The organism is Bacillus sp. FAU18, from assembly GCF_056033885.1.
Window position 1 is genome coordinate 1,433,061 of sequence record NZ_JBVYHZ010000003.1, and the last position, 54,524, is coordinate 1,487,584.

69 protein-coding genes, 1 other RNA gene and 1 riboswitch (1 of these 71 only partly in view) are annotated in these 54,524 nt (G+C 42.8%); of the genes, 18 read left to right on the forward strand and 52 right to left on the reverse strand.

Annotation, left to right across the window (positions count from 1 at the left end; translation table 11 throughout):
- Nucleotides 1-193 precede the first annotated feature (193 nt).
- Nucleotides 194-1,219 carry an SDR family NAD(P)-dependent oxidoreductase gene (locus tag AC0OMU_RS07385; protein ID WP_014477115.1) on the forward strand — a complete coding sequence of 342 codons (1,026 nt, stop codon included), beginning with the start codon at nt 194-196 and terminating at the stop codon, nt 1,217-1,219.
- Between the two features lie 43 nt (nt 1,220-1,262).
- Here AC0OMU_RS07385 and msrB read toward each other — a convergent pair whose 3' ends face one another.
- Both msrB and msrA read right to left on the reverse strand, forming a co-directional pair.
- Complete coding sequence (gene msrB, locus AC0OMU_RS07390) at nt 1,263-1,697, reverse strand: peptide-methionine (R)-S-oxide reductase MsrB (RefSeq protein WP_014480061.1); 435 nt, start codon at nt 1,695-1,697, stop codon at nt 1,263-1,265.
- A complete protein-coding gene (msrA, locus tag AC0OMU_RS07395) occupies nt 1,698-2,231 on the reverse strand; it encodes a peptide-methionine (S)-S-oxide reductase MsrA (protein ID WP_014477117.1) in 534 nt (177 codons plus the stop codon). It lies immediately after the preceding gene.
- 131 nt (nt 2,232-2,362) lie between these two features.
- Here msrA and AC0OMU_RS07400 point away from each other — a divergent pair, with 131 nt between their 5' ends.
- Entirely contained in the window at nt 2,363-2,788 is a 426-nt protein-coding gene (locus tag AC0OMU_RS07400) for a MarR family transcriptional regulator (protein WP_004398634.1), read from the forward strand.
- 49 nt (nt 2,789-2,837) lie between these two features.
- Here the strand turns inward: AC0OMU_RS07400 and AC0OMU_RS07405 are convergent, their stop codons facing one another.
- From AC0OMU_RS07405 to ilvA, 7 genes are all read right to left on the reverse strand, one after another.
- Entirely contained in the window at nt 2,838-4,175 is a 1,338-nt protein-coding gene (locus AC0OMU_RS07405) for an MATE family efflux transporter (RefSeq protein ID WP_474241030.1), read from the reverse strand.
- Between the two features lie 71 nt (nt 4,176-4,246).
- Complete coding sequence (gene ypmT / locus AC0OMU_RS07410; RefSeq protein ID WP_003230808.1) at nt 4,247-4,441, reverse strand: protein YpmT; 195 nt, start codon at nt 4,439-4,441, stop codon at nt 4,247-4,249.
- Between the two features lie 12 nt (nt 4,442-4,453).
- A complete protein-coding gene (locus AC0OMU_RS07415) occupies nt 4,454-5,017 on the reverse strand; it encodes a YpmS family protein (protein WP_015383904.1) in 564 nt (187 codons plus the stop codon).
- A gap of 9 nt (nt 5,018-5,026) precedes the next feature.
- On the reverse strand, nt 5,027-5,794 hold the full coding sequence (locus tag AC0OMU_RS07420; RefSeq protein ID WP_015383905.1) for an SGNH/GDSL hydrolase family protein: 768 nt from the start codon (nt 5,792-5,794) through the stop codon (nt 5,027-5,029).
- A 77-nt stretch (nt 5,795-5,871) separates the two neighbouring features.
- The gene (gene scuA, locus AC0OMU_RS07425; protein ID WP_014477121.1) at nt 5,872-6,453 is read right to left on the reverse strand and encodes a cytochrome c oxidase assembly accessory protein ScuA; all 582 of its coding nucleotides are present in this window, start codon (nt 6,451-6,453) and stop codon (nt 5,872-5,874) included.
- A gap of 147 nt (nt 6,454-6,600) precedes the next feature.
- Nucleotides 6,601-6,852 (reverse strand): YpmP family protein, encoded by a 252-nt coding sequence (locus AC0OMU_RS07430; protein ID WP_004399020.1) that lies wholly within the window; start codon nt 6,850-6,852, stop codon nt 6,601-6,603.
- An 85-nt stretch (nt 6,853-6,937) separates the two neighbouring features.
- Nucleotides 6,938-8,206, reverse strand: coding sequence for a threonine ammonia-lyase IlvA (gene ilvA, locus AC0OMU_RS07435; protein WP_015383907.1), 1,269 nt, complete (start codon nt 8,204-8,206; stop codon nt 6,938-6,940).
- Between the two features lie 248 nt (nt 8,207-8,454).
- Between ilvA and AC0OMU_RS07440 the strand changes: the two genes are divergently transcribed.
- Together AC0OMU_RS07440 and trhA are read left to right on the forward strand one after the other, a co-directional pair.
- On the forward strand, nt 8,455-9,450 hold the full coding sequence (locus AC0OMU_RS07440; RefSeq protein WP_015483351.1) for a sigma 54-interacting transcriptional regulator: 996 nt from the start codon (nt 8,455-8,457) through the stop codon (nt 9,448-9,450).
- 20 nt (nt 9,451-9,470) lie between these two features.
- Complete coding sequence (trhA, locus tag AC0OMU_RS07445) at nt 9,471-10,112, forward strand: PAQR family membrane homeostasis protein TrhA (RefSeq protein ID WP_004398522.1); 642 nt, start codon at nt 9,471-9,473, stop codon at nt 10,110-10,112.
- 39 nt (nt 10,113-10,151) lie between these two features.
- Here trhA and AC0OMU_RS07450 read toward each other — a convergent pair whose 3' ends face one another.
- The 11 genes from AC0OMU_RS07450 to AC0OMU_RS07500 all read right to left on the reverse strand — a co-directional run bounded on the left by AC0OMU_RS07450 (nt 10,152) and on the right by AC0OMU_RS07500 (nt 19,205).
- Nucleotides 10,152-10,772 carry a lysophospholipid acyltransferase family protein gene (locus tag AC0OMU_RS07450; protein ID WP_015483352.1) on the reverse strand — a complete coding sequence of 207 codons (621 nt, stop codon included), beginning with the start codon at nt 10,770-10,772 and terminating at the stop codon, nt 10,152-10,154.
- Nucleotides 10,773-11,279 (reverse strand): dihydrofolate reductase DfrA, encoded by a 507-nt coding sequence (gene dfrA / locus AC0OMU_RS07455; RefSeq protein WP_015383909.1) that lies wholly within the window; start codon nt 11,277-11,279, stop codon nt 10,773-10,775. It abuts the gene before it with no gap.
- Nucleotides 11,276-12,070, reverse strand: coding sequence for a thymidylate synthase (locus AC0OMU_RS07460; protein WP_063335199.1), 795 nt, complete (start codon nt 12,068-12,070; stop codon nt 11,276-11,278). Before AC0OMU_RS07460 ends, dfrA begins: the two co-directional genes overlap by 4 nt.
- Nucleotides 12,071-12,153: 83 nt before the next feature.
- Entirely contained in the window at nt 12,154-12,687 is a 534-nt protein-coding gene (locus AC0OMU_RS07465) for a phosphatidylglycerophosphatase A family protein (RefSeq protein ID WP_003230797.1), read from the reverse strand.
- Nucleotides 12,688-12,704: 17 nt separating this feature from the next.
- Nucleotides 12,705-13,316, reverse strand: coding sequence for a YpjP family protein (locus tag AC0OMU_RS07470; RefSeq protein WP_009967559.1), 612 nt, complete (start codon nt 13,314-13,316; stop codon nt 12,705-12,707).
- Nucleotides 13,317-13,575: 259 nt separating this feature from the next.
- Complete coding sequence (locus tag AC0OMU_RS07475; RefSeq protein ID WP_047182772.1) at nt 13,576-14,349, reverse strand: class I SAM-dependent methyltransferase; 774 nt, start codon at nt 14,347-14,349, stop codon at nt 13,576-13,578.
- A gap of 41 nt (nt 14,350-14,390) precedes the next feature.
- Complete coding sequence (gene brxA / locus AC0OMU_RS07480; RefSeq protein WP_003230794.1) at nt 14,391-14,825, reverse strand: bacilliredoxin BrxA; 435 nt, start codon at nt 14,823-14,825, stop codon at nt 14,391-14,393.
- A 106-nt stretch (nt 14,826-14,931) separates the two neighbouring features.
- Entirely contained in the window at nt 14,932-16,608 is a 1,677-nt protein-coding gene (gene ilvD / locus AC0OMU_RS07485; RefSeq protein ID WP_009967560.1) for a dihydroxy-acid dehydratase, read from the reverse strand.
- 288 nt (nt 16,609-16,896) lie between these two features.
- Entirely contained in the window at nt 16,897-18,030 is a 1,134-nt protein-coding gene (locus tag AC0OMU_RS07490; protein ID WP_474241031.1) for a conserved virulence factor C family protein, read from the reverse strand.
- Nucleotides 18,031-18,089: 59 nt separating this feature from the next.
- Complete coding sequence (gene hdhQ / locus AC0OMU_RS07495) at nt 18,090-18,707, reverse strand: Mn(2+)-dependent (deoxy)ribonucleoside pyrophosphohydrolase (RefSeq protein ID WP_015383915.1); 618 nt, start codon at nt 18,705-18,707, stop codon at nt 18,090-18,092.
- A 15-nt stretch (nt 18,708-18,722) separates the two neighbouring features.
- Nucleotides 18,723-19,205, reverse strand: a complete 483-nt coding sequence (locus AC0OMU_RS07500) for a glutathione peroxidase (RefSeq protein WP_015383916.1) — start codon at nt 19,203-19,205, stop codon at nt 18,723-18,725.
- 341 nt (nt 19,206-19,546) lie between these two features.
- Between AC0OMU_RS07500 and metA the strand changes: the two genes are divergently transcribed.
- The 4 genes from metA to cspD all read left to right on the forward strand — a co-directional run bounded on the left by metA (nt 19,547) and on the right by cspD (nt 22,273).
- Nucleotides 19,547-20,452 (forward strand): homoserine O-acetyltransferase MetA, encoded by a 906-nt coding sequence (metA, locus tag AC0OMU_RS07505; protein WP_004398721.1) that lies wholly within the window; start codon nt 19,547-19,549, stop codon nt 20,450-20,452.
- Between the two features lie 229 nt (nt 20,453-20,681).
- Entirely contained in the window at nt 20,682-21,830 is a 1,149-nt protein-coding gene (locus AC0OMU_RS07510) for a diglucosyl diacylglycerol synthase (RefSeq protein WP_015483359.1), read from the forward strand.
- Between the two features lie 80 nt (nt 21,831-21,910).
- Nucleotides 21,911-22,057, forward strand: coding sequence for a hypothetical protein (locus AC0OMU_RS07515; protein WP_144052042.1), 147 nt, complete (start codon nt 21,911-21,913; stop codon nt 22,055-22,057).
- Between the two features lie 15 nt (nt 22,058-22,072).
- Nucleotides 22,073-22,273 (forward strand): cold-shock protein CspD, encoded by a 201-nt coding sequence (cspD, locus tag AC0OMU_RS07520; protein ID WP_003230776.1) that lies wholly within the window; start codon nt 22,073-22,075, stop codon nt 22,271-22,273.
- Nucleotides 22,274-22,324: 51 nt separating this feature from the next.
- Here the strand turns inward: cspD and degR are convergent, their stop codons facing one another.
- Complete coding sequence (gene degR, locus AC0OMU_RS07525) at nt 22,325-22,507, reverse strand: transcriptional regulator DegR (RefSeq protein ID WP_003230774.1); 183 nt, start codon at nt 22,505-22,507, stop codon at nt 22,325-22,327.
- A gap of 155 nt (nt 22,508-22,662) precedes the next feature.
- Here degR and AC0OMU_RS07530 point away from each other — a divergent pair, with 155 nt between their 5' ends.
- Entirely contained in the window at nt 22,663-22,932 is a 270-nt protein-coding gene (locus AC0OMU_RS07530; RefSeq protein ID WP_474241032.1) for a DUF2564 family protein, read from the forward strand.
- Nucleotides 22,933-22,959: 27 nt separating this feature from the next.
- On the opposite strand, the gene AC0OMU_RS07535 is transcribed toward AC0OMU_RS07530, so the two are convergent.
- Both AC0OMU_RS07535 and AC0OMU_RS07540 read right to left on the reverse strand, forming a co-directional pair.
- A complete protein-coding gene (locus AC0OMU_RS07535) occupies nt 22,960-23,142 on the reverse strand; it encodes a zinc-finger domain-containing protein (protein WP_015483361.1) in 183 nt (60 codons plus the stop codon).
- A complete protein-coding gene (locus AC0OMU_RS07540) occupies nt 23,135-23,815 on the reverse strand; it encodes a ribonuclease H family protein (protein ID WP_015483362.1) in 681 nt (226 codons plus the stop codon). Before AC0OMU_RS07540 ends, AC0OMU_RS07535 begins: the two co-directional genes overlap by 8 nt.
- Nucleotides 23,816-23,897: 82 nt before the next feature.
- On the opposite strand from AC0OMU_RS07540, the gene AC0OMU_RS07545 reads away from it, so the two are divergent.
- The 3 genes from AC0OMU_RS07545 to sspL are packed head-to-tail and all read left to right on the forward strand — an operon-like array spanning nt 23,898 to nt 25,155.
- Entirely contained in the window at nt 23,898-24,587 is a 690-nt protein-coding gene (locus AC0OMU_RS07545) for a queuosine precursor transporter (protein ID WP_047182776.1), read from the forward strand.
- Entirely contained in the window at nt 24,587-24,985 is a 399-nt protein-coding gene (locus AC0OMU_RS07550; protein ID WP_015383923.1) for a reverse transcriptase-like protein, read from the forward strand. Before AC0OMU_RS07545 ends, AC0OMU_RS07550 begins: the two co-directional genes overlap by 1 nt.
- A gap of 41 nt (nt 24,986-25,026) precedes the next feature.
- Complete coding sequence (gene sspL / locus AC0OMU_RS07555; protein ID WP_003218255.1) at nt 25,027-25,155, forward strand: small, acid-soluble spore protein L; 129 nt, start codon at nt 25,027-25,029, stop codon at nt 25,153-25,155.
- Between the two features lie 7 nt (nt 25,156-25,162).
- Here the strand turns inward: sspL and exnP are convergent, their stop codons facing one another.
- From exnP to kdgR, 14 genes are all read right to left on the reverse strand, one after another.
- Nucleotides 25,163-26,053 (reverse strand): 5'-3' exonuclease ExnP, encoded by an 891-nt coding sequence (exnP, locus tag AC0OMU_RS07560; RefSeq protein ID WP_015383924.1) that lies wholly within the window; start codon nt 26,051-26,053, stop codon nt 25,163-25,165.
- Nucleotides 26,054-26,153: 100 nt separating this feature from the next.
- Nucleotides 26,154-26,300 (reverse strand): hypothetical protein, encoded by a 147-nt coding sequence (locus AC0OMU_RS07565; protein ID WP_003230761.1) that lies wholly within the window; start codon nt 26,298-26,300, stop codon nt 26,154-26,156.
- 74 nt (nt 26,301-26,374) lie between these two features.
- On the reverse strand, nt 26,375-26,632 hold the full coding sequence (locus AC0OMU_RS07570; RefSeq protein ID WP_015383925.1) for a YpbS family protein: 258 nt from the start codon (nt 26,630-26,632) through the stop codon (nt 26,375-26,377).
- A 64-nt stretch (nt 26,633-26,696) separates the two neighbouring features.
- The gene (gene dynA / locus AC0OMU_RS07575) at nt 26,697-30,278 is read right to left on the reverse strand and encodes a dynamin GTPase (RefSeq protein ID WP_474241033.1); all 3,582 of its coding nucleotides are present in this window, start codon (nt 30,276-30,278) and stop codon (nt 26,697-26,699) included.
- A gap of 175 nt (nt 30,279-30,453) precedes the next feature.
- Nucleotides 30,454-30,543, reverse strand: coding sequence for a Fur-regulated basic protein FbpC (gene fbpC, locus AC0OMU_RS07580; protein ID WP_100069434.1), 90 nt, complete (start codon nt 30,541-30,543; stop codon nt 30,454-30,456).
- 70 nt (nt 30,544-30,613) lie between these two features.
- Entirely contained in the window at nt 30,614-31,120 is a 507-nt protein-coding gene (bpsB, locus tag AC0OMU_RS07585; RefSeq protein ID WP_004398552.1) for an alkylpyrone methyltransferase, read from the reverse strand.
- 3 nt (nt 31,121-31,123) lie between these two features.
- Nucleotides 31,124-32,221 (reverse strand): type III polyketide synthase BpsA, encoded by a 1,098-nt coding sequence (gene bpsA / locus AC0OMU_RS07590; protein ID WP_322839674.1) that lies wholly within the window; start codon nt 32,219-32,221, stop codon nt 31,124-31,126.
- A gap of 71 nt (nt 32,222-32,292) precedes the next feature.
- Nucleotides 32,293-33,609, reverse strand: coding sequence for a xanthine permease PbuX (pbuX, locus tag AC0OMU_RS07595; RefSeq protein ID WP_021481516.1), 1,317 nt, complete (start codon nt 33,607-33,609; stop codon nt 32,293-32,295).
- Nucleotides 33,606-34,190, reverse strand: coding sequence for a xanthine phosphoribosyltransferase (xpt, locus tag AC0OMU_RS07600; RefSeq protein WP_181219654.1), 585 nt, complete (start codon nt 34,188-34,190; stop codon nt 33,606-33,608). Before xpt ends, pbuX begins: the two co-directional genes overlap by 4 nt.
- Before the next feature lie 90 nt (nt 34,191-34,280).
- Nucleotides 34,281-34,380, reverse strand: a riboswitch (purine riboswitch).
- Nucleotides 34,381-34,521: 141 nt separating this feature from the next.
- Nucleotides 34,522-36,027, reverse strand: a complete 1,506-nt coding sequence (gene ypwA, locus AC0OMU_RS07605; RefSeq protein WP_181219657.1) for a carboxypeptidase — start codon at nt 36,025-36,027, stop codon at nt 34,522-34,524.
- A gap of 111 nt (nt 36,028-36,138) precedes the next feature.
- Nucleotides 36,139-37,131, reverse strand: a complete 993-nt coding sequence (kdgT, locus tag AC0OMU_RS07610; protein ID WP_015483365.1) for a 2-keto-3-deoxygluconate transporter — start codon at nt 37,129-37,131, stop codon at nt 36,139-36,141.
- 44 nt (nt 37,132-37,175) lie between these two features.
- Nucleotides 37,176-37,766: a bifunctional 4-hydroxy-2-oxoglutarate aldolase/2-dehydro-3-deoxy-phosphogluconate aldolase gene (gene eda / locus AC0OMU_RS07615; protein ID WP_015383933.1), complete on the reverse strand. Its 591-nt coding sequence runs from the start codon at nt 37,764-37,766 to the stop codon at nt 37,176-37,178.
- Nucleotide 37,767: 1 nt separating this feature from the next.
- The gene (kdgK, locus tag AC0OMU_RS07620; protein ID WP_047182783.1) at nt 37,768-38,742 is read right to left on the reverse strand and encodes a 2-dehydro-3-deoxygluconokinase; all 975 of its coding nucleotides are present in this window, start codon (nt 38,740-38,742) and stop codon (nt 37,768-37,770) included.
- A 37-nt stretch (nt 38,743-38,779) separates the two neighbouring features.
- Nucleotides 38,780-39,799: a pectin utilization transcriptional regulator KdgR gene (gene kdgR / locus AC0OMU_RS07625; RefSeq protein WP_047182784.1), complete on the reverse strand. Its 1,020-nt coding sequence runs from the start codon at nt 39,797-39,799 to the stop codon at nt 38,780-38,782.
- Between the two features lie 221 nt (nt 39,800-40,020).
- Between kdgR and kduI the strand changes: the two genes are divergently transcribed.
- Both kduI and kduD read left to right on the forward strand, forming a co-directional pair.
- On the forward strand, nt 40,021-40,848 hold the full coding sequence (kduI, locus tag AC0OMU_RS07630; protein ID WP_047182785.1) for a 5-dehydro-4-deoxy-D-glucuronate isomerase: 828 nt from the start codon (nt 40,021-40,023) through the stop codon (nt 40,846-40,848).
- 1 nt (nt 40,849) lies between these two features.
- Nucleotides 40,850-41,614 (forward strand): 2-dehydro-3-deoxy-D-gluconate 5-dehydrogenase KduD, encoded by a 765-nt coding sequence (kduD, locus tag AC0OMU_RS07635; RefSeq protein ID WP_047182786.1) that lies wholly within the window; start codon nt 40,850-40,852, stop codon nt 41,612-41,614.
- Nucleotides 41,615-41,655: 41 nt separating this feature from the next.
- On the opposite strand, the gene AC0OMU_RS07640 is transcribed toward kduD, so the two are convergent.
- Nucleotides 41,656-43,581: an ATP-dependent DNA helicase gene (locus AC0OMU_RS07640; RefSeq protein ID WP_014477152.1), complete on the reverse strand. Its 1,926-nt coding sequence runs from the start codon at nt 43,579-43,581 to the stop codon at nt 41,656-41,658.
- Nucleotides 43,582-43,683: 102 nt separating this feature from the next.
- Complete coding sequence (locus AC0OMU_RS07645) at nt 43,684-43,875, reverse strand: hypothetical protein (protein ID WP_003246090.1); 192 nt, start codon at nt 43,873-43,875, stop codon at nt 43,684-43,686.
- A gap of 163 nt (nt 43,876-44,038) precedes the next feature.
- Here AC0OMU_RS07645 and AC0OMU_RS07650 point away from each other — a divergent pair, with 163 nt between their 5' ends.
- Nucleotides 44,039-44,191: a YpzG family protein gene (locus AC0OMU_RS07650; protein ID WP_010327933.1), complete on the forward strand. Its 153-nt coding sequence runs from the start codon at nt 44,039-44,041 to the stop codon at nt 44,189-44,191.
- A 52-nt stretch (nt 44,192-44,243) separates the two neighbouring features.
- On the opposite strand, the gene AC0OMU_RS07655 is transcribed toward AC0OMU_RS07650, so the two are convergent.
- From AC0OMU_RS07655 to AC0OMU_RS07695, 9 genes are all read right to left on the reverse strand, one after another.
- Complete coding sequence (locus tag AC0OMU_RS07655) at nt 44,244-45,401, reverse strand: THUMP domain-containing class I SAM-dependent RNA methyltransferase (protein ID WP_015483366.1); 1,158 nt, start codon at nt 45,399-45,401, stop codon at nt 44,244-44,246.
- Between the two features lie 100 nt (nt 45,402-45,501).
- An RNA gene (gene rnpB / locus AC0OMU_RS07660) (RNase P RNA component class B) lies at nt 45,502-45,883 on the reverse strand.
- A gap of 65 nt (nt 45,884-45,948) precedes the next feature.
- Nucleotides 45,949-46,245 carry a cell division regulator GpsB gene (gene gpsB, locus AC0OMU_RS07665; protein WP_003225629.1) on the reverse strand — a complete coding sequence of 99 codons (297 nt, stop codon included), beginning with the start codon at nt 46,243-46,245 and terminating at the stop codon, nt 45,949-45,951.
- 75 nt (nt 46,246-46,320) lie between these two features.
- Complete coding sequence (locus AC0OMU_RS07670; protein ID WP_015483367.1) at nt 46,321-46,866, reverse strand: SLOG family protein; 546 nt, start codon at nt 46,864-46,866, stop codon at nt 46,321-46,323.
- A gap of 88 nt (nt 46,867-46,954) precedes the next feature.
- A complete protein-coding gene (gene cotD, locus AC0OMU_RS07675) occupies nt 46,955-47,182 on the reverse strand; it encodes a spore coat protein CotD (RefSeq protein ID WP_010886551.1) in 228 nt (75 codons plus the stop codon).
- Between the two features lie 83 nt (nt 47,183-47,265).
- The gene (locus AC0OMU_RS07680) at nt 47,266-47,394 is read right to left on the reverse strand and encodes a hypothetical protein (RefSeq protein ID WP_003230707.1); all 129 of its coding nucleotides are present in this window, start codon (nt 47,392-47,394) and stop codon (nt 47,266-47,268) included.
- A gap of 100 nt (nt 47,395-47,494) precedes the next feature.
- Entirely contained in the window at nt 47,495-48,736 is a 1,242-nt protein-coding gene (gene mrfB / locus AC0OMU_RS07685; RefSeq protein WP_015383940.1) for a metal-dependent exonucleaseMrfB, read from the reverse strand.
- Between the two features lie 15 nt (nt 48,737-48,751).
- Nucleotides 48,752-51,001: an ATP-dependent helicase MrfA gene (gene mrfA, locus AC0OMU_RS07690; RefSeq protein WP_015383941.1), complete on the reverse strand. Its 2,250-nt coding sequence runs from the start codon at nt 50,999-51,001 to the stop codon at nt 48,752-48,754.
- Nucleotides 51,002-51,103: 102 nt separating this feature from the next.
- Nucleotides 51,104-51,610, reverse strand: a complete 507-nt coding sequence (locus tag AC0OMU_RS07695; RefSeq protein ID WP_015483368.1) for a PTS sugar transporter subunit IIA — start codon at nt 51,608-51,610, stop codon at nt 51,104-51,106.
- Nucleotides 51,611-51,747: 137 nt separating this feature from the next.
- Here AC0OMU_RS07695 and AC0OMU_RS07700 point away from each other — a divergent pair, with 137 nt between their 5' ends.
- Nucleotides 51,748-52,167: an Hsp20/alpha crystallin family protein gene (locus AC0OMU_RS07700; RefSeq protein WP_014477158.1), complete on the forward strand. Its 420-nt coding sequence runs from the start codon at nt 51,748-51,750 to the stop codon at nt 52,165-52,167.
- Nucleotides 52,168-52,187: 20 nt separating this feature from the next.
- Here the strand turns inward: AC0OMU_RS07700 and AC0OMU_RS07705 are convergent, their stop codons facing one another.
- On the reverse strand, nt 52,188-52,565 hold the full coding sequence (locus tag AC0OMU_RS07705; RefSeq protein WP_014477159.1) for a YppG family protein: 378 nt from the start codon (nt 52,563-52,565) through the stop codon (nt 52,188-52,190).
- Between the two features lie 186 nt (nt 52,566-52,751).
- On the opposite strand from AC0OMU_RS07705, the gene AC0OMU_RS07710 reads away from it, so the two are divergent.
- On the forward strand, nt 52,752-52,940 hold the full coding sequence (locus AC0OMU_RS07710; RefSeq protein WP_003230690.1) for a YppF family protein: 189 nt from the start codon (nt 52,752-52,754) through the stop codon (nt 52,938-52,940).
- A 38-nt stretch (nt 52,941-52,978) separates the two neighbouring features.
- Here AC0OMU_RS07710 and AC0OMU_RS07715 read toward each other — a convergent pair whose 3' ends face one another.
- Nucleotides 52,979-53,350, reverse strand: coding sequence for a YppE family protein (locus AC0OMU_RS07715; protein WP_021481525.1), 372 nt, complete (start codon nt 53,348-53,350; stop codon nt 52,979-52,981).
- A gap of 45 nt (nt 53,351-53,395) precedes the next feature.
- Nucleotides 53,396-53,641, reverse strand: coding sequence for a DUF5446 family protein (locus AC0OMU_RS07720; RefSeq protein WP_021481526.1), 246 nt, complete (start codon nt 53,639-53,641; stop codon nt 53,396-53,398).
- A 198-nt stretch (nt 53,642-53,839) separates the two neighbouring features.
- Between AC0OMU_RS07720 and sspM the strand changes: the two genes are divergently transcribed.
- Complete coding sequence (gene sspM / locus AC0OMU_RS07725; RefSeq protein ID WP_003225606.1) at nt 53,840-53,944, forward strand: acid-soluble spore protein SspM; 105 nt, start codon at nt 53,840-53,842, stop codon at nt 53,942-53,944.
- Nucleotides 53,945-53,968: 24 nt separating this feature from the next.
- Here sspM and AC0OMU_RS07730 read toward each other — a convergent pair whose 3' ends face one another.
- Nucleotides 53,969-54,524: the 3' portion of a DUF2515 domain-containing protein gene (locus tag AC0OMU_RS07730; RefSeq protein WP_015383945.1), read on the reverse strand. The gene runs 407 nt beyond the window's last position; 556 of the gene's 963 nt are visible here — the last part of the coding sequence; the start codon falls outside the window, past its right edge; it ends in the stop codon at nt 53,969-53,971.

Sequence of the window (54,524 nt, forward strand, 5' to 3'; positions counted from 1 at the left end):
TGAATATTTAGTACATTGTTTATTTAGTTTTGTTGTTCCCTAGTTACGTCCGTTTTTCCATTTTCTATTAAAAAAGAACACTTTGTGACATGATCATTCCCCTAAATTTTGTTTTATTGGTTGCTTTCATTAATTCGATTACAAAGTTGAACATATGATGCATGGTAGAGAAACGAGAGTTGGAGGATAAGCCATGCCTAAACAGCAAACAGCAGAACTAAAACCATTTTTCCATAACAAAACAGTTTTAGTCACTGGCGGAACGGGTTCAATCGGGAGTCAAATTGTCAAACGCCTTTTGCTGCTTACACCTAAACAGGTGATTGTATTCAGCAAAGACGACAGTAAACAGTATGTCATGAGCCAAAAGTATGCGGAGGATAAGCGGCTATTATTTGTACTCGGAGATGTACGCGATCACAGAAGGGTGAATCAGGTGATGAAAGGCGTCGATATCGTCTTTCACGCGGCTGCGCTGAAACAGGTTCCGACATGTGAGGACCATCCATTTGAAGCGATCCAGACCAATCTCATCGGCGGACAAAATGTGGTGGAAGCTGCCCTTTCACACCGAGTGCAGCATGTCATTAATATCAGTACAGATAAAGCTGTATCTCCTGTGAACACAATGGGTGCCACCAAGCTGTTATCTGAAAAGCTGTTTCATCAAGCAAACCGCCACGTCCAAAACAAAGGAACCTTGTTTTGTTCGGTCCGCTTTGGAAATGTTCTCGGTTCCAGAGGTTCGGTCATCCCCATATTATTTGAACAGATGATGGAGGGTGAACCTCTGACCATCACAGACAAAAACATGACCAGATTTTTCATGTCAATAGACGATGCAGCTACATTAACATTACAATCGGCTGCTATTACAAAAGGCGGAGAAACTTTTATTTTCAAAATGGAATCACTGAAACTTGAAGAACTGATTCATGGGTTTGAAGAATATGCATCGCAGCACGGGCTCCCGCGGCCGGCTGCAGTAGAAGTGGGCAAGCGTCCAGGTGAAAAGCTTCACGAAGAATTAACATCTCCACATGAAATTGAATCACTGTATGAATGGGGCAACCTTTATGCGATCCTTCCAGAGCCGGAAAAACATCCTGACTTTCGCAAAGTCAATCTGCCTGGGTATCAATCAGATCAAGCCCCGCTCATTACGAAAGAAAGAATTGCTCAGATTATTGAAGAATTGCATCAAGAGAAAAAGGCATAAAAACAAGCCTGTCTATCCATTAGGCAGGCCTGTTTTTAACACTTTATTTATTAAAGAGATGCAGATAGCTTTCGTATCCTTCTTCTTTTAGCTTATGCTTCGGAACAAACCGCAGCGCTGCTGAATTTATGCAGTAACGAAGTCCGTTTGGCCCCGGTCCGTCATTAAATACGTGGCCAAGATGAGAATCAGCAGTTCGGCTTCTTACTTCTGTGCGAATCATGCCGTGGCTCGTGTCCAGTTTTTCTTCCACTTCTTCTTCTTCAATCGGCTTTGTAAAGCTTGGCCAGCCGCAGTGGGAATCAAATTTATCTTTGGATGTAAACAATGGCTTGCCTGACACAATGTCTACATACAACCCTTCTTCCTTATGATCCCAATATTCATTTTGAAACGGCGGCTCCGTGCCGTTATTTTGCGTTACTTCATATTGCATGCGATTTAATGATTTTATTTTTTCTTCTTTATTGTACGCCATTTATTTAGCCCCCCAATGCTCGCTGATAAATCCCGCTCGTCCGGAACCTGTCCGGTAGCGCTGATAATGTGCTGGATTCTTTTTATAAAAATGCTGATGGTAGCCTTCCGCTTCATAGAAAGGTTCAGCTTTTAAAATGTCCGTTACAATCGGATCTTTAAAGATGCCGCTTTCCGCCAGACGTTGCTTGGAAGCTTCCGCAAGCTCCTTTTGTTTATCATTATGATAAAAAATGGCTGCGCGATAGGAGCTGCCGCGATCAGCAAACTGCCCCCCGGCATCTGTCGGATCGATTTGCTGCCAAAATAATTCAAGCAGTTTTTCATAAGGGAATACATCAGGATTAAACGTGATTTGAACGGCTTCACGATGTCCCGTCGTTTCACTGCACACCTCTTCATACGTAGGGTTTTCAGTATGGCCGCCTGTATACCCGGACACCACTTTTTCAATTCCCGGCTGTTCGTCAAAAGGTTTAACCATACACCAAAAACAGCCTCCTGCAAATGTGGCGATTTCTTTTTTTTCAGACATACTGGTGCCTCCTTTGTTAATACGTGGTATTATTATATTATAGCATGTAAAAATAGAATGAAAATGATTCTGCTTTTCAATAAAATCTATAGGTTTTAAGCAATATGCTTATGTAATGGAGGTTCACAAATTTGAAAGTAAGAACACAGATGATGTACGATATGGAAACTTTACTCCGTAAAGTCTTTAAACAAATACGCAATGAAATCAATGAAATTTTAGATAAAGAGCTGTCGCGGAATGAATTCACCATTCTTCGGATCCTCAGTGAACAAGGGCCTAAAAAAGTCACTGAATTTGCGCCTATTTTAGAGGTATCGGCAAGCCACATTACGGCTGTGACCGATGCGCTGGTAGAAAAGGAATGGATTACGAGAATCAGATCGAAGGAAGACAGACGCATCATCCGCATTCATATCACTGAAGCGGGCGAAAAAGTCCTTCAGCACTTTAACGAGAAAAAAACGGAATATTTCTTTAAACGCTTTGACTGCTACACTGATGCTGAACTTGCCACGTTAATCGAGCTCTTCAGCAAACTTGATAAAAAACGGTAAAAAAAAGCACATACCGATATATAGGTATGTGCTTTTCGCAGTGCTTCACTTATTTTTCAGTAAACAGCTTCATTGCTTTCCAGCGGCCATATCTATAATACAAAAATGCCGCGCAGCTGCTAAATAAAAAACTCATTCCGATTCCAAGCCCGATTCCTTTTTGTCCAAGCCAAGCTGAAAATAGAGCTGTGAAAGGATATCTCAACACCCAAAACGAGATCAAATTTAATACCAGAACCTGCAGCATCGCTCCCGCGGCCCTGACGATTCCGTTCAGCACAAAATTAATCCCAATAAAAGGGTAGAAAAATGCGATCCACTTCAAATATTGTTCACCAAATGCGACCGCATCAGGCTCACTGATAAATAACCTTATGAGATATTTACCAAATACCCAAATCATAACCGCAATCACCAGCATGCAGGAAATAACAGCCATCACACCCAGCCTTGCAATTGTTCCCACTCTTTTTTCGTTTCCGATTCCAATATTTTGCCCTGCCATACTGTTGACGGCCGTACCGGCAGCCATTGCTGGAAGCGTGATGATGCTATCAAGCCGCTGCACCGCGCCAAAGCCTGATACCACGTGATCCCCGTATGAGTTGACAACACTCATAATCGCCATCATACCGCCTGTAATCACCATCATCTGCAGACCTGCCGGAATCCCGAGTTTCAAAATCAGCGCGGACTCTTCCCACTTGGGCATTCTCGGAATCGAGAATGGCACAAGCTTGTGTTTGATGACATAAAACAACCCATACAGAAACGCAATGCCCTGTGACAAAATCGTTGAATAAGCTGCTCCCGCTATTCCCATGCGGAACAAAGAAATAAAGAGCGGCGCAAGCACTGTATTCAGTACAACAGCAAACGCAATAAACCGGAGAGGTGTCTTGCTGTCGCCCAGCGCACGAAGCACAGTACTGATAAAGTTATAACCAAACAAAAATAAAATGCCGATAAATTGAATCTGTAAATACGCCTCAGCAAGCGGTATCATTGACTCCGGCGTTTTTAGAAGACGCAGCAAAAGCTCTGAGAGAAAAAAACCGGCAACGCCGAATCCAATGCTTAGGCCTGTTAATAAAACAACAAAAGCGTTAATATACGACGCCATTCCTTTTACATCATCTTTTCCTTTTTGCTGAGATAAAATTGTTAACGTCGCATTGTTAAGGCCCAAAATAAAAGACAGCACGGTCAAAACAATCGTGCTTGATACCGCGGCTGCCCCAAGGGCCTTTGCCCCCAGTAAATTGCCAATCCACAAGCTGTCTATAAATTGAAAGGAAACCTGCAATGCGTTTCCGAGCATAATAGGCATTGAAAACAGTACAAGCTGTTTCAGCACGTTCCCCTGTGTAAAATCGTATGCTTTCATCTTTTCTCCTTGTGTTCTCAAATTTTCTTCGGACCGCACGAAAAAAGAGACGTTGTTTCATGTCTCTTTTTTCATGACTTATCGGTTTTTTTTCGGTCTCGCATACCGAATGTAAACACCATCACACTTAGAAACAAGGCACAATAGGAAACATTCAAATACATTTGATCCATGTCTTCAGCGGCCAGATGATGATAAGCAAGCCAGCCGAAGTACAGGGAAAATGTAAAGGATAATAAACTGAAATACTGGTAAATCCGTTTCATTTTCAGTCACCTCTATTGTTTAGGATGGTAATAGGAAAACTCAATTTCATCTTTTTCTAAATTTATCTTATCCGCTTTGACATACATTCCATTCGTTAAAGGCATTTCTGACAAACGCACTTCAATGCTTTTATCTCCGGGGTGAACATGGACAAATGACGGCAATTCATAAAAGCTGTCCATATAATTTAACACAAAGCTAATTGGTATACTCAATTTCCCTAACGAAAATTTCGTGACATTCAGCTCTACATCACCGTTTTTTTTCACGGTCGGCTCAAAAGCGATAAACGCATCAATAGACGTGGAAAATGCCTTGATTTTCCCTGCGACATGAACATCATCATCAATCTCTACTTTATAATCAAGCTTGTTTGATGCTTTGTCGTTTAAATATGAGTTAACAAACGCAGCTAATGATTCTTTTGTGCTTGTCACTTGAAATCCATACTCGCTCTCAGATGAATCCTTCACCTGAGCCTGTTCCCCCGGGAGCAAAACAAGTGCCAAAAACCCGGCGGCGAGGATAAAATTGATTGCAAGCAATATAAAAAACAGTCGCTTCCACTTATTCATGCTGTCACCCTACTCTTTCGGTAATCCTTCTTTTTTAATGGCTTGATAGACGCGCTTTGCGATAAGAGAATAACCCGTACCATTAGGATGAAAATCATCTTCCTCAGAAATTCGGCTGCTGTCACTTTTTTGATTGAACAAATCTTCGATATGAATGATTTTTGCATGTTTATCTTTTTTCAGCTCTTTTTCAGCAATATGGTTCCAATCCGTGACGACACCATTTATTTCATTTAGTTCTGATAATGTAAACGTAAACGGATTGTACATGCTGACATAAATCAGCTCAGCGTGATCATTCAGCTCGCGAATTTCAGAAATGATTTTTTCAAAGCGCTTTTCGTACGGTTTTTCCGCTTCCTGAAACGGTTCAACGGTTAATTGCAGAAAGTTTTGGCGAAGGATTTTCATCAAATCATTACCGCCAATTGTAAAAAAGACATAATCTGCGTCCTTTATGCCTTTTTGAACCTTTTTATCTTTTAGTTTTTCTAATAAATCATCCGAACGGTTCCCTTTTACAGCATAATTTTTCACGTCGACCGTTTTGACTTGTTTATCTGACCGGATAGAATCCGCCACCTTGCCGACATATCCCTTTTCGTCGGGATCTCCGACTCCTTCTGTCAGCGAATCTCCGACAGCCGCTATGACAATGTGTTCTTTTGTTTTCGTTTCATGGGCTTTTTGTTTTCCCTCAGATGATGTACGTATGCTCGTACACGCAGTAAGAAGCAAAATCAAACTGGCCATGATTGAAAAAATGCGCAGCTTCAATCTTGTTGCTCCTTCCCATTCTACTAGTGGAAAGTGTATCATGTTTTAGAAGATTTGCAAATGCCTAGTCTTCTAGCTTACTTGAGTGTACTGGCTGACTTCACATCGGAAATGATATCATCGTACGGTGTATTCTCTACTCCATTGTAATCTTTCAGCACCTTACCGTCCGGACCTACCAAATAAAAAGAAGATTGATGAATCACTTGGTCCTCTCCCTCCGGCTTCTTTACGATCGCTTTAAAGCTCTTAAGTGCAAACTCCTCAATCTCACTCTGGCTGTATCCCGTGAGAAAATCCCAGTTATCAAAAGATAATGGATAATTTGCGGCAAATTTCTTCAGCTGTTTCGGCTTATCGTTTTCTGGGTCAACACTAAATGATATGATGCGGACATCTATATTTTCGGCTTTCAGTTTTTTTTGCAGATCAGTCATATGAGCGGTCATTGGCGGACATATAGTTTCACAATTGGTAAAAATAAAATCCGCCAGCCATACTTCTCCTTTTAAACTCTCTAAAGAAACGTTCTTGCCGTCTTGGTTTTGAAATGTAAAAGGCTCCACCTCGTAATTAAGCGGATTTTTAATCTGCTGTCCTCCGCATGCACACAAAAACAGAAAAAACAGCCCAGCCGTTAACCCCTTGATAACCTTCATGACATCCACCCTTTCCAGCCAACATAAAAACGCTTTCTAAAACCGTCCTTACTGTCCCATGTTTGTATTCGATACTGAGCAAAAAAAATCCTGCATGCCTCCCCATTAACGATTACAAAGGAGGGCATGCAGGTAAAAAACGGCATGTTACGCGTTGTGCTTTAACACCTCTTGATGAAATACAGCCTGATAATCTGCCCACTTCATCCGGCGCTTCATATAATGTCGGAAAGAATACACTTTTGCCCTGCTGTTTGATGAAAACACTTCTTTTAAGTAGAATTGCAAATGGTGATGTAACATAAAGAAATAGTGCTCATCTTCCTTTAATACAGGTATTTCTGTCACTTTCACCTGAATCCCGTCACCGCGTTTGAACTCTAGGCTTTTGAGTAACAAGCTATCAATCCTCTTTTTTGTTTTTCTTCTATTATATATGATGCCAGCCGGGCTGTCTGTCATTTTGCGCGGTTGTGTAAAAAAATTAGATTAGCAAATGGAACAAGTCCTCATCCTTGTTCACCTCTACATAATGAAACGGTTTTTTGTTCATCCGTTCAATCAGCGGCCCATAATCGGCTTTGTTCTGCAGCTCGATGCCGACAAGAGCAGGTCCGTTGCTTTTATTATTTTTCTTCGTATATTCAAACCTTGTAATGTCATCATTCGGCCCGAGGACTTCGTCAAGAAATTCGCGGAGCGCCCCCGCTCTTTGCGGAAAGTTGACGATAAAATAATGCTGAAGACCTTCAAAAATCAAGGAACGCTCCTTCATTTCCTGCATTCTTCCGATATCGTTATTGCCCCCGCTTACCACACACACCACGTTTTTCCCTTTAATTTCATCCTTGTACAAATCAAGCGCTGCGACAGAAAGAGCTCCAGCCGGTTCAGCAACAATCGCACATTCGTTATATAATTCAAGAATGGATGTACATACTTTTCCTTCAGGCACAAGGAGAATGTCATCAACGACAGATTCCAGCGTCCGGAAGGTTTCCTCGCCAATTTTTTTAACAGCCGCCCCATCTACAAACTTATCAATTTTATCAAGTGTGACGACATGCCCAGCTTTATTTGATTCAAAATAGGATGCCGCTCCCGCCGGCTCAACAGCAATTATCTTTGTATCAGGGGACACGTTTTTCAAATATGTACCTACCCCAGAGAGAAGGCCGCCGCCTCCGACACTTGCAAAAAGAAAATGCGGTTCTGTATCAATGTCGTTTAAAATCTCGACCGCGAGCGTTCCCTGTCCGGCCATCACATCCGGATCATCGAACGGATGGATAAACGTCCGAGATTCCGCCTCACAGCATTCAACAGCGCTTTTATACGCATCGTCAAACGTATCGCCTGTCAAAATAATATCGATAAATCCTTTTCCGAATAGTTCAACTTGAGATACTTTTTGTCTCGGTGTAGTAGACGGCATAAAAATTTTCCCGTGAATTCCAAGATGTTTACACGAAAATGCCACACCTTGAGCGTGGTTTCCGGCACTTGCACACACAACCCCGTTCTCTGTCTGCTCGCTGGAAAGCTGTTTCATTTTATGATAAGCCCCTCTGAGCTTAAAAGATCTGACAACTTGCAAGTCTTCACGTTTTAAATAAATATTGCATTCATATCTCTCAGAAAGTCTGTCATTCCTCTGCAAAGGTGTGTGAATGACAACGTCCTTTACGTTTTGGTGAGCCTTCAAAATGTCTTTCACTTGGATGAGAGAGTTTTCTTTAAGCAACGGTTTCATGTACAGATTCCTTTCTTGTTTTAAATCCCTATTTAATATGCCATTATAACACGAATATTCAAAAAATAAGACAATTATTTTTATTTAATAATTAAAAAAATACAGACTATGTCCACCACATCTTGTGGTAACTTCTGTTCAACCATTATCCTGCAGAGCCAAGAAAAAAGATGATCGTAAAATAAAGGGTGTTTTCAACCAAAAGGCATGATATAATGAAACCAATTAGAACCAAAAGGAGCCAATTGATGAATAGTGCACCAAAACTCAATACATTTCAACATCTAATCGGAGAACATCAAACTTTCCTGGAAGCGAAGCGAATCGCCAAGCAGTTCTCGTTATCAGAGCTTCCTGTCTTAATAACAGGAAAAATCGGAACAGGCAAAAATCACTTCGCACATGCCATACACTTGGAATCTTCGAGAAGCAATGAACCGTTTATAATCGTCAATTGCAGCACCCATTCGGAAGAAACCCTTATTCATGAGCTTTTTGGCCCTAACGGAAACACAGGTGTTTTTCAAAAAGCGGTACGAGGAACCCTTTTTCTTGATGATATATGGTGCATGCCTGCTTCTGTACAAGCTCAGCTGTTAAAAGCGCTTGATTCAGACACGGAGAAACCGCGAATGATCTGTGCTTCTGCAGACCGATCCGTGGAACATACCTTCAGGCAAGACTTATTCTACAGACTGAACATTTTAACGCTCACACTGCCCGAATTATCGGAACGAAAAAGCGATATTCCGCTTTTGACACAGCATTTTCTCTCAAATTCCGATCAGCAAATGTTAATCGATCCCTCCGTTTTTCAGGTGCTTGAGAAGCATACATTTGAAGGCAATGTCAGGGAATTAAAAAACGCTGCAGATTATATGGCGGCAGTATCAAGCGGAGGAACGATTCAGCCATATGACCTGCCGCCATATATTAGAGGCGCGATAGACGGAAAAACGTCGAAGAAAAAAGCGAAGCTGCTGACTTTAATGGAAAAAGCTGAGTTTTTATTTATTTTGGAAACAATAAAAGTATTGAACGAAAAAGGAGAACCTGCCAGCAGACGGATCATTTCTGAACACAGCAAAAATACCCAAACCTCGTTAACTCCTCAGCAGGTCAGAAGCCGTCTCGACTATTTGGAGAAAAAAGATTATGTCACCAAAAGCCGCGGACGCGCAGGCACAAAAATTACCTTTGAGGGCTTGAGCTTTATAGAGACGTTAAAAAATCAAATGATCTAGCGATCGAAAGGAGAATGTACTTGTTTACAATCAAAGAAGAGATCGCCAATGCGATTACACACGGCATCGGTGTCCTCTTATCCATCCCAGCATTAGTGTTTCTAATCATATTTGCGGCTAATTACGGGTCTGCATGGGACATTGTCAGCTTTACAATATTCGGTGTCTCTATGCTGCTGTTATATTTGAGCTCCACCCTGCTCCACAGCATCACACATAAAAAAACGAAGGACATTTTGGAGATTATTGATCATAGCGCGATTTACGTACTCATCGCCGGAACCTACACGCCTTTTTTGCTTGGGCCGCTGAAAGGCACACTCGGCTTTACCCTGTTGGTTATCGTATGGTCACTTGCCCTAGGCGGAATCGTTTTTAAAATTTTCTTCGTGAAACGGTTTATCCTATTGTCAACCTTCGTGTATTTAGTCATGGGGTGGCTGATGATTATTGCAGTTAAACCTTTATATGCTTCACTGAGCGGAGCAGGATTCAGCCTCCTTTTTCTCGGCGGCATTTTATACTCTGTCGGAACCATCTTTTACATTTGGAAAAAGATCCCCTTCCATCATGCCATTTGGCACAGCTTTGTATTAGGCGGAAGCGCTGCTATGTTTTTCTGCGTGCTCTTCTATTGTGTAAAGGTGCCGTTCCTTTCGTAACAGTAACAGAAAAGCGCAGTCTTCACGACTGCGCTTTTTTTATGCACGTAATTGTTTTTCATTGGCAGGTATATAAGCTTTTGAAAAGGACAATTCAATGTCTGCCGGTTTTAAGCGTTTAAAAAACGAGCCCTTTTGCATGTTATCTGTTCCTTTCGTTTCCACCATCACCAACGGAAGATGATAGCGGGCCGCAAGCTCTACAGGATCAATAGAACCATCTAGTGAAAGAATCAGGCTTTGTCCCTTTTCCAGCTGTTTTTTCACATCTTCATATACCTTTTCTGAATCACCGTCTGAAATCACATCCATCCGATCCAACCATTGCCCGATAAAAGGCAAGCGGAACACTTTTGGGTTGGCGATAAAGCCGGCCGGTTCCTCAATATATCCAGCAATTAAGGCCAGTTCAGCCAAACGCAAACGGGGATGCACATACAAAACAGGACCGTGTGGTATTGGCTCTGGCTGATGGATCGTCACAACTGAACCGGAAATGCCGATACAGCCTTCCAAAAACGCCTTTGGCTGTTCGTACACAAGAGTCATCTGTTTTTTGTATGACAGACGGGGATCGAGCATTGTTTGATTAAATAATTGTTTCATATTTTTTAACAGCATATACACAATATAAACCACTAGAAGGCTGTAGCGAACCAATTAAAATCCTCCCGCTTTAGAAGAATTCTTTTTTTCATACATTAGAAATTCGTAATCATACGGGTTTTTTTCGTCTTTGATCCCCTGCTCAGAAGAAACCAGCTTCCAATTGGATTCATCAAATTCAGGGAAGTGACGGTCACCCTCAAACTCGTGATGAATTTTCGTCATATACAGTCTGTCCGCATAAGGGAACAGGTCCGTATAGAGCTGAGCTCCTCCGATCACAAAGCATTCTTCAGGGCCTGAACAAATGTCCAGTACATCCTTTAATGAACTGACAACCGTGCATCCCGGAAATTCTGAAGCCGGCGCTGAGGTAACGACAATATTTTTCCGATTTGGAAGCGGACGTCCGATCGATTCAAATGTTTTCCGGCCCATAATGATTGAATGGCCCGATGTTACTTTCTTAAAGTATGCAAGATCATTGGGCAAATGCCACGGCAAATCATTGTCTTTGCCGATAAGCCTGTTGGCATCCATCGCAAAAATGAATGAAATCATACGCTGACCGCCCCTTTTATATGAGGATGCGGATCATAATCCTCGATGATAAAGTCCTCAAATGCAAAGTTAAAAATAGAATCAACCTTTCTGGCGAAACGAAGCTTCGGAAGCGGTCTAACATCTCTTTCCAGCTGCAAATTGACTTGTTCAATATGATTTTGATAGATATGAACATCACCAAATGTATGGATGAACTCGCCCGGTTCAAGCCCAGTCACATGAGCAATCATCATGGTTAGCAGGGCATAAGATGCAATATTAAACGGCACACCTAAGAAAACATCGGCAGAGCGCTGATAAAGCTGACAGGACAGCTTGCCGTCAGACACATAGAATTGGAACAGGCAATGGCACGGCGGCAACGCCATTTTATCAATTTCACCAACATTCCAGGCGCTGACGATTAAGCGTCTGGAGTTCGGATTTGTCTTAATATCTTCAATAAGACGGGAAATTTGATCAATGGTTTCTCCATCAGCTCCCCGCCAAGAACGCCATTGGGAGCCATATACAGGTCCAAGTTCACCGTTTTCATCAGCCCACTCATTCCAGATCCGCACTCCGTTTTCCTGCAGATAGCGTACATTCGTATCTCCTTTTAAGAACCACAGCAGTTCATGCGCAATTGATTTAAAGTGGAGTTTTTTAGTGGTGAGCATCGGAAAGCCTTCCCGTAAATTAAATCTCATTTGATATCCGAAAGTGCTGATTGTTCCGGTCCCTGTCCGGTCTCCCTTTTTCTCACCATGCTCTAAAACATGTCTGCATAAATCCTTATACTGTTTCATTTTTTTCATCCTTTAAAAGTAGTCTTCTAGTAGTGTAACACAATAAAAAATCATTTCTGAACCCAGAAATGATTTTTTTATAGTCAGCTGACGACAGGCTTTTCATCCTGTTCTTTTTCTTCATCTTGCAGATCCTGATGCGTATGGGCAATTCTGCTCGCCGCTGCTGCAGCAAGAGCTGCCACAATATCATCCAAAAAGGTATGAATACCGTCTGGACTTTCATCAAGTTCCTTAATAATTCCAATCTTCTCTTTATCCAAATAACCGAAATTGGTCAAACCGATCGACCCGTACACATTAACGATTGAAAGCGGGATAATTTCATCTATGCCGTAAAGCGGTTCATCCGTTTCAACAAGGTGCTGCAGGGGCTCGGGGAGAAGCTTCTGTTCTGCAAGCTGATCGAGTGCAAGGCCTGTCAAAACAGCATGAATAATTTCACGTTTGTTCAGGACTTTTTCTACATTCTCCATGCAAACACTGAGCGGCAGATTTGGATTGTATTTTTCCTGAAGTTTTTGAACAATCCGCGCAATATCTTCTATCATAACGCCCCGTTTGTTCAGCATATCCTTTGTTATATCGACCATTTCATTCATTGTGTACTTTTTCATGTCTAATGGCATCTCCTTTAGGCACTCATCCAGTTGGGAGGCGTGTTGCGGTCCCAGTAAATGCTCCCAAGCTCATGATGTGATTGAAATCCATCTTCTGCTGTATGATAATGAAAATTAAACCAGTAGCCGTCATGAGGCGGGTGGTCTCTTCGCACATGGAATCTGAGAAGATCTTCTCCAGTTGTCCGATTGTAAACGTTGAAAATTTTTTCCGTTTTGCCCGCTGAAGGCATGCTTGAGATCACAACATCTTGGTACGCCTCATCATCTTGCAATGTCGCTAAATAATCACTAATCACATTTTCGATTTTTGGCAGGATCTCTTTCCGATAGTCATCCTCAATGACCGGAGCGATTCTGCTGCCGAATTTTAAAAAGGACTGATCCTCAGCGCTGTCAAGGAGCTGTTCCTTGTACGATTGAAAAAGCAGTTCAGGATCTCGCCTGTCATCCGACTCATCATCGTACAGGTCATGCTCATCATAAAAAGCGGTGTAATCATTCTGCTCAAGACTGCTCGGCTGTCCGGAAGGCTTGTCCGCCATAAGGGCAGCCGGAGGAGATACGAGCCCGAACGTTACAATGGTAAATAAAACCACAAGGGTCTTTCTCATCCACAATTTCATGACTGCTTATTCCTCTCTATTTTATTGTCATGTTTCTCTTATTTTAGCACATCCAAAACATGCAAGTCATGTACTATATGAAACTGAAATGCAAATTAGGAGATTCGTTGCTATGCACTTTGTGTAAAAACGCTTACAATATTCCATGAAAGGAGGCTTTCCGCATGATTGACGCTCTGTTTGCCACAGTTTCACTCTTAACATTGTTATACTTTGTCGTCATGGAGGTCACCGATTAACAGAAAGCCCGTGATATGAATCACGGGCTTGTTTGAATGACGCCATAATGGAACAGTGCTGTCTTTCTTTTCATGACGTTAAAACCAAACTGTTCAAACCGCGGGCTTTTCCAGTGGTCTTTTAGCACAACGCTTTTTCTGGCGACTCGTACCGCTTCATTGATACATCCTTCGTGCAAAACGGAACCCTCTGCCAAATCACGTAAAGGCGCGATGCCGTCAGAGGTCTCTACAGGTTCATGAAACATTGGATCGAAATAAACCACATCAACAGAGTTGTCAGGAAGCTGCTTGATGTATTCTAAGCAATCACCATTCTTCACCTGGATTCTTCTCATCGCAGCTTGAAGCTCTTCTATACCCGTTTCCCATGAATGCAGCCCCATCCTCACTAAAACAGACACAAGATGGTTTTTTTCAATCCCAACAACAGAACCCGTTTCGCCTACCGCCATACTTGCGATAATGGCATCTGACCCCAGCCCGAGTGTGCAATCTAAAAACGTATCTCCTTCAGATAAGCCGGCAGCCCGAAGCATAGGCTCTTGCTCGCCCCGTAAAAAGCGTTTGGCTCTGAACATCGCTGTATTCGGATGAAAAAAGAATTTGGCACCTTGTTTCGTATACAGCTCAAACCGCTCTTTGCCGACCACAAGCAAATCACGTTCAGCTGACTTCAGCAGGTGTTCAACCGTTTGTTTATTGCGGCCGCAGTATGGCATATTTAGCTCTTTAGAAAGCTGCTTTGCGGTTTTTATGGTGTGTTCAGACGGTCTATAGCTTGTTGTTATCATCTTCTGTACTCCCAAAAAGAAAATGCCCGGAAAACGGGCATTTAGCAGTGCGCATCGAAGGCAGCAGTCAGATTTTTCATAATTTCCTCCATATCGTGTCCTTCAATTTCATGACGCGGAATAAAATGTACGACTTCTTTGCCTTTCAAAAGAGCCATTGATGGTGAAGAAGGCTCCTGGCCAGTAAAATACTCACGCATTTTCGCAGTAGCTTCTTTATCTTGGCCCGCAAAAACAGTCACCGTATTATCAGGTGTTTTGTCATTCTGGAGGACTGCCTGCGTAGCCGCAGGACGCGCAAGGCCTGCCGCGCAGCCGCATACAGAGTTAACGACTACAAGAGTTGTGCCCTCTGCCTTTTCCATAAAGTTTTCTACTTCTTCCGCTGTTGTTAACTCTTCAAAACCTGCTCCAGTCAGCTCGCGGCGCATCGGTACGACAAGCTGGCGCATGTATTCTTCATAAGCCATTGACATAAAAAAAGCCCCCTCTAGTATCCTTCATCTGAAGTAAAGGATACTATAGAGAGGGCCGGATTTCAAATGTTCACGCCTTAAAATAAAAGAAAGTGTCCCCAGCTATCTAGATTTTCATAATACCGCCGGTGTTGGCACTTGTCACAAGTTTAGAATAACGTGCCAGGTAGCCGGTTTTCACTTTCGGTTCAAAACCTTTCCAGTTCGCTTTTCGTTTTTCCCACTCTTCTTCTGGCACTTGTACATCCAAGATACGTTTTTCAATATCAACGATAATATGGTCTCCGTTTTCCACAAAGGCAAGCGGCCCGCCCTCAGCTGCCTCAGGTGATACGTGGCCGATTGAGAGGCCACGGGAGGCTCCGGAAAAACGTCCATCCGTAATCAATGCCACTTTTGGTCCGAGTCCCATTCCAACGATTTGGGATGTTGGCGCCAGCATTTCCGGCATGCCAGGTCCGCCTTTTGGCCCTTCGTATCTGATGATGACAACGTCGCCTTCTTTTACTTTTCGGTTGATAATGCCGTCAAGCGCCTCGTCCTGAGAATCGAATACGACAGCCGGCCCTTCGTGTCTTGTAATCCCATTCTGTACGCCGCCTGTTTTAATGATAGCGCCGTCCGGAGCTAGATTACCGAATAAAACAGCAAGGCCACCCTTTTCAGTGAATGGTTGATCCAGCGGATGAATGACGTCATAATCCTTTACTTCATGTCCGGCAATGGTTTCTCCAAGAGTTTTCCCTGTAACAGTCAGCGCATCTAAATGAAGCGCTCCTTCTTTCTTGGAAAGCTCATTCAGAGCCGCTGACACGCCGCCCGCTTCATGAAGATCTTCAATAAACACATCCGATGCAGGCGCCAGCTTGGCCAAGTGCGGCACGCGCTCAGCGACTTCGTTAATGCGTTCTAAAGAGTATTCAACGCCGGCTTCGTTTGCAAGGGCAAGCGTATGAAGAACGGTATTTGTAGAACCTCCGAGCGCCATATCGAGTGCAAACGCGTTATCAATCGCTTTTACTGTAACGATATCACGCGGTTTGATATCTTTGCGAATCGTTTCCATTAATTGCGCAGCCGATTTTCTCACAAACTCTTTGCGTTCCGGAGATGTCGCCAGAATGGTTCCATTACCCGGCAAAGCAAGACCAAGTGCTTCTGACAGACAGTTCATTGAGTTCGCCGTAAACATGCCTGAGCAAGACCCGCACGTTGGGCATCCGAACTGCTCTAGTTCTTGAAGCTCGTTTTCGTTGATTTTCCCTGCTTGGTAGGCGCCTACCCCTTCGAATACTGAGGAAAGGGAGATTTTTCGCCCGTCACTTGTTCTTCCTGCCGCCATCGGTCCGCCGCTGACAAAAATCGTCGGAATGTTGATGCGCATTGCCGCCATAAGCATTCCCGGTGTGATTTTGTCGCAGTTCGGAATACAGACCATTCCGTCAAACCAGTGTGCGGATACAACCGTTTCCACAGAGTCTGCGATAATTTCACGGCTTGGCAGCGAATATCTCATACCGATATGCCCCATTGCGATGCCATCATCTACCCCAATGGTATTAAATTCAAACGGCACGCCCCCTGCTTCTCTGATTGCTTCTTTTACGATTTTCCCAAACTCCTGCAAGTGAACATGACCGGGAACGATATCAATGTATGAATTACACACCGCAATAAACGGCTTGCCGAAATCCTCTTCTTTTACCCCTGCTGCACGAAGCAAACTGCGGTGCGGAGCTCTATCGATTCCTTGTGTGATCATATTACTGCGTAATTCTGCCATGGTGATCCTCCTAAATTCTTTCAATTGTTTGATTGGATTTTATTTTGACAATTTTCAGTTTATTTATGGGCTGTTTTTGCAAATAAGATAAATACAGGCCGCCCTCACCTTGTTTTGTTCTTTCATGTTTTTATATTTATATAGCTTTCTTTCGATTTGAACCCTCCAACTATTAATATTGTTACTTACTATAAATAGTTTTCGGATATTTTTCAACAATATTCGAAATAATTTTTATAAAAAGTGAATTCACATAAAAAAGGTGCATGATCTGCACCTTTTTTATCTTTATTCGCCTTTTTTTCTGCTTTCCGTCATTTGTTTCCAAACAGAACCTTTTGCTTCTTCTCCATGCTCAATACGTTCAAGCGCCATTTTGACTTGAAGGCTGACCTCAAATTCGGGGTCATCTTCGGCAGCGCGCAAAGCTTCAATTGCACTTTCATCGCCGACTTCGTACAGGAACATGGCCGCACGCCAGCGAACAAGCTTGCTGGAGTCGCTTAACGACTTGATCATAGCAGGAATGGCTTGAGGATCGCCGATATCAGACAGGCAGTCTCCGGCCGTTCTTCTGACTGATACAGCTTTGTCCTCAAGTGCTTTATACAATAGAGGAAGAACATCAGGTGTTTCAATCATTCCTAAGTACACAACAGCCTGTCTTCTGATGGACACCTTTGGATCATCCAATGCCTTCTGTAAAACCGGGATATCCTCTTCTTTCGGATCCATCTGTTCCAAGTGTGCATAACGCTTTTTCCAGTCCTCATCATCCAGCATGTCAAGCGTTACTTTGTACGCTTTGCGCTGTACAGCTTGTTTTGCTTCGCCCTTTCCTTGAGCGGCTGCTTCAGTCAGTCGTTTCAGCCGTTCATCACTGTATGCCGCCTGAAGCTCTTCTGTCACGTCATGGCCGATTTCATCAAAGTCACCGAATCTGACACCTTGTTCTTTCCAAGCCCGCTCAAACACAACATTGGAAGCTTCAGATCTAAGTTTTAAGATCGCCTGCTGAAAGCGTTCAGGTAAGCCGAAGCGTTCTTCCCGCTCTCCATCGGTTAATTTAACTTGCATAGGAATGCCGCTGAACATCTGCACAAAAACTTTTACCTCTCCATAAGATTCTTGATCAGAACGATTTTCTTCTGCGCTTTCAGCACTTTCCATCCCAAATGCAGTGCGGACTTGCGGTAAAATGTCTTTCCAGTCGTATCTTGCATTCCGTTCAACAGCAAGAAAATCTGCGACGTGATATACCCCTTTAACTCCATCTATTTTAAGGATTTCCGCTATAACAGGCGGTGCGCCTTCTGCTTGCTCAGGTTTATAGTTATTGCTTTTACCCGCCGGAAGCTCTTCCGTTAAGATGACTTTCATTGTATTCGGGCTTGGTGTAGGTTCAATTGATTTTATCTTCATGATCGTCCTCCTATAGCATATCTGTGACTTATTCTATCATAGTCGCTCCAAGCCTTCTATTACGACGTTTTGGCATCAATCCCGGGTATTTCTTTTTCTAATTGGCGGACAAACTGAAGCATAAAATTGTGTCTTTCTTCTGCCAGTTCCCGTGCAGTGTCTGTATTCATCATATCTTTCAGCCGCAGCAGCTTATGAAAAAAATGAGCGTAGGCGCTTCGATCATCTCCATAAAGGCCATGCCCGTTTGCGCCCGCAAACATGAAAGCTCTCGCAATGCCGACAGCACCAATCGCATCAAGTCTGTCAGCATCCTGTACGGCTTTTCCCTCAATTGAGAGCGGCTCGTTCGCCAGCTTTTCCCTGTCTCGAAAGGACATCCTTGTTATAATATGAATCACTCTGTCTGCATTCTCTTTTCCTACTCCGAAAAAAACGAGCTGATCATATACTTCGCTCACAGAAAGCCTGACCGTGTCAGGCAGCTTCACATCAATTAAATCATGAACCAAAGCCGCCGTTTCAACAATGAACAAATCCGCTTTTTCCTTTTCTCCAATATACGCTGCAAGATCTGCTACTCTTGATACATGATGCCAGTCATGTCCAGAGCTTTCCTTAGTCAGGATAGATTGAACCCATGCCCTGATTTGCTCTTCCTGCTTCAATTCCTTCATAAAAGCACCCTCTTTTTATTGCTCTAATAGCTTCACGATATCGTCTTCCAGCTCTTTCGGATTTGTATTTGGTGAATAACGGCCAACGATTTCTCCATTTCTATCCACTATAAATTTCGTGAAATTCCACTTGATCGCCTTAGTTCCCAGCATCCCTTTCGCATGTTCTGTCAAATACACAAACAGCGGGTGGGCGTTTTTCCCGTTTACATCCACTTTTGAAAACATAGGAAATGTAACACCGTAATTTGTTTCACAAAATTCCTGTATGTCAGCCTCTTCACCAGGCTCTTGGTTCATGAATTGATTGCAGGGGAACCCTAAGATCTCCAGCCCCTCCTGCTGATATGTATCATATAATTCCTGCAGCTGCTTCAATTGGGGAGTAAAACCGCACTTACTTGCTGTATTCACGATCATCAGTACCTTTCCCGCGAAAGGCTGAAGTGTCATGTCTTTCCCTGTGATGGTACGTACCTTCATATGATAAATAGACATGTAAGTCCCTCCTATTCCCTGGTGCTGATTATTTTACCTTTTTTAAATCGCAATTCAAAATGTAAACATCAATTAAGAACTCATAAGAAACTTAACGATATGAGCGTCCGTTCATTATCAATTCATATGGCTCATTTTTTATCTTATCATTCTATAAAACATTACAATTCCCTCTGACATCTTTGAAAATCATTTTACTGTGAAACCAAAAGGCATGTCAGTGCGTTTTATTTAAAGAGTTTTCTGTTGTTTCCCCCTCAACACGTATAGATAGATTGAAAATTGGCGTGAAAATTCCTATAATGAAGAAAATTAAACGGGGAAATAATGGAGGTGGCACGTTGCCTATTAATATACCTACACACCTGCCGGCAAAACAGGTGCTTGAAAGTGAACATATATTTGTAATGGATGAAAGCAGAGCATTTCATCAGGATATCCGGCCGCAAAAAATTATTATATTAAATTTGATGCCGAAAAAAATCCAAACAGAGACTCAGCTTCTCAGATTGCTTGGAAATTCGCCTTTACAGGTTCATTTCACATTTTTAATCCCAAGCACACACACGCCGAAAAATACTGCGAGAGAACACCTTGACGAATTTTACACGACTTTTTCCAATATCCGTCACAAGAGGTTTGACGGCATGATTATCACCGGTGCGCCGATCGAGCATTTGGCGTTTGAAGAGGTTTCATATTGGGAAGAGCTCAAGGAAATTATGGAGTGGAGCAAAACAAATGTCACTTCAACCTTGCATATTTGCTGGGGTGCTCAAGCAGGTTTGTATTACCATTACGGTGTGGAAAAAATTCAAATGCCGAAAAAAATCTTCGGTGTGTTCGAACATACCGTTCTTTCAAAACACGAAAGATTGGTAAGAGGTTTTGACGAGCTATACTACGTGCCGCATTCCCGGCATACAGATATAAATATGGAACAGCTTCAAGCAGTGCCCGAGTTAAACATTCTTACCGCATCAAAGGAAGCCGGGGTTTGCTTAATTGTGTCTAAAGACGAAAAACAAGTCTTTTTGACAGGGCACCCTGAATATGATACAAATACGCTCCTTCAAGAGTATGAAAGAGATTTGGAACGAAACCTTTCTACTGTCGAGGCACCTAAACATTATTTTGCAAAAGGCAGCAACGAGCCAGTGAATCGCTGGAAAGCGCATGCCACATTATTGTTTATGAATTGGCTGAATTATTACGTTTACCAAGAAACTCCTTATGAATGGGACTAATTTTTCTTTTTTAGTGATACGCTGAGCAAAAAATATGATAAAATACATCTGATTCAGTCTGCGTATAACAAAAATTTAAAATACTGGAATCCAAATCATTTAAAATTAGCTTAACTTTTTCACTGCATTAATAATTCGATTATGTATTTGTGTTATGTTTATGTATAGACAATAACTCCTTACGATGCATGAAGCTTGCTTGTTGTTGATTACATTGAGGTGAATTTACTTGAATACCAATAAAAGAGTATTAATTTTGACTGCAAATTACGGAAATGGACATGTGCAGGTAGCCAAAACACTTTATGAACAATGTGTACGGCTCGGCTTTCAGCATGTAACAGTTTCTAATTTGTACCAAGAGTCAAATCCGATTGTTTCAGAGGTAACTCAATACCTTTATTTAAAAAGCTTCTCAATCGGGAAACAGTTTTATCGTTTGTTTTATTACGGAGTTGACAAAATCTATAATAAACGCAAATTCAATATTTACTTTAAAATGGGTAATAAAAGATTGGGCGAACTTGTCGATGAACATCAGCCCGATATTATTATTAATACATTTCCGATGATCGTCGTGCCTGAATACAGACGCCGAACTGGAAGAGTCATTCCTACCTTCAACGTTATGACTGATTTTTGTCTTCATAAAATTTGGGTTCACGAAAACGTGGATAAATATTATGTGGCGACAGATTACGTGAAGGAAAAACTGCTGGAGATCGGCACTCATCCAAGCAACGTAAAAATCACAGGAATTCCAATCAGGCCGCAATTTGAAGAATCCATGCCGGTTGGCCCGATATATAAAAAGTACAATCTTTCACCAAACAAAAAAGTGCTTCTGATCATGGCAGGTGCTCACGGTGTATTAAAGAACGTAAAAGAGCTGTGCGAAAACCTTGTCAAAGATGACCAAGTGCAAGTGGTTGTCGTGTGCGGGAAAAATACGGCTTTAAAAGAATCTTTGAGTGCGCTTGAGGCGGAAAATGGTGACAAATTAAAAGTTCTGGGCTATGTGGAGCGCATTGATGAGCTATTCCGGATCACAGATTGCATGATTACCAAGCCTGGCGGCATTACTTTGACAGAAGCCACAGCCATCGGTGTGCCTGTCATTCTGTACAAACCCGTGCCTGGCCAGGAAAAAGAAAATGCAAACTTCTTTGAAGACCGCGGAGCTGCCATCGTCGTGAACCGCCATGAAGAGATTCTCGAGTCAGTCACTTCCCTTCTTGCAGATGAAGATACCTTGCATCGCATGAAGAAAAACATTAAGGACCTTCATTTAGCAAACTCCTCTGAAGTGATTTTAGAGGATATCCTGAAGGAATCAGAAATGATGACTGCCAAACAAAAAGCCAAAGCACTATCTTAATGGCGTACTAGAGAGCATACGAAAATCGTGTGCTCTTTTTATTTATATTCAGCCATTAATAAAAGCGGTTACATTTTTTTATGAAACTTGCCCTTCTTTTGAAAAATAAGCCGTTTCACAACTTGACGGGTGCTCCCAGATGGTGTATAGTTGAACCATCATTTAACAATGAATCAACGTTAAATGGTGACAAAATTTTTTTTAGCACACGGGTGCTACAGTACTAGGAGGAATTAAGCAATATGCAAAACGGTAAAGTAAAATGGTTCAACAACGAAAAAGGATTCGGCTTCATTGAAGTTGAAGGCGGAGACGATGTATTTGTTCACTTCACAGCTATCGAAGGAGATGGATACAAATCATTAGAAGAAGGACAAGAAGTTTCTTTTGAAATTGTCGAAGGTAATCGTGGACCTCAAGCTTCTAATGTTGTAAAACTCTAAACTCAATACATGATGATGAGATGACAAATAGAGGAGAGGCATTCGCCTCTCCTATTTGATTTTCATCTGGATTTCAATCGCCAAAATGTTTTGTTTGCACCTCTGTTCAATCTCTTCAACATACTTTTCCATTGACGGTTTTCCTTTTTTCGCGATATCCGCCAGTTCTTCTAAATCACTGTATATTTCTATAAATGTTTTGTGAAGGATCAACTTCAAGTCTTTATCATCCATAGCTGCGTACCCCTTCTCTATCAAGATACCTCAAATAGTAAAACAGTCCTATTTATTCTGGTTCAATAGTTATATCGGCTTATTTTTATTTTCTTTTCTATTTTGGTACATAAATTTCAAAAAAACTCTGCAAAATAATGGCGGAGGTGTTTTTGGTGACTTCAGAATTTCATAATGAGGATCAGACTGGCTTTACGGATAAGCGGCATCTGGAACTAGCGGTGGAAACAGCGCAGAAAACAACAGGAGCTGCGACGAGAGGCCAAAGCAAAACATTAGTCGACTCTGCATACCAAGTCATTGAGGATGCTAGAGAACTGTCACAATCTGAAGAGCTGGCAGCTCTCGATGATCCTGAATTTGTAAAGCAGCAACAGCAGCTGCTAGATGACAGCGAGCATCAGCTCGATGAATTCAAAGAATAAAAACCGCAGCTTCTGCGGTTTTTATTTTTAGTGGCTGGTTAAGACATCTCCGTATTGTTTCAGCTTTTCACCAACCGTACATTTATTGATACAAAATGAATGCGCATAAGTTTTGCCAAATTCTTTGCGAAACTGCTTCTTAATAAAACAGTCCTTGCAATATTCATCGTGCAGTTCTGTCAGTTCTTTAAAGATCATTTTCTTATCCAATTTCGTCATCTCCGTTACGGTCTAATTTCGTGTGGCTTTCTACGAATTGATGGGATAGAATTTTTTTAGCGAGGCCGTCAGCTTCCTGATTGTCTTTTCGTTGTATCGTTTCGTAGGTTGGAGTAAGCTTCAGCGATTCAAGGAGTGCTTCTATTTTGTCCAGCCATTCATTATGAGATGGATCATAACAAGGCCAGCTGCCGTCAAGCTGATTCAGCACAACAAGCGAGTCCCCTTTGATTGTAATTGAATTTCTGCTTGCCCCAAGCTCTCTTACTTCTCTTATTGCTTCATAAAGCGCTGCGTATTCAGCTTCATTATTGGTTTTCAGCCGGAAGCTTTTATTTTTTCTCAAGCGATGCCGGGTTCCTCCCAATGAATAATAGATGACGATCCCGAGACCGGCCAGTTCGCTCTCCTTATCAAAACTGCCGTCAAAATAAACAGTAATGTCATCAGGTTCTTGAGCAAGCTCCTCTGTCAGCTTTTCCAATTCCTTCAGCGTCCAGCTGCCGCCTTTCTCGTCTTCGAACTCTAGCTCCTTCATGTATGGAAAACGGCCAAGTTCTCTGGCGAGCATACGTGCCTGCTGTGCTGTCAGCCAGTCTTCGCTAAAAAATGAGACGGATCCCGTTCCTTTTGCTTCTATTTTCAAATGCGGTCTGAGCTTCATTACAATCACCTTACCATTCATTAGTTGCCGGGCTTATGCTATAATCAAACCAATCTTACCCCGGAAAGGAAGCTTTTTCATCTTGTTTAATAATTCGTTTTGGATCTTTTTTGCGATCATTCATTTTATCATTGTTCTTTTATTTTATAAAGGATTTGGCAAAATGGGACTGTTTGTTTGGATCGGTTTTGCGACAGTCTGCGCCAACCTCCAAGTCGTCAAAACAGTCGAACTGTTTGGCTTAACAGCGACACTCGGGAATGTGATGTATGGCACAATCTTTTTTGCGACAGATGTGCTGAATGAAAAATACGGACCAGCTGAAGCCAGAAAAGCGGTATGGCTCGGATTCTCAACGCTCCTGACGCTGACATTTGTCATGCAGGGCGTGCTGCTTTTCGAACCGGCTTCCAGCGACATATCACAACCAGCGCTGGAAACGATCTTCGGATTCCTTCCGCGAGTTGCGTTAGGAAGTCTGCTTGCCTTTATCTTCAGCCAAACGCTGGATGTTTATGTATATTCGGCAATTAGAAGGATATTTCCTTCTGATCGGCTTTTATGGCTCAGAAACGGCGGCAGTACAGCAGTCAGCCAGCTGTTTGATACATTCATATTCACTGCAGTCGCCTTTCTCGGCATTTATCCGGCAGGCGTGTGGCTTCATATTTTTATTTCTACATATTTGATTAAGTTTGCGGTATCTTTGATTTCATTGCCTTATGCATATGCAGCCAAAAAAATGATACCTAAAGATGAAAGGAGTTCATAATGCCTACAGAAATATACGTAGACGGAGCAAGCGCTGGTAATCCCGGGCCTTCCGGTATCGGCATTTTTATCAAACATGAGGGAATAGCAGAATCCTTCTCTATTCCAATCGGAGTGCATACAAATCAGGAAGCGGAATTTCTTGCATTAATTGAAGGGATGAAGCTATGTGCAACGCGCGGGTATCAATCGGTTTCCTTTCGAACCGATTCAGATATTGTGGAACGCGCCACTGAGCTTGAAATGGTTAAAAATAAAACGTTTCAACCGTTCGTAGAAGAAATTATCCGATTAAAAGCGGCATTCCCTCTTTTTTTCATCAAATGGATACCGGGCAAGCAAAACCAAAAAGCCGATCTTCTGGCAAAAGAAGCGATTCGGCTGAATGAAAAGAATTAAATCTTGATCATTGGTTCATCCTAATGGCGAGGTGAACTAACATGAAAAAGAAAGATAAAGGCCGGCTGACCGGCGGTGTTACTCCGCAAGGCGACCTGGAAGGCAATACACATAATGACCCTAAAACAGAGCTTGAGGAAAGAGCAAAAAAAAGCAATACAAAACGCTAGAGAAAATCTAAACGATTTCTCTAGCGTTCAGCTTTTCAAGCATACGCTCAATTCCTTTGATTTGGTGGCGGCGAAGCATGTCAGCCGCCTGCTCCATTTGCAAATTAAATAAAGCGTCTTTCAGTGTGCAGGCCAGCGGCACTGAGCAATGAATTTCCGCAAGCTTCCTCGACATCTCCAAATCGCTTAAACCTTGCTGAATTTTTCCCTGCTGTCCTTTTGGAAGAAGAGCAAGATTTTCCAATAAACGGTCAATCGTTTCGTATTCACGAATCAGTTTGTAGGCTGTTTTTTCTCCAATCCCTTTGACTCCGGGATAGTTATCACTGGAATCTCCCATAAGCGCTTTAATATCAATCAAAGCCTTCGGCATTACGCCTGTTTCTTCATAAAAAATCTCTTTTGTATAGACTTTATAATTTCCGATTCCTTTTTGAAGCAAAGCAACGCTTACTTTATCCGTTAACAGCTGAAGTAAATCTCTGTCCCCTGTTACGACCGTAATGTCCGCTTCATTCGCAAATAAATCGGCAAGAGTACCGATACAGTCATCCGCTTCATAGCCGGCAAAGCCAATATTCATGATTCCAAGCTCTGCGGCTGCTTCCTTTGCCAAATCAAACTGCGGAATCAGCTCCACAGGCGGCGCGCTGCGGTTGGCCTTATAATCTTGGAACAAGTCATTTCGGTACGTTTTGCTCCCCATGTCCCAGCAGCAGACGACGTGTGTCGGCTGGAATGTTTCCACAGCTGTAATCAAATGCTTTAAAAAGCCGTTGACGCCGTTCGTCGGCACCCCGCTGTCATTTATCATAAAGTTGCGATGTACGGCCGTGGCAAAAAAGGCCCGGAATAAAAGAGCCATGCCGTCAACCAGCAATAGTTTATTATTATTCATCAGATAACTCCCTTTTCTTTCATTCCTTCTATTTTATCATAAAGCAGCCCAAAAATAAAAAACAGTATCTCTTTAATGAGAGATACTGTTTGGATATTTATCAATCGTTGTGTCTTTTGTTGCTGGCGATCAGCTTTTCAGCTTCGCGTCCTGCGTAAGAGTCAAAATGGGTTTGAAATCCGTTTTTCTTTTTGGCATTGTTATTCGCCTGTGCATTTCTGTTTCCGAGCTTTGTTCTGCCCAACATGAATCCCCCCTTACGTCGGATGCATATAGTATATGCTTCCGGCAGGAGGTTCACTCGCGACAGGATCATCCAGCTTACATGCGGCTTACGTATTCTCTGACCATTTCTTTTGATACAAGCCGTCTTGTCGGGACGATGCCTTTTTTAGCGAGCTGATTCATTTGCTCGGTAATTTCATTAATTGCATCTGTAGTATAAGGCTCATCGTTTTTGCATTTAGCAACAGCTTCTTCAATCGCCAATTCACGCAAATTTTCAAGACGCATAAATGCTTTGATATGCTCGTGCTGTTTTGATGAATGTGCTGAAATTGCTTTATGTACCTCTGACATTAATCGTTCATCTCGCTTTTTTCTATTTAGTCTATCATGACTTGAAATACAAGCCAACTGAATTTTACATTTTTATTGTATTGTCTGAATTTTTCCAGGAGATGCACGCCTGGTACGCCATTTCAATCTCTTTCGCATGTTCCCCTTCCGCATATCCTCTTAAATATGTCTCTTTTTGATCGGTTATTTGCGCGATTGCTTTTTCACCCATATCTTCCTGTAAGCGTCTGAGGTGAGCAGTGTAATGAGAGATCAGGCTTTCTTCTTCATTTTTTATCCATGTCTCTGTGATTTTCGTAAGTTTCATCCGTACAGCTTCGATAAAGGCCGATTTTCCTTTCTGCTCAAAAAACTGCTTCGGTGATTTGACCTCTTTTAGTTCCTGCTCAAAAGCACGTTCTTCTATTTCTGGTTCAACTTCCTTCAACTGTATGCCGTTCGAATGCTGATCACCCGCATAAACGGAAAAATAACCGTCCTCGTTTAATGTTTTTTGAAATTGATCCAGCCATTCTTCATTGATATGCCTTTCGATGAAACCGCTCATGCGAACATCAAGCGTTTTGATTTCCTGAATATATTCAAATTGATATTCATGTAAGGCTGTTGTCATCGCCTTACTGACGTTCTTTTTCCAATCCCCGTTTTGCAGCCCGGGATGAAATGCCGATTTTAATAAATCATTTGCAAAATATGATAATCGCTGTGTAATGTGATATAGCTGCTCTCTTGTATCTTTTTTTACTTTTTCAATGATGGTTTCTGAGTTCCGTCGTTTCTCGATATCGGCCGCTGTCCGCTCAAATGACAGCATAAGGTGCTGTTTCTGCGCTTCCTTCTCTTCTCGGGACTGATGCTGGGATTGGTGAAGCTGAAAAACAGTTTCGCATAGTTTGTCTGCCTCCGAACTGAGCTGCGCTGCTGACGCTTTTTTTACATCCACTTCGATAAACCGGTCTAAGTGTTTTCTTACTTTCGAGAACTGATTATAAAATGACTCCGGTTTTCCCACCAGTTCCTCCTTACTTGATACGGTAAAGAGCTGCGGCTCATAAACCCCTTCTTTTACAAGCTCTGCGCTGACATAATCGGTCACTGTTTCGAGCTCTGTTTTATCTTTTGCAAGGTCTGCAGCATTAATAATAAAAAACATTTTATCCATGCTGAGCGATTCTTTCACAAGTCCAAGCTTTCGCAAAAATGAACGGTCTCCTTTTGAAAAAGAGTGCTGATAATAAGTCATATAAAAAAATGCATCAGCATCTTTGATATATTGGAATGCCAGTTCTGTATGCCGTTTATTCATGCTGCTCGCGCCGGGTGTATCAACGATCGTAATCCCTTTTTCAGTGAGCGGGCATGTATAGTAGACCGTTACCTCTTTCACAGCACAGGCCGTTGTTTCCTCTGCTACATACGGCTTTAATTCAGATAGCGGAATCGTTAATTTCTTCTGTTCCTGTATATACTGCTGATACTTCTCATATGCAAGCAGGAAATTGCTGATCAATTTCACGTGTTCTTCCTGCAGCCTGTTTTTTTTGACTGCCTTTTCCCACTTCTCTGTGAAGGAACGGCCTGCCGGTTCCTTTGGTATTCCGGTGAGCTGTAAAATTTCAGCCGTTATGTCATCCTCTGTCTTAAACACTACATCCGCTGTTTTGTTTAAGTTTCCATTGATTGGCTTTGTGATCTTGTTAATTGTCGCTGTGGTTGGAGTTGGTGAGGATGGCAGCACTCTTTCGCCGACAAGCGCATTGGCAAATGATGATTTCCCCGAGCTGAAGCCTCCAAAAAGAGCGAGTGTAAATTTCCGTTCCTCAAGCCTTTTCACCCTTTCACGAAACGCTGAAGTTTGCTTTAACAACATGCTGCATTCGCCTAAAAGGTCAGACAAAGTGTAAAAGCGTTTGATTTGGTCTTGAAGCGGCATTTCTTGTTCCATTTTGATTTCTGATTTCGGCATCGGCTGCGCCGTCAGCTGGCTTCGGCCTTGTTTCTGCTCTGGAGCCGCCACTCTTGTTTTCTTCGATTTAAACCATTCTGTGTCTATATGCATTGGGCATGCGGACTCTTCTTCCCAAATGGCCCAAAGGCGATCGGTTTTCTCTCGGGCATGATTCTCTAAACGAGCTTGTTCTTGAAGAAAGACAAGTTTTTCTGATTCTTGGACGAGCCGGTCGTTAATCGTTTGCATGTCTTTGGAAACACGCTCTTTCACCATAGCGGAGAGCACCTTTATGATGTCTGCGGCTTCTCTTTTCGCCTCTTTCCGGATGAGCTCTGCCAAGTCTTTTGTATATTGCAATACATATTCAGAAGAAAAGGCTGCACCATGCTTGACCGCGCGTTCAATGATGCTTATATCAAGCGGTGTGCGATAGGCCTGAATCAGCTTTTCACTTTCAGCGGTATAGACATCAAATGCCTTGGCGAGTTTATGAAGCGTGTCTATTATATGCCAATCCGCTTCGGCCTCTGTTCGTTTTGCCACATCAGAGAAAAAAGCATTCCGCCTTTTATCTCTTTCCTGTGCAGTTTTCGCTTTAGAAAAGAAAAAGCCGGTTTTAAAGGAAGGCTCTTGTGATTCTAAAAATGCAGCCGCCAATTCACGCATTTCAAAAGGCGTCAGGTTGGCGTTTTTTAAAATACGATTGATTTCTTCCTGCATCCTCTTCTCTGCCTCAGTCGTTTGTTTTTCGGCCTCATCCAATTGATCACGCAGCGATTGGACCAGTCCAGTTTGGATATTAAGCTGTTCAGCGAAACTCGGAGCGCCTGTTTCGTCTTTCTTCAGCATTTCCGTATGTTCCTTTAGCAGATTACGGACTTTTTGTTCGGTTAAAGCCTGCATATTGCTTTTTGATTGCTGTTCTATTCTTCTTAACTCTTCTCTCAGGGCCCCCATCTGATTGAACGGGTGGTCCGGTTCTGTTACTGACGTAAAATAGAGCGCTTCCTTTGAAATCCCTTCATTGCAAAGCATCTCCTCTACCTGCGCTTTATAGTCTCCAAATTTCGTCTCCGTCTCATCATGGCGGTCAATTTGATTGACGATAAAATACACATTCGGAATGCTTTCTTTTATTGATCTGAGAAACTTTACATTTTCCTCAGAGTGCACGTGATTATAGTGAACGACGTAAAACAGCGCATCCGCTTGGTGAAGAATAGAAGCAGCCGATAGAAAATGCGCATCATCTGTTGAATCTATCCCTGGAGTATCAATATACGCAACCCCGGAATCGATCTCAGTATATCTGTCAAAAATTTCGACGCTTTCAATCTGTTCCCCGTCTTTACAATATTGCTGCACCTTGTCTTTCTGGTAAGCCCCTTCCAGCTCAGCACACGCTCCGTCTGTTGTATGAAGCCGAACTCGCTTTTCCCCGTTTCTGATCACAACAAGGTTAGCGCTTGTCGGAATCGGGCTTGTCGGCAAAATATTCTCCATTAACAGGCAGTTCAGCAGTGACGATTTCCCCGCTGAATAATGCCCGGTAAACGCGATATAAACCTCTTCATCAGCCGCTTTTTTCATGACCGCAGCCAGTTTAACAGCCCTTTGTTCATCTTGATTCTCAATAAATTGCTTATAAAGTTCCCCAGTTTTATGCAAAAGCTCTTTTCTGTTTTGATCTGTCATAAGTCTGAACCCCTTTGTGCCGTTTCAATTGTGAACCTTTTTCGAAAGATCTGAATTCATTCCCTTTTCATTTTACACAAGAATAAACCAAATTTCTTTAGGAGAATAGAAAAAAGCCGCCATTACGGCAGCTTCTATAAAAGAAAATCTGCAACTTTTACAAGTTCCAGATTCATCAAACAGATTTATTAGAGATTCCTTTTAATACAAAACCAATTAATACACTATATGTACAAACCGCTCCAAGCAAAAACAGCATTGTCATTTGCTTCACCATCCTGATTGAGAATCTTTTTCAAATTCATTTTAACATGGTTGAGAATGATTTTCAATCGCTATTTTACGCTGTATTCCTGTAATGCTTTGTCTTCTGCGCGAATTCTGACGCTTAACAACACGGCATTGAAAATGGAAAACAGACACATGGTGACGTATGCTTGATAAAGCAGCGGAATCAACAAAATTTCGAGTATAACAACGGCATAGTTTGGATGTTTCATCCATTTATATGGACCTTTTTTTACAAGCTCTACACCTGGAACAACAAGGATTTTCGTATTCCAATATGCCCCTAAGGAACAAAGCGCCCAATACCGTACGATCTGTACGCTTAAAATAACTGCAGCGATACCGAGCCACCAGCTGGACGGCTGTTTATTCATCAGCAGCACTTCGGCAATTAAGGACAGGAAAAAAAGGATATGCATCGTAATGATATACGGATAGTGGCTCTCGCCAAATTCAATTGCTCCTTGCTTCTTTACCTTTTGTTCGTTTTGCCTGGCCACTGCCATTTCTGCTGCTCTTTGAACAATGAGAATGGCGATCAACAACCAAAACATGAGTCAGGCCCCCTTTTCCCAGCTGAATAATAGCAACTCTGATGAGAAACCCGGCCCTAATGCGCCAATCATTCCTCGTTCAGCTTCCTTTTTATGTCCGTTCTGCAGATGGTCTTTTATCACATACAAGATTGTGGCTGAAGACATATTTCCGTGCTTTTGCAAAATGGTTTGCGCAGATGAAAGCTTTTCTGACGACAGCCCGAGACTTTTGATGTATGCATCGATCACTTTTTTTCCGCCTGGATGCGCCAAAAAAACACTGATATCATGGAATGACAGCTTATGTTTGTCCAAAAAAATCTGTACATTTGTTTTGAGCCATTTTTCCACCAAGGTCGGAATGTCTCGTGAGAAAATGACTTTGAATCCTTGATCGGTAAAGTCCCAGCCCATGACATCTTCTGATTGTTTCATCAAAACAGATTGGGCGTCCATTATCTTCGGCGCAAGCTTCAGCTTTGACATCCTGCGGTCCGCCTTCTCTCCGCATAATAAAGCTGCGGCAATGCCGTCACCAAAAAGCGAGGTGCCGATCAGATTGCTTTTTGTTTTATCTTCCGGCTGGAATGTCAGGCTGCACAGTTCGGCAGCAATGACAAGCACAAAAGCCTCAGGATACGCTGTGCAGTATTCGGCTGCACGCGCAAGTCCGCTGGCTCCTCCTGCACAGCCAAGCCCCCAAATCGGAATCCGCTTCGTATATGGAGAAAACGGAAGTTCATTCATAAGCCGCGCCTCGATACTCGGTGTGGAAAGACCTGTACTGGAGACGAAAAAAACAGCTTCCACTTTCTCATAAGGAATGGCTTCTTGAAAAAATTCCGGATGAGAGAGGCACTCACGAACAGCCGCTCTGCTGTGTTTAAGTGTTTCTTCTATGTATATTTGATTTTTTTCTTCAAAGCTGTGCCCCTCTTTATACCATTCAATCGGCTTAACAAACTGTCTCGAATGGATTTGCCCGTTTTTAAAGGAGGATAACAGCCGGTCAATATCCTTAAAAGAATGCTGAAACATATAGCGGGCGAACTCGGCCGCTTTCTCTTGGTTTACATTATACGCAGGAAGACTTGTTCCAATGGATAAAATAAACGCCATGCGATCACCTCTTTGCATACATTGTGCCGCAACAATCTTTTTTATATGCAAAAAACTCCGCCGCGGCGGAGTTAGACTGCTGTTTTTTGTTCAGCGAGGTCAGCTTCTTGTTCTGTTTTTTTGGCTTTAGAAAAAACGTTATATACAATATTTAAGACGACTGCAGTAAAGCTGCCCGCCACAATGCCATTCGTTGTAAGCAGCGTTAAGGCACTCGGAAGCTGTTTGAAAATATCCGGCACAACGGTCACACCGAGCCCCAATCCCACTGAGCAAGCAACAATCAGCAGATTTTCCTGTTTCGCAAAATCAATGCGGCTGAGCATTTTAATTCCGTAAGCGATCACCATTCCAAACATCGCCACCATTGCACCGCCCAAAACAGCGGATGGAATAATGGTCGTGAAAGCAGCGATTTTTGGAAACAGCCCAAATGCCATTAGGATCACACCTGTGACCACAATGACGGCATTTTTTTTGATCCCTGTGAGCTGAACAAGCCCGACATTTTGAGAGAATGCCGTGTAAGGAAAAGCGTTAAAAATACCGCCCAGAAGCACAGCCAGTCCTTCAGCTCGATAGCCTTTAGACAAATCTTTCTCTGTCAAACGGCGGTTTGTCAGGTCACCTAAAGCAAAGTAAACACCAGTTGACTCCACAAGGCTGACAATTGCAACGATGGACATCGTAATGATAGGCGCTGCATGAAAAGACGGCGCGCCGAAGTAAAATGGCTGAATCATTTGAACAACTGCCGCGTCCGAAACATTATCAAATTGAACTTTCCCCATGAAATAAGCGATGAAGGTGCCAATCAAAATACCGATCAAAATCGAGACGGACTTGATAAAGCCTTTTGTAAAACGGTATAGAAGCACAATGATACTCAACACGGTAAAAGCAAGAACAAGGTTGGAGAGATCTCCGAAATCTGCACTTCCTTCTCCGCCGGCCATGTTATTCATGGCAACCGGCATCAGTGTAATACCGATAATCGTAACAACAGAGCCTGTCACGACCGGCGGAAAAAACGATACGAGCTTTCCAAAGAAAAATGAAATAAGAATGACAAGAATGCCTGAAGCGATAATGCTGCCGTAAACTGTTGAAACCCCATATTCAGATCCAATCGCAATCATTGGCGATACAGCTGTAAAGGTACATCCAAGCACTACCGGAAGCCCGATCCCAAAAAATCGGTTGCTCCACACTTGCAGAAGTGTAGCCACACCGCACATAAAAATATCAATTGATACTAAGTAAGTCAGCTGCTCGACGGTCAGTCCCATTGCTTTTCCGACAATCAGAGGAACGACAATGGCGCCGGCATACATGGCGAGAACATGCTGAATCCCTAAAGACAGCGTTTTGCCGAATCCATTTCTCATGAATGAACCTCCTGTACGAAGTACACTTTTCCTTCTTCTAAAGACTGAATTCTTGCCAAAGATTCCACTCGGTAGCCCAGTTTTACAAGTTCTTCTCTTCCCGGCTGAAATGACTTTTCAATAACAATGCCAATTCCCGCGATAGAAGCTCCCGCTTGCTTCACAATCGACACAAGCCCGTGCGCTGCCTGTCCATTTGCCAAAAAATCATCGATAATCAGCACATGATCCTGTTCCGACAGGTGGGTCCCAGACACTGCGATTTGGCTTTCTGTTTGCTTCGTAAAGGAATAAACAGACGCTGTCAGCAAGTTGTCGGTGAGTGTTAACGATTTATGCTTTCTCGCGAAGACAACTGGCACACCCAGCTTCAAGCCCGTCATTACAGCGGGGGCGATACCTGATGATTCGATTGTCACAATTTTGGTAATACCGTCTTTTGCAAACCTGGACGCAAATTCGTCACCAACTCTCTGCATAAGCAGCGGATCAATTTGGTGATTCAAAAAAGAATCCACTTTCAATACCTGATCAGATAATACGACGCCTTCTTCCTCTATTTTCCGTTTCAGTGCTTCCATCCTGTCTTACCTCCGTTATGAGAATAAAAAAAGCATTGCCCGCTCAAATAAAGAGCAAGCAATGCTGATATTACAAAAAACCGTACACGTGCGGTTCCATTGCTCACCCATAGTCGGACATTTACGGTGCCCGGTAGAAACTTGCGTGCCATATCCACGCGATTATATGAGTGTTCCTATTATATTGTAATAAATTATATCAAGATTCTAATCTCTTGCATAGGCTGAAAATAAAAATTCCCGAACTTTATTTTTGTTTTTTTAGATATCATTCGTATTTCAAGGGTATACGATATAAAAGAGCCTGACGACCGCGCCGCCAGGCTTTTGATTATGACAGATAGAGATTTGAATATTTGTTTGATAAATAATCAATTAAATAGCGAACATTCAGCTCTTCTCCTGTTGCATCTTTAATAATGTCTAACGGCTTTTTCCGTTTTCCGTGAATGTGCACCTTTTCCGTCAGCCATTGCTTTATCGGATGGAACTCTCCTCTTTCCAAGAGAACGTCAAATTCAGGGAGATCCTCAAGCATTTTTTGTTTCAGCTGAGCCGCATACATGTAGCCGAGCGCATAGGATGGGAAGTAGCCGAAATCTCCCCCTGCCCAATGGACGTCCTGTAAAATCCCCTCTGCGTCGGTCTGCGGTGTAATCCCTAAATAATCTTGGTATTTTTGATTCCAAAGCGACGGCAGATCTTCCACAGACACTTCATTGCTGAAAATCGCTTTTTCAATTTCATAACGGATGATGATATGAAGAGGATACGTCAATTCATCCGCTTCAACCCTGATAAATGAAGGTTTTGATTCATTGATTGCCCGGACAAAATCATCCAGGGAGATGTCCTTGAACTGTTCAGGTGATGCTTCTTGAATCTTCTGATAGTACGGTGTCCAAAAATGCTTGTTGCGGCCGATAAAATTCTCGTAAAATAATGATTGCGATTCATGGATTCCCATTGATGCGCCGTCTGACAAATTCGTGCCACTGAGTGCTTCATCAATATTTTGCTCGTATATCGCGTGCCCGCACTCATGAATGGTGCCAAAGATCGCCGTCCGGAAATCTTTTTCATCATATCTCGTCGTGACCCGAACGTCTCCTCGGTTCAGCGTAGTTGCAAACGGATGAACGGTTTCATCAAGTCTTCCGCCATCAAAATCGTAGCCAAGCTCCTGTAAAAAATACAGACTGAGCTCTTTTTGCTTTTCTTTCGGGAACGCTTTTGTAATAAAGCTTGTATCTGGTTTATTTCCGGAAGCTGTCACCTGTTTAACAAGAGGGATAATCGCTTCCTTCAGCTCAGTAAACAGCTGATCAAGCACCTTTACCGTGACGCCGGGCTCAAACAAATCAAGCAATGCATCATAAGGATGCTCTTGATATCCCCAATACGTAATAAAACGTTTATTGAATTCAATCAGCTGTTCTAAATAAGGAGAAAACAAGCTGAAATCAGATTTTCCTTTCGCTTCCTCCCACGCTGTTTCTGCCTTTGAACACAGAATCACGTATTCTTTGTATTCAGCCTCAGGGATTTTCTTATTCTCTTCATACTCTTTTTTCGCCAGTTCCACTGCTTTTTTCGTATCTTCCGACAAGTCATCAAATCGTTCATACAGGACATCGATAAGCTCCTTCATTCGATCTGATGTTTGGATATTGAATATATCTGTTGAAAGCTGGCCGATACTTTCGGCACGATCCTCTGAGCCGTTTTTCGGCGCGCCTGTTCTGGAGTCCCAGTGCATTAACGCAACTGCTTCGCTGTAATGTGAGATTCTTTTTAAAAGATCAAAAAATTCTTTTTCATATGTATGTATCTCCATATCCATTCCCTCCCTATTCTAGCCGTTCCATTACAGGCTAATGGAAGGGGGTATGAAAGTCAAATTGTTTGTATAAAAGGCTGCCGGTATGTTTGGCGGCAGCCTTTTTATTCAGTTGATCGTCATTTGATTTTTTGGCGGAGGTGTTCTCCGCTTTTTCTTCTTGATTTTTTTATCTACCCACACTGTTGCCAGCGGGGTTAAGAGCGAGGTGACAATAACACTTGTCGCGATGATTGCAGTTGCCGATTCAGCAACTGGCGCAAATGATGCATTCGCTTCAGCTAATGCGTATGGCACAGCTACAGCCGCCCCCGCCGTAGAAGAAGCGGCCACTCCCGCGACACCATCTCCCCGCGCAATAAAACGATCAAGCAAAAACAAAGAACTGCCCGATAAAATGACGACAGAAACTCCGATAAAAATGCCGAGCAGCCCTGATTGGATCAGCATTCCAAAATTCAAGGTATTGCCGAGCGAAAAGGCGAAAAATGGAATGATCGCCGGCACAACCTTGCTGAATAAGTCTCTGAGATCGTGATCCAGATTTCCAAGTATACATCCAAGTAAAAACGGGATGACTGTCGCTGCCAGCGTTTCCCATGGGAATGCGGCAAGTCCCGTCACACCAAACGTCACCATGGTCATAAAAGGACCAGATTCTGTACTGATAAAGGCGAAAGCGCCCGCATCCTCTTTTCTTCCCATGTGATTCATGAGCGCCAAATACAGTCCGCCGTTCGTTTCATTCATTACCGCGACAATTGCTAAAACAGAAAGGCCTGCAAAAAAGCCGGATTGTATGCCTTCGTCAGGTATAAATTGCGCTGCGATCACGCCGAGCAGCGCCGCAAATCCGACCTTTCCCAATAATAACGTGATTCCTTTTCTTGCGATATAGCCTGAAGAACGAAAATCAATCGTTGCTCCTACGCAAAAGATAAAAACACCCAGTATCGGCAGCGTTCCGGTAATCAAAGCACCCGTAAACCCTCCAAAGAACTCCGCTGTTCCAGGGGCAAACGTGTTGAGCGCCGCTCCAAGAAATAGCGGAATAATCATCATTCCGCCAGGTACCCGTTCAATTGTCGCCTTGATTTTCATATTGTGGATTCTCCCATCCTCCGGTTATGAAAAAACAATTCCACTTACACTTGGAAAACAGCCTGCAAATCCTCTTTTGAACAGCTGCCCAGCTGGCTGCCGACTCCGACGGCGCCAGCTCCGGCTCTAAGCCAATCCGGCACTTCAGACGGATGTATCCCGCCTGTCGGAATAAAGGTCACCTGCGGGAAAGGACCCGCTAAATTTTTCATGAACGGGATGCCAAACACACCGCTTGGGAACAGCTTTAATGTCGTAAAACCGAATGTCAGCGCTTCCATAATTTCGCTCGGAGTCAAGACGCCGGGGATATAATGTGTCTTTACAAAAGATAGATGTTCAGCAAGATCAGCTGAAAAACCCGGACTGACAATAAACTGCGCGCCAGCCTCAGCAGCTTCCCCAGCTTGCTGCGCGGTGATGACCGTGCCCGCGCCAATTAAAATATCTTCCCTATTACGGAAGGATTCGATGATATCTGATGCCCCGGGGGTCGTATACGTCACTTCAACTGCACGAATCCCTTTATCTAATAAACTCTCAATCTGCTGACAGGCCTCCTGCTTATCCTTTGAACGAATGACTGCAATCAGCTTTGCTTCTTTCAGACGGTTTTCAACGACTTTGGACTCCATATTAATAATCCCCTTTCTTTTGGTGAACCGTTCTTTGAGCAGATAAAAAAGAAGCTAATTTCTCCCTGGTCGGCAAACCGTCCATATCCCCCGGTGCTTGCACTTGTAAAGCTCCAATCGCATTTCCCCTTTTCACCGCATCCTTGTACGACAAACCGTCTAGGATACCGCTGATTACACCGACTGCAAATCCGTCTCCGGCGCCGACCGTATCAACCACCCGGTCGACCCGGCAGCCTTCTAGAAATCCTTCACTTGTCCCCGTTTTAAAGTAAGCGCCTTCTTTTCCGAGTTTAATAGCAACAAAGCTGGCACCTTTTTTCAAATAATAGTCGGCAATGCCTTCAGGTGTTTTTTCTCCGGTCAATAGCTCTCCCTCTGCGATACCCGGGAAAAACCAGTCTGCAAGCCCAGCCAGATCATTAATTGTGTGTACCATTGTTGCTTGATCAGGCCAAAGCGAAGGTCTTACATTAGGGTCAAATGAAATGGTCTTCCCTGCGTTTCTCATGTCGTTCATGACATGATACGTGAAGTCTTTCATCTCGGCTGACAAGGCAGGCGGAATACCTGTCACATGCAAATGGCCTGCGCATTGAAAATAATCTCTCGGATATTCAGCTGAAGTTAATGTGCTTGCAGCTGAGTTTTTCCTATAGTAGGTAACTTGCGGGTCGCCTTCTTTCACTTTTGACTTCAGCAGCAGCCCGGTGGGATTTTCGTCCTGCGAGCGGATCACGCGGGACACATCCACTCCCTCTTTTTTAAGTTCCTGTACAATAAACGTTCCGAGCTGATCATTACCGACCTTGCTCATCCATCCCATTCGGAATCCGAGTCTAGCAAGGCCGCAGGCGACATTGCTTTCTGCTCCGGCAAGCCCTTTAGAAAAAGTGGATACTTCATGAAGGCCTCCATACTCATTTGCGTAAAACATGGCCATTGATTCCCCGAATGTCACCGCATCAAGCTTCATCTCTTCCCAACCTCCTCTTAGTTGAGGGCACCTAGGATTAAAGTGACTTTCTCATGATGACTTTTGCCTCTAATTCAATGGTTTGAGGCGCTCCTTTGTCACCTTCAATCCTTTTTAATACACGTTCCATCGCCGTCCTGCCCATATCATGTGACGGCTGGGCGATCGTTGTAATGCCTGGACCGATCAGTTTGTACCACTCCGTATCATCGAATCCTGCAATCCCTATATCTTGAGGGATGCGCAGGCCAAGCTCTTCCATACAGCTGATGATTTTCAGCATAATCAAGCCATTCAAAGCCAGAATCGCTTTTTTTTGCTCCGGCATTTCCTTGTGAAAAGAACGAAGCGCCGCCTTAAGCTGCTCCTTGTCCTTTACGTCAATTTCATGCAATCTAACAAGCCCGTTCACATTTTGAACCAAAGCCATTTCCTGATACACAGCTGCTCTTTCTGCACGAGGGCTGATAGAGGAAATCGGTTCGGTAAACAGCGCGACATCAGTATACCCTTTGCTGTACACCTTCTGAAGAATCTCTTTTGTGATCCATCTGTTGTCAGTCGTTACGGTATCCAGTTTCAGATCCGGCAGTTTCCGGTCAATTAAGATTGTTGGAATTTGCTGTTCAGCAAAAGCGCGCAGTACATCCTTGTTTTCCCCTGTTGCGTTTAAAATCAGGCCCTCAACCGAATGGGCTTCTAGCTTTAAGAGCATTTCCCGCTCTTTTTCAGGACTGTTATCTGTGTTGCACACCATAATGCTGTATCCATATTGATCACAAACCTCTTCGACTCCCCTGAAAGCAGCGACCGAAAAAGGATTTGTAATGTCAGCCACAACAAATCCGATTAACTTGCTTTTTTTTATTTTCAAACCTTGTGCCATTTTACTCGGCCGATAATTCAATTCTGCGATTGCCTTTTTAATGTTTTTCACTTTTTCAGGAGAAATCGCGTCAATTTTTCCGTTAATATAGCGGGAAACTGTCGATTTCGAAACTCCTGCACATTCAGCTACATCTTTGATGGTTGTATGGCCTGTTGTTTTCTTTTTCATTCAAGTGCTCCTGTATCTCTTATATTTGAAACCGATTTCAAAACCGTTACAACAAAAGGATACCATAATTTTAGAATTTGGAAAGAGTTTTTTTAATAATGTGTCAATTCATTATTTTTCCGTTGACTCTTTTCACTATTTATCCTAAAATTTTCTTTGAAACCGTTACCAAAATATTTTCATTCAAGTGATGCTGAAATCCTAACCAAGGGGGAAATATAATGGAAAATCGTTATTCTGTACATCCTGAACAAGTAAAACGCTTTACAACAGAGGAGCTTCGCAGTCATTTCTTAATGGATCCTTTATTTACAGAAAACAAACTTACGATGTATTACTCACATGAAGACCGGGTTGTCATCGGCGGAGCGGCTCCAGGGCAAAGTGAACTGAAGCTTGATGCAGGTGATTTTCTAAAAACAGACTTCTTTTTGGAACGGCGTGAAATCGGGATTATTAATGTCGGCGAGCCTGGTGCCGTTAGAGTCGGCGATGATGAATATGTGCTTCAAACAAAGGATTTTCTCTATATCGGAATGGGTAATCAGGATGTATCATTTTCAAGCCTGAACGGTGAAAAAGCGAAGTTTTACTTCGTCTCCGCTTGCGCCCACAAAAGCTATCCGACACAAAAAGCCGCCCTAGCTGAACTGACACCGGACCGCCTTGGTGATGATGCAGCGTCTAATGTCAGAAGTCTGTACAAAGTCATTCATCAGGATGGCATTAAAAGCTGTCAGCTGATGATGGGAATAACGATGTTAGATCAAAACAACAACTGGAATACCATGCCAGCACACGTTCATGACCGTCGGATGGAGGCTTATCTTTATCTGGATCTTGAAAAGGACTCAAAGGTATTTCATTTCATGGGCCAGCCGGACGAAACACGCCATCTTGTTGTTGGAAATGAGCAGGCTGTCCTTTCTCCCGCTTGGTCTATTCATTCTGGCGCAGGAACATCAAACTATAGCTTTGTGTGGGCGATGGCTGGAGAAAATTACACATTTACGGACATGGATCTCATTCCGATGGATGGGCTGAAATAAGATGGGTTATCTACATGACGCCTTTTCATTAGAAGGAAAAACAGCGCTGGTGACAGGCCCAGGAACAGGGATCGGTCAAGGAATTGCCAAAGCCCTAGCCGGAGCTGGCGCTGATATTATCGGCACATCACATAAAAGCAGCCTGTCTGAAACACAGCAGCTTGTGGAACAGGAAGGCCGGACATTTACATCTTTTACATTGGACATGAGCAAGCCGGAAGCAATAAAGGATTCTGCAGCTGAGCTGTTTGAAAACAGGCAGATCGACATCCTTGTCAATAATGCCGGCATTATTCATCGGGAAAAAGCGGAAGATTTTTCAGAAGAGAACTGGCAGCACGTACTGAATGTCAATCTAAACAGCTTGTTTATTCTGACACAGCTTGCTGGCAGGCACATGCTGAAAAGAGGTCATGGAAAGATTATTAATATTGCCTCTCTCCTGTCTTTTCAAGGCGGGATCCTCGTTCCGGCTTACACCGCGAGCAAACATGCTGTTGCCGGTTTGACAAAATCATTTGCAAATGAGTGGGCAGCGTCTGGTATTCAGGTCAACGCAATCGCCCCAGGCTATATTTCTACTGCGAATACAAAGCCTATTCGGGATGATGAAAAGCGAAATGAGGACATTTTAAAGAGAATTCCTGCCGGTCGCTGGGGCCAAGCGGATGATATCGGGGGGACTGCAGTCTTTTTGGCATCACGTGCTTCAGATTATGTAAATGGACATATTTTAGCAGTTGATGGCGGCTGGCTATCCCGCTGACAAATAAAAAAAGCTGACGAACGATCGTCAGCTTTTTTCCATTACATCATGTGCGGTTCAACAGGCAAGACCTTTTTGACCTCATCAATGATGCGTTCATTTTCTCCGCCAGCGTAAATGTGAATCGAGCCGCTGTCTTGATTCGAGCGAATCAGGCGCCCGATGCCCTGCCGTACACGTAACAACATATATGGCAGATCAACTTCTTCGAACGGATCTTTTTTCGCTCCGTTGCGCTTCGCTGTAAATACAGGATCGTGTGGCGGGAACGGCAATGACCAAATGGTAACATTCTTCAATGCGTCACCGGGAATGTCGAGTCCTTCCCATAAGTGAACTGAACAAAGTACTGTTTCCTCTTCCTCTTGGAATTTCTCTACTAAGCTGCTGATTTCCTCATCACCTTCGAAGAAAATTGGATACGGCAGCTCCCATGCCGCCGACAGCTCTTTAAACTCGTTTAATTCTTCAAAAGAAGGGAAAAGCACCAGCGTTCTTCCTTTGTAACGTTTGATTGTTTCAATCGTTTCAGCCGTTTTTTGTTCAGCGGCCATATCTGTTTTTGCGTATAGATTAATACTCATTTGCTCGTCATAATCATAAGGGGAATCAACAGTTAATGACAAATAATCATGAATCCCAAGACTGTCGGCAATATAATCAAACGAACCGCCTTCTGACAGCGTAGCAGAAGAAAAGATATAAGGAATTTTCTTAGAAAACACTTTTTCGCCAAGTACTTCTGCTACCGTTCTCGGCATCACGACAAAAGTTGATTCTGCTTCCTTTTTCTCCAGCCAGCTGATCGCATCCTTTTGATATAGAGATAATGAATACGCCATTTGTTCAACATATTCTTCCACTACTGACAGCTCGTATTGATCAATCGTATACATTTCAGACTCAAATACAAGTGCCTCACCGATTTTATCAAGTAAACGGCAAAGCTCGTCCGCCGCCTTTTTGACACGCTGGTCATTTTTTATTTCTAAACGGTGTGAACCGGCTACTTCCTTTGATTCTTCAGAAAGAACATAGAAAAATTCGTCGTTTGCGAGAAGCGCATCTTCAATCAATTCTGCAAACTCTTCTCTGATGTCATTTTGCAGCAATCGTTCTAAAAACAATTCAAGAGTAGACTGCTTCACTCTATAGGTTAGCGCTTTTTGCGCAGCAAACTCTAACAAGTGCCCCTCATCAAATACAACTGCACTATGATCAGGCAAGAGCGGCAGCTGGCCCTCTCGTTTGCGTGATTCTTCCGTCCACACATGCTCCATATAAAAATCATGGGAACAAATGATTAAGTCCGTTGACTTGCGGTAGTAATCTCTGGAAAGTGTCAGACCGCATCTGTGTCTCATATCACAAGTCAGACAGTCCTGAAACGAGTCGTAGCTTACGTCAGACCACTCTTCATTCGATAGATTTGCGTACTGCTTACGGTCGCCATACGGATAAAAGCGCTGCATCGCCTGTGACTCGTGGACAAATGACGGTAACGACTCATAAAGATCCAGCCATTTATCATCATCAGAACGCTGCATTGTTTTTTCAAGCTTCTTCAAGCATAAATATTGCTCATGTGATTTTGACAGCCTTGTATCAATTTTCAGATCAAGATGCTCAGCCAGCTTAGAAATATCGCCCTCTTTTTTCACCAGCTGTTCAATTAATGTTTCATCTGCACAAGCGATGATGGCGGGTTTTCCGACATACCTTGCATAGCTGATTGCAAAAAGAAGATAAACCAGCGTTTTCCCCGTTCCCACTCCAGCTTCGGCGAACATGACTTTTTTCTCTTTAAACGCCCGCTCCAGCTGAAAAGCCATAAATACTTGCTCGTCCCGAAGATCAAACCCTTTTTCGGGAAGGATATCGTAAAACACGTCACCAATCCAATTGTTCAATTCTTCATAAAAATTCTTTGTTTTCGTTAAAGAAAAAGGCAAACGTGATGTTGTCACCTAGTTCCAACCCCCAACTATTCGACATTCAGACCACCAATAATATCATTTTCCGCTGATGAATACAATAAAAAAACTTGGCAATGCCAAGTTTTTTGCAGTTTACTTACGATTGATCACATGCGACGATAAAAAAGGATGGTCTGTTGAATAAATATGTTCTACCGCTTTTTCTAAATCAGTTTGCGCATGCGAAATCACAGACGGAGACGAATCAGTCCCGAGCTCCTTCAGCTCGTTTGCTGTTGCGTCAAGCGCCCTTTGAATAAGATTAAAATGTTCGCTGTTCAGCATGAGATCACCTCTGATGGAAATAATCATCATTGTATGCGAACTTTTCATTTTATATACATGCTTTACCGCATGTTATCACCGAAACATGCACAAACTACACTTGATATTCCGTCTCCGGATTATCCGTCTTATCAACAATATTCTATCAGGGAGTGATGTTGACATGAGTTATAGAAACCGATTAGATCAGCATTCTGAACTGTTTCATCACAATTGGACGCGGCCTAAACGTTCTAAGTCTCAAGTAAACGGTCACACTGAAATGTCCCAAACCAACATTATATTGAGAAGCAACGCGAAAGCTCACCGTTGGTAACGATAGAATATGGCTGAAAGATGAAAGAAGACGCATGCAGAGCGTCTTCTTTTTATGCGTTTTCTGTTTTCTTTCGCTGCGGCCTTACTTTTGACCAATATTGATAATAATCCGTTTTAATAAACCCGTTAAAGAGCTTTCGTTTCTTCGTTGCTTTTCTGCCATATGCTTCCTCAAAGTTTTCATTTGATGTCAGCATATACACAGACCAAGTATCAAGCGGCTCGAACGCCTTCCCCATTTCTTTGTACATCTGCTCAACGGCTTTTTTCTCGCCGAGACGCTCTCCATATGGCGGGTTGCCGACAATTACGCCAAACTCCAGATTGGTGGTAAAATCTTTGACCTGCATCTGCTTGAACTGGATTAAATCTCCCAACCCTGCTTCCTCTGCATTTTCTTTTGCGATTTCAACCATGCGGTGGTCTATGTCGCTTGCGAAAATTGTAAGCGGCTGGTCATAATTTGCCTTTTCTTCGACTTCAAGCCGCGCTTTGTTCCACAGATCTTTACCGATCCATTCCCAATCCTCTGATACAAAATCGCGGTTGAATCCCGGGGCGATGTTTTGGCCGATTAGCGCCGCTTCTATCGCGATTGTTCCGGAGCCGCAGAAAGGATCAACAAACGGGCGGTCCGGCGTCCAATTGGTTAATTGCACCAAAGCGGCAGCAAGTGTTTCTTTAATCGGCGCACCGCCCTGATCGACACGGTAACCTCGTTTGTGAAGGCCTGTCCCTGATGAGTCCAGTGTAATCAAAGCCTGATCTTTCAATAAAGAAATTTCGACTTTATACTCGGCACCTGTTTCTTCAATCCAATCATTGGCTTTGCCGGACTGCAGCTTGAGCTTTTCGACAATTGCTTTTTTGACAATCCGCTGACAGTCGGGAACGCTTGCAAGTGTTGATTTTACCGATTTTCCAATGACAGGGAATTTCCCGTTTTCAGGTATAAATGAGCGCCAGTTAATCGCTTTCGTTTTTTCAAACAGTTCATCAAATGTTTTCGCTTTAAAAGAAGCAACCTGAACCTTTATGCGGTCGGCTGTTCTAAGCCAAAGGTTCGCACGGCAGATGGCAAGTGCATCACCTTCAAAAATAACTTTCCCGTTATCAACCTTGCATTCGTATCCTAAATCTCGTACTTCCTTTGCGACAACAGCTTCAATGCCCATTGGCGCCGTTGCAATTAGTGTATACTTCTTCATCGTATCACCCTGTCTTTTAAAACTTTTCTCTTTTCAAGATAAAAGCTCTCCTTATACGGGAGAGCTTGTTTTCATCATTTTAAATGTAAGTGGTCTAACGTTCTGTAAGCCATGTTTTGTTCCGTCGTACTGCAAACGGCTCATCACCTCGTACTCAGGCGGCAATCATCTATCTACAGAAAGCATTCTGTCCTTCTCTTCGTTGAATTCCGTTAAGAAGGTTCCCCTACCAAAATTTGGGTTTCTCGCTCGAGGGGTTTACCGCGTTCCACTCTCACCATTTCTAGTGAGACTTCGTCACTGTGGCACTTTCAAGGATACTCAGCCATATCCGAAGGACGTAGGCTTTTTTCCTGCCGTCAGCCTCTAAAGGCTGCCCTAGCTTATGACTTCGCTAGGCACGAACACTACGGGCATCTCAGCACCGTGCGAGCATGGACTTTCCTCTACAGATTCAAGATCTGCAGCGATTACCCGAACGTTAAGAACATGAATTATTATATAACAACTGATTACAATTTACAAGCGCCATTTTTTTCAAGCGTGATCAATCATAAAGCTTGCTGCCAAAAACGTGTTTTTCTAAGTTAGACAGCCGTTTTAAAATATCAAAGTTTGTTGTGTTAGATTGCACAGGCTGTTTTTTGCTGGCTTCTTCAAGCTGTTTTTTCAGCTGCAGATTTTCCTGCTGCAGTTCTTCAATTTCTTGATGGAAGGTTTCATAATCCTTAATAATCATATCTAAAAATTTGTCAACGTCTTCTTGCTTGTAGCCTCTAACGCCTGTTTTAAATTCTTTTTCCAAAATTTCTTTCGCAGAAAGCTTTACTTTATCAGCAAGCATCTTTTTCACCTCGTATCGTGAATCATCACATATATTTTTTCAGAAATCTGTACGGTTGTCAAATTTCTCTTATTGCTATGAGTAGCTGTCTTCCTCTACTGTCACTCTCAAGTCATCCATTGTAATAAAGTAGATGGGATAGCCATCCTTTTCGCGCCTTTTTTCCGCTGTCCCAAGCATATACTTAGGGGAGCCTTCCTTTTCCGGGTCATATAAAAGCAGAAGCCCGTCGGACTTATCAATGAAGAACTGATTTTTTTGTTTGAATTGAAGCGGGCTTTCATAAGGACGGTGAGTCAGGCTTGCTTCATAGTCTGCCTGAGCCAGAACTGCTTCATACTGTTCCTTATTCGGTTCTTTCCAGTTCTTTTCCTGCTCGTAAAATGGTGTGATGACAGCTACCTTTAAGTCAGGGTATTCTTCCTGCAAATCATATGCAGCTTCTGCCGCCCACAGCTCCGCTCCAAGCTGGCCCGAAATTAAAATCCATTCTAATCCTTCATCCAAAAAAGCAATCAGCCGGTTCTTAATGGCTTTTTTTATGTAATACAGTGCCTTGTCATCCTGCTTAAATATCCCGAGTTCAAACGGTTTATAGCCCGTTATTGCCAATACTTTCATCATTTCACCTGCTTTAAAAAATGGGGCTCCCGTGGGCCCCATTTGTTGTGCTGCATTGTTTACACCATCAAGCTGCACGTTTTCCATACTAGTAGTCGCAGCAAGGTTTTCCTGCTTGAAAATGCTGATGCGTAGCCGGGTCAACATTTGAGAAAGTGTGTGGAAAGTAGTGAACGTGCTGAAAATGCTGGTGGTTTACGTTTGTTGTATGCTGTGGGTGAATGTGCGGCACGATAGTCTTCGAAAACGTATGGTGTTCACAGCAATGAGTAGGATGGACAATTGGCGCCATCATATGCGGTCTGCAGTGATGCATGATAAAATCCCCTTTCCATAAACTTTATTACAATACTAAGCTATGAAAAATAAGGGGTACATGTTCTGATGCAAAGACCTATTTTAAAAGTGTGCAATTAAGCTGTCTTTAAAGTTTGAAAACACAAAAGCAATCAAAAATACCACAACAAAGAACAAGTAAAAAACACCCTTATACATACCAACTCTCCCTTTAAAAATAACTAACGTCATTTTACAGGATTCGCCGCTATTCTACAACAAAATCAATGTGAATTCAGCAAAAAAAATCCATGGCGAAACAAGTCGTCTTTTGCGCTTTCCCGGGGAATATTTAAGAGGAATATTTCCTCTTAAGCCGGGCAATTCTCACATCCAGTTTTTCAGTTTCTTTCTCTGTTAAGCATGCCGCATCGCTAAGCAATTGTTCTGCTATTTGCAATGCTTTTCCGAATGCTTTTTTCTTATGCTCAAAATATTTCGCGAGCTCTATTACAGCAGCGTATCTGCACTTCTGGTTTTGCGAGCGGGACAGGTTTTCCCAAAGCGCCACTGCTTCTTCCAAGCGGTTTTGTTTTTTGTACAGGAGCGATAAATCTAGCCGTGCACTATCCTGGTCCTCAAACGATTTTTCTATAAGCCTTTCCAACTGCTTGATCGCTTGGTCCGTTTCTTTATGAGCCATAAACCATTTCGCCATAGCATAGGCTTCACTGTGTTCTTTTGGCGCATGTGATTCTGAAAGGATTTTTTTAGACATATGGATGTACAATGAAATGAGTGATAACACATCCATTTCATTATGATGCAGGACACCTTTTAAAAGATCCGGCTCTTGCGCCTTTATAAAATGAAAGTAAAGCATTGGCGCCAAGTAGCCCGGTGTGTCTTCTAGTCTGCGGATGCCGAGCTCCTCTTTTTCAACCGTGCCAAGAGATACGCGGTCCATTTTGTGTTTCCACAGGCGTCTAGCTCCATGCAAAAGATCAAAGTGGCCAAACTCCGGAAGCTTCGGAAGTCTGTCACGGATCAAGGTGTGCCTTGTTTTCACCTGCGGCCAATCAAAAGCTTTGCCGTTGTAGGTCACAAGTGATGTAATGTCAACCTCGCTTAAAAAGCTTTGGTACAAGGCGACTTCGTTCCCCGGTTTGGGCAAAAGATGCTGTTTGACTGTCACTCGGTCTTCATATACTCTCGCATGCCCAAGCAAAAAAATGGTATTCCCAGCTCCACCCCCAAGACCGGTTGTTTCTGTATCAAAGAAAAAGAGGTTGTTTTTGTTATACCCTTTTGCTGACAATGTATGCGATAGGCCGCTTTGATTCCACAGTGTGATCACTTCCTCAAGTTCAGAAAAGCTGTATAACCCATGGCGGTGAGAAAGCGGATATTCTACTTCTCTGATGAGGCAATATTCATCTTCGAAGATGAAAGGCTTCATGCCAAAAGCCTCCCACTCTTCTAAAAACGGGATGTCATCAATGTGGTTTTCTTGTTTGCCTGCTTCTATTTTTTGTTCTCCTTCGTCGAGCACCATGTGCTTTTTCATCCGCTGGAGTTTCCCTTTTAATGACATATCCGGCCTCCCTCCTTACGACATTTGATCCAACAGCTGCAAAATTCTTTCCTTTGCTTTTATCCCTTCTATTTCCGTACCTATACAAGACGGACAGCCGTCATGACAAGGACAATGTGCAATCAGTTGTTTCGCCGCTTCATTAATGTCTGAAAAACGTTTAAAGACTTCCTCCGCCAAACCGATACCGCCCGGATAATGATCATATAAAAATATGGTTGGCAATCCGGTATGGGCTGCTTTAATTTGAGAAACAACATGAACATCATTTCGATCACACATGATATACACAGGGACAATATGCTGCAGCACATTCGAGATGCCAAGAAGCAGCTGTTCCAGTGTCTTTTCCCCGATATCTTCATCCGCTGTTTTGATTTCGAGCCAAGCTGCACTTGTATGCAGTTCTTCTTCCGGCAAATGAATAGGTCCAGACCCAATATTTTCAAAAGTGGTCATTTTTATTTTTTTAAAAATGGTCGGCAGGGCATTGACAGTGACGTCTCCGTAGTGCAATGACGTACGGCTTTTTTCTTTCGTTTTATCGGTTTCTAATACCTTCAGCTGAACTGCCAGGTTTGCATCCGTATAATATTCGACATCGACTTTTCTGACATACGCCTTTTTATGGTCCCAATCGAGTTTCTCAACTTGATACTGAACGCCTTCATGCAAATAAATTGCTTCATCATGTAAAAGCGTCATCGCACTAAAACGGTCCATTTCACCGATAATCCTTACATTTGCAATATCCGACTGATCAACTATAACGACATTTTCCTGGGAGGCGGAACGCAAACTGATGTTTGAAGCAGGGAACGACTCACTTGCCCAATGGTACCGTTCGCCGTTGCGGTGAAGAACAGCCTCTTCCTGAAGATACTCAAGAATATCACTGACTTCCATGGCTCCAAATTCTTCATCAGCTCTAAAAGGAAGCTCATAAGCCGCACACTTTAAGTGGTCTACTAAAATAATCAAATTCTCCGGATTGATTCTTGCAGATTCCGGCGAACGATTAAAGAAATATTCAGGATGCCGCACAATATATTGGTCAATCGGTGTTGAATTGGCTACCATGATAATCAAAGATTCACCGTGTCTTCTGCCGGCTCGTCCGGCCTGCTGCCAAGCACTTGCAACACTTCCTGGATACCCCGTCATTACACACACTTGCAGCTGGCCGATATCAACACCAAGCTCTAAGGCATTCGTACTGACCACTCCTAAAATGTCGCCTTCTCTCAGGCCTCTTTCGATTTCTCTTCGCTCTTTCGGCAGATAGCCTCCCCGATAGCCTCTGATTGATTTTGTTCCAATCTCTTTTTTCACAAGCTCCTGAATATGGCTTAAAATAATTTCCACCCGAACTCTGCTTCTGGCAAAAACAATGGTCTGCACTTTGTTTTTAAGGAACTCTTTCGCCAGTTCATTCACTTCTGCGGTTGCGCTCCTTCTAATATTCAGCGGTTTGTTCACAATTGGCGGATTGTAAAACACAAAATGCTTGCGTCCGCTCGGTGCGCCGTTGTCATCGACCAGCCGCATCGGTTTGCCTGTCAGCTGCTCTCCCAATTCCTTTGGGTTGGCAATTGTTGCGGAAGTACAAATAAAAACCGGATCACTTCCATAAAACCGGCAGATCCGCTTTAGCCGCCGGATCACATTTGCCACATGGCTGCCGAACACACCTCGATACGTATGAAGCTCATCGATGACGATATACTTAAGGTTTTCAAACAAACTGACCCATTTCGTATGATGCGGTAGAATGGCAGAATGCAGCATATCGGGGTTTGTAATGACAATATGACCTGCTTTTCTCACCTTTTGTCTGATTGCCGGAGACGTATCCCCGTCATATGTAAAGCTTTTAATATCAATGCCCATTTCATCAATAATTTCATTTAGCTCGCTCTTTTGGTCTTGTGCCAGCGCTTTAGTCGGAAATAAATATAACGCCCGGTTTGTTTCATCTTGGGCGATGGACTGCAGGACTGGGAGGTTGTAGCATAACGTTTTTCCTGATGCTGTTGGCGTTACGGTAACGATGCTTTCTCCTTTTTGCACATATTGAAAAGCGGAATATTGGTGAGTATATAGTTCATCAATGCCCCTTTTCGAAAGGGCCGCTTTGATTCTCTCGTCTATACTTTCGGGCATAGGCCTTGTTTTTGCTTCCCGAGGCTCAATTTCATGCCAATTCACAACGTTTTCATTTCCTTTTAAATCAGAAATGAGTTCAGTCAGTGATTTCTTTTTCATTCTTTACACCTCTTTGTCAAGTACAGTTTACCGAATATTTGTTTGCATGGCTAGGTGCAAATTTTATACAGTTGAATAAAAAAAGCAAGGCATACGCCCTGCTTATTTCGCTTTTATTGTAAGGAGCTTTGATTCGCCTTTACGAGCAGCCTTTTCGCCTGCCGGTACAATTGATCCTACAGCCTCACCATTCATTATAACGATTGGGATGACTGTGCTGCTCGCTTTTTCTTTTATTAATTCCAAATCACATGTAATCAGCGGATCACCGACCTTCACTTTATCCCCTTCTTTAATGTGGGCAGTAAATCCTTCTCCGTTCATATTGACTGTCTCCAGCCCGACATGAATTAAAAGCTCAATTCCCGAGCGAGTCCGAATGCCAACGGCGTGTTTGGTGTGGAAAATCTGAATGACTTCACCTTCAGCGGGAGAAACGATTTCACCGCTAGAAGGTTCCACCGCTATTCCTTCTCCCATCATTTTCTGTGAAAAAACAGGGTCCGGCACATCTGACAGGTCCATTACTGTACCGTCTGCCGGAGAATAAATAACCTCTTCTGTCACCTTTTCCTGAGTTTTGCCCATTCCGAATAATTTTTTCAGCAATGTATTTTCTCCCTTCTCATTCACTTCAACCGTTATCCCTTCATTCACCACTATTTAACCACACTTTCAATTTTGCTTCAATTTATAACAACATCTGGCATAGACGCATAATCTGTTTAAAAAAGGCGGTGGCGAAATTGGAATTCCATGATGACAAAAAGAACGAACTGCAAAAGAAAGAAGAAATCATAACGGAGGCAATCGACACTCTTTTTCAATCCTCAGCGTTCGGCAACCTTATAAACGGATTTCAGAACCTGATCAACTCGAGTTTAAAGGATGTGCAGACGACCATACATGTCAGAGAAAAAGATACTGGTCTGTATATCGATATTACCATTCCGGCGACGTTTCGAGATGGCGAGATCGTCGTTGATGTTAAATCGAGGTATCTCCATGTAACCCTCCAAGAAAAACAGAAACACCAAAATGAGGCTACCTTTACAAGCATGACAAGAACGGTTCAGCTGCCTTATGAAGTTCGCCAAGAAGATATGGAAACGTCTTGGAACGAGCAGACAATGACACTTTTCTTTCCAAAAAATAAGCATGAATGAACGATTCATTCATGCTTCTATCATTTAAAAAAGCTGGTAAATCCCTTTATTAAAGATCCGACCTGATTCATTGCACTCATTACTTGACCTGTCGTATCCATCATTTTATTAAAATCAAATTGCCCATTGGCTTTTTTGAACTGCGACATAATGCTTTGAAATTGCGAAGGCTGCTGTTGATTAGGCCTTGGGATAGGATAAGGGTTAGAAAATACAGGCGGCTGCATAGGCATAGGCTGGATCGGAGCATAGGGCTGATAATAATCCTGCTGTCCATAATGCTGCTGAGGCAGTTGTTGCTCTAAATAACCGGGTGCAGCCTGCTGATAATATCCTTGCATTTGCTGAGGATAATAATAGCCCATTTGCCGAGGATAGCTTCGAGAGCTCCTGTTCATTGCGATTCCCCCTAAACACAACATATTTCTCTTCTATATATGTATGAATGACTTCTATTGTTTGTGTCACAAGTGATGATTAGCATTTGTCAAATTGTGTCGAAAGTTTAAATTTTTTAAAAACAGAAAAAAGTCGAATCATTATGGTACCATATTTTCAATACAGATGAGAGGGGATGCACCATAATGAACGTATCATACTTAAGCAAACGTTTTGCAGAAATGAAGAAATATGAAACAGACTGTATGAATAAACTGATGGACTTTGCCAAGTTCCTCTATATTCAAGGACATCTCAGCATAACTGAGTTTCGTAACAGTATGAAGGTTCTCGAAGCAAATGGAGCAGAAAGCCCGGCATATGAGATGAATTAACGTCCGGCCCCCTATAAAAACGAAAAGAAGACAGCCTTTTACCGGCTGTCTTCTCTTGCAATTTCATCCTTTACTGCGTGCAAAGTATAAAGGACTGATTCAGTGATGTCCTTGAACCGTTTTTTATGAATATGATGAACATATGATTGAAGGACCAATTCCAGGAAATTATCCTTTACGGTCTCAATTTGCTCTTTATGCACATATTTTGGCCGGCGGACTTTTATCAATTCAAGAGCACCCTCTGCCCAGCGAGCCGCCAGTTCATCATTCTCTTCAACTGCAGGCTTTATCGTCTCAAAAAAATCATAAGAATGATTACTGTTTTTTCCTTCCTGATACCGATCAGCGCCTTTTTCAGCAACTTCAATCATTTGCTCGGTCATTTCCAGCAATGTTTGTGATAGCAATACCTTTCACCTCAATGCCTATCGTACCAAATTTCACTCACAAATTCAGCCGATGCGGTATACTTTCTCAAACGCATACCTGTGTTCAGGCGATTGATACAGCTCATTTATACAAATATGAAGATCTATGATTTCTTCTTCAAGCACACTCAGGCGATCGTTTTCCGTTTCCCGCATCTCAGCCTCTAATGCATTTACAGAATGATTCAGGCTTTGCTCAGCTCGCGTTAATTCATCTTCTATATCAGAAAGCATACGGAGAATATCTGTCTTGCTAACATAACCGGACATTCGTGTACCTCCCTTTCCTCGTCTCTCCCGGTTAACATTCTTTGCTCTCAAGGCTCTTTCCTTCCTCATGACAAAACTAGAAGCAAATCGCCAAACAAACAGGTATTCCACGAAAAGCTGAAGTTTTCGACAAAAACACCCGCAAAAATTGTATGATCCTCCTCCTTAATGCAAACGATACTTGTGAGGAGGTGCCGTATGAAAACAAGACCGAAAAAAGCCGGCCAGCAAAAAAAGACTGAATCAAAGGCAATCGATTCTTTAGATAAAAAATTAGGCGGCCCGAACCGCCCTTCTACGTAAGAAGCAAGGAATTTCCTTGCTTCTTTATTTTTTCAGCCACTGCTCCACCGCGAAAAGCGCATGAAGCTGGCGCTTTTTATGTAAATACCAGTCTGTCAATTCAATCTGCTTCGGCAATTCCTCGCGCCTAAAGAACGTTTTCTTTATCTTTCCATGAAACCAATCTGTTTTCGTTCCGTCTAATGAGTGGATTAACTCAGGGTAGCATGTCCTTAGCATAGGAGATGTTCTTTTTGTAATCCCGATCATCTTTTCCATATCAAAACGTGAACCTGAGTGCGGCACTGTGTGCAAAAAGTGATAAAAAGAGGAGAACAATTCTGGCTTGAACAGCAATTGAGACAGCTGCTTTCCCAGCCTTATCCTTTCCTCCGCCTTTGAAAAGCGTTTCACTGAAATGCCGTAAAGAAACCCATTTGAGGAAGGAAAAATAACGGTGTTAAAATGAAACCAGTCACTTAAATAAAAAGGAATCGTGTCAAAAACATTCTTTTTAAACGAAGGATTTTGTATAATAGGTGTTTGGATAGTGTTTTGTTCATTTATAATGAGGGCATACATTAGCCGCTCCGTATTTCGC

What these genes read in the sequence shown, in the direction of transcription:
- xpt (WP_181219654.1), bottom strand. Translation starts at nt 34,190, where the DNA reads ATGGAAGCACTGAAACGGAAAATAGAGGAAGAAGGCGTCGTATTATCT.
- scuA (WP_014477121.1), bottom strand. Translation starts at nt 6,453, where the DNA reads ATGAAGGTTATCAAGGGGTTAACGGCTGGGCTGTTTTTTCTGTTTTTG.
- cspD (WP_003230776.1), top strand. Translation starts at nt 22,073, where the DNA reads ATGCAAAACGGTAAAGTAAAATGGTTCAACAACGAAAAAGGATTCGGC.
- AC0OMU_RS07470 (WP_009967559.1), bottom strand. Translation starts at nt 13,316, where the DNA reads ATGAAATTGTGGATGAGAAAGACCCTTGTGGTTTTATTTACCATTGTA.
- AC0OMU_RS07655 (WP_015483366.1), bottom strand. Translation starts at nt 45,401, where the DNA reads ATGAAGAAGTATACACTAATTGCAACGGCGCCAATGGGCATTGAAGCT.
- ilvD (WP_009967560.1), bottom strand. Translation starts at nt 16,608, where the DNA reads ATGGCAGAATTACGCAGTAATATGATCACACAAGGAATCGATAGAGCT.
- kdgK (WP_047182783.1), bottom strand. Translation starts at nt 38,742, where the DNA reads ATGAAGCTTGATGCGGTGACATTCGGGGAATCAATGGCCATGTTTTAC.
- bpsB (WP_004398552.1), bottom strand. Translation starts at nt 31,120, where the DNA reads ATGTTTTGGTTGTTGATCGCCATTCTCATTGTTCAAAGAGCAGCAGAA.
- pbuX (WP_021481516.1), bottom strand. Translation starts at nt 33,609, where the DNA reads ATGAGAAATGGATTCGGCAAAACGCTGTCTTTAGGGATTCAGCATGTT.
- bpsA (WP_322839674.1), bottom strand. Translation starts at nt 32,221, where the DNA reads ATGGCGTTTATTTTATCCATTGGAACAAGTCTTCCTGCGTATAATGTA.
- kdgT (WP_015483365.1), bottom strand. Translation starts at nt 37,131, where the DNA reads ATGAAAATCAAGGCGACAATTGAACGGGTACCTGGCGGAATGATGATT.
- AC0OMU_RS07550 (WP_015383923.1), top strand. Translation starts at nt 24,587, where the DNA reads ATGCCTACAGAAATATACGTAGACGGAGCAAGCGCTGGTAATCCCGGG.
- cotD (WP_010886551.1), bottom strand. Translation starts at nt 47,182, where the DNA reads ATGCATCACTGCAGACCGCATATGATGGCGCCAATTGTCCATCCTACT.
- fbpC (WP_100069434.1), bottom strand. Translation starts at nt 30,543, where the DNA reads ATGACAATGCTGTTTTTGCTTGGAGCGGTTTGTACATATAGTGTATTA.
- AC0OMU_RS07515 (WP_144052042.1), top strand. Translation starts at nt 21,911, where the DNA reads ATGAAACTTGCCCTTCTTTTGAAAAATAAGCCGTTTCACAACTTGACG.
- gpsB (WP_003225629.1), bottom strand. Translation starts at nt 46,245, where the DNA reads ATGCTTGCTGATAAAGTAAAGCTTTCTGCGAAAGAAATTTTGGAAAAA.
- AC0OMU_RS07720 (WP_021481526.1), bottom strand. Translation starts at nt 53,641, where the DNA reads ATGTCCGGTTATGTTAGCAAGACAGATATTCTCCGTATGCTTTCTGAT.
- AC0OMU_RS07440 (WP_015483351.1), top strand. Translation starts at nt 8,455, where the DNA reads ATGAATAGTGCACCAAAACTCAATACATTTCAACATCTAATCGGAGAA.
- ilvA (WP_015383907.1), bottom strand. Translation starts at nt 8,206, where the DNA reads ATGAAACCGTTGCTTAAAGAAAACTCTCTCATCCAAGTGAAAGACATT.
- sspL (WP_003218255.1), top strand. Translation starts at nt 25,027, where the DNA reads ATGAAAAAGAAAGATAAAGGCCGGCTGACCGGCGGTGTTACTCCGCAA.
- AC0OMU_RS07570 (WP_015383925.1), bottom strand. Translation starts at nt 26,632, where the DNA reads ATGTCAGAGGTACATAAAGCAATTTCAGCACATTCATCAAAACAGCAC.
- sspM (WP_003225606.1), top strand. Translation starts at nt 53,840, where the DNA reads ATGAAAACAAGACCGAAAAAAGCCGGCCAGCAAAAAAAGACTGAATCA.
- AC0OMU_RS07670 (WP_015483367.1), bottom strand. Translation starts at nt 46,866, where the DNA reads ATGAAAGTATTGGCAATAACGGGCTATAAACCGTTTGAACTCGGGATA.
- kduD (WP_047182786.1), top strand. Translation starts at nt 40,850, where the DNA reads ATGGGTTATCTACATGACGCCTTTTCATTAGAAGGAAAAACAGCGCTG.
- ypmT (WP_003230808.1), bottom strand. Translation starts at nt 4,441, where the DNA reads ATGAAACGGATTTACCAGTATTTCAGTTTATTATCCTTTACATTTTCC.
- AC0OMU_RS07465 (WP_003230797.1), bottom strand. Translation starts at nt 12,687, where the DNA reads ATGAAAAAGTACACAATGAATGAAATGGTCGATATAACAAAGGATATG.
- kdgR (WP_047182784.1), bottom strand. Translation starts at nt 39,799, where the DNA reads ATGAAAAAGAAAACAACAGGCCATACAACCATCAAAGATGTAGCTGAA.
- ypwA (WP_181219657.1), bottom strand. Translation starts at nt 36,027, where the DNA reads ATGGAGATACATACATATGAAAAAGAATTTTTTGATCTTTTAAAAAGA.
- AC0OMU_RS07415 (WP_015383904.1), bottom strand. Translation starts at nt 5,017, where the DNA reads ATGAATAAGTGGAAGCGACTGTTTTTTATATTGCTTGCAATCAATTTT.
- AC0OMU_RS07460 (WP_063335199.1), bottom strand. Translation starts at nt 12,070, where the DNA reads ATGAAACAGTATAAGGATTTATGCAGACATGTTTTAGAGCATGGTGAG.
- mrfA (WP_015383941.1), bottom strand. Translation starts at nt 51,001, where the DNA reads ATGAAAAAGAAATCACTGACTGAACTCATTTCTGATTTAAAAGGAAAT.
- kduI (WP_047182785.1), top strand. Translation starts at nt 40,021, where the DNA reads ATGGAAAATCGTTATTCTGTACATCCTGAACAAGTAAAACGCTTTACA.
- dynA (WP_474241033.1), bottom strand. Translation starts at nt 30,278, where the DNA reads ATGACAGATCAAAACAGAAAAGAGCTTTTGCATAAAACTGGGGAACTT.
- msrB (WP_014480061.1), bottom strand. Translation starts at nt 1,697, where the DNA reads ATGGCGTACAATAAAGAAGAAAAAATAAAATCATTAAATCGCATGCAA.
- mrfB (WP_015383940.1), bottom strand. Translation starts at nt 48,736, where the DNA reads ATGTCATTAAAAGGGAAACTCCAGCGGATGAAAAAGCACATGGTGCTC.
- AC0OMU_RS07710 (WP_003230690.1), top strand. Translation starts at nt 52,752, where the DNA reads ATGAACGTATCATACTTAAGCAAACGTTTTGCAGAAATGAAGAAATAT.
- AC0OMU_RS07680 (WP_003230707.1), bottom strand. Translation starts at nt 47,394, where the DNA reads ATGACGTTAGTTATTTTTAAAGGGAGAGTTGGTATGTATAAGGGTGTT.
- exnP (WP_015383924.1), bottom strand. Translation starts at nt 26,053, where the DNA reads ATGAATAATAATAAACTATTGCTGGTTGACGGCATGGCTCTTTTATTC.
- AC0OMU_RS07405 (WP_474241030.1), bottom strand. Translation starts at nt 4,175, where the DNA reads ATGAAAGCATACGATTTTACACAGGGGAACGTGCTGAAACAGCTTGTA.
- dfrA (WP_015383909.1), bottom strand. Translation starts at nt 11,279, where the DNA reads ATGATTTCATTCATTTTTGCGATGGATGCCAACAGGCTTATCGGCAAA.
- AC0OMU_RS07540 (WP_015483362.1), bottom strand. Translation starts at nt 23,815, where the DNA reads ATGAAGCTCAGACCGCATTTGAAAATAGAAGCAAAAGGAACGGGATCC.
- degR (WP_003230774.1), bottom strand. Translation starts at nt 22,507, where the DNA reads ATGGATGATAAAGACTTGAAGTTGATCCTTCACAAAACATTTATAGAA.
- hdhQ (WP_015383915.1), bottom strand. Translation starts at nt 18,707, where the DNA reads ATGAAGGAATTGAAGCAGGAAGAGCAAATCAGGGCATGGGTTCAATCT.
- AC0OMU_RS07645 (WP_003246090.1), bottom strand. Translation starts at nt 43,875, where the DNA reads ATGCTGAACAGCGAACATTTTAATCTTATTCAAAGGGCGCTTGACGCA.
- eda (WP_015383933.1), bottom strand. Translation starts at nt 37,766, where the DNA reads ATGGAGTCCAAAGTCGTTGAAAACCGTCTGAAAGAAGCAAAGCTGATT.
- AC0OMU_RS07650 (WP_010327933.1), top strand. Translation starts at nt 44,039, where the DNA reads ATGAGTTATAGAAACCGATTAGATCAGCATTCTGAACTGTTTCATCAC.
- brxA (WP_003230794.1), bottom strand. Translation starts at nt 14,825, where the DNA reads ATGTCAATGGCTTATGAAGAATACATGCGCCAGCTTGTCGTACCGATG.
- msrA (WP_014477117.1), bottom strand. Translation starts at nt 2,231, where the DNA reads ATGTCTGAAAAAAAAGAAATCGCCACATTTGCAGGAGGCTGTTTTTGG.
- AC0OMU_RS07705 (WP_014477159.1), bottom strand. Translation starts at nt 52,565, where the DNA reads ATGAACAGGAGCTCTCGAAGCTATCCTCGGCAAATGGGCTATTATTAT.
- AC0OMU_RS07490 (WP_474241031.1), bottom strand. Translation starts at nt 18,030, where the DNA reads ATGAAGATAAAATCAATTGAACCTACACCAAGCCCGAATACAATGAAA.
- AC0OMU_RS07500 (WP_015383916.1), bottom strand. Translation starts at nt 19,205, where the DNA reads ATGTCTATTTATCATATGAAGGTACGTACCATCACAGGGAAAGACATG.
- AC0OMU_RS07475 (WP_047182772.1), bottom strand. Translation starts at nt 14,349, where the DNA reads ATGATAACAACAAGCTATAGACCGTCTGAACACACCATAAAAACCGCA.
- AC0OMU_RS07565 (WP_003230761.1), bottom strand. Translation starts at nt 26,300, where the DNA reads ATGTTGGGCAGAACAAAGCTCGGAAACAGAAATGCACAGGCGAATAAC.
- AC0OMU_RS07385 (WP_014477115.1), top strand. Translation starts at nt 194, where the DNA reads ATGCCTAAACAGCAAACAGCAGAACTAAAACCATTTTTCCATAACAAA.